33 protein-coding genes and 1 pseudogene are annotated in these 44,274 nt (G+C 53.3%); 29 read left to right on the plus strand and 5 right to left on the minus strand.

Going from position 1 to position 44,274, the window contains the following annotated elements:
* Positions 1-45: 45 nt before the first annotated feature.
* The 6 genes from sicA to BK658_RS20450 all read left to right on the plus strand — a co-directional run bounded on the left by sicA (position 46) and on the right by BK658_RS20450 (position 7,214).
* Positions 46-543 (plus strand): type III secretion system translocator chaperone SicA, encoded by a 498-nt coding sequence (gene sicA / locus BK658_RS20425; RefSeq protein ID WP_123583887.1) that lies wholly within the window; start codon positions 46-48, stop codon positions 541-543.
* Positions 543-2,300: a type III secretion system translocon subunit SseC family protein gene (gene sctE, locus BK658_RS20430; RefSeq protein ID WP_123583888.1), complete on the plus strand. Its 1,758-nt coding sequence runs from the start codon at positions 543-545 to the stop codon at positions 2,298-2,300. Before sicA ends, sctE begins: the two co-directional genes overlap by 1 nt.
* A gap of 29 nt (positions 2,301-2,329) precedes the next feature.
* Positions 2,330-3,460 (plus strand): IpaC/SipC family type III secretion system effector, encoded by a 1,131-nt coding sequence (locus BK658_RS20435; protein WP_123583889.1) that lies wholly within the window; start codon positions 2,330-2,332, stop codon positions 3,458-3,460.
* 14 nt (positions 3,461-3,474) lie between these two features.
* Complete coding sequence (locus BK658_RS20440) at positions 3,475-4,632, plus strand: IpaD/SipD/SspD family type III secretion system needle tip protein (protein ID WP_123583890.1); 1,158 nt, start codon at positions 3,475-3,477, stop codon at positions 4,630-4,632.
* Between the two features lie 180 nt (positions 4,633-4,812).
* Positions 4,813-6,969 carry a soluble NSF attachment family protein gene (locus BK658_RS20445; RefSeq protein ID WP_148049736.1) on the plus strand — a complete coding sequence of 719 codons (2,157 nt, stop codon included), beginning with the start codon at positions 4,813-4,815 and terminating at the stop codon, positions 6,967-6,969.
* Positions 6,969-7,214 carry an acyl carrier protein gene (locus tag BK658_RS20450; protein ID WP_259740114.1) on the plus strand — a complete coding sequence of 82 codons (246 nt, stop codon included), beginning with the start codon at positions 6,969-6,971 and terminating at the stop codon, positions 7,212-7,214. The genes BK658_RS20445 and BK658_RS20450 overlap by 1 nt, the downstream gene beginning before the upstream one ends.
* Here the strand turns inward: BK658_RS20450 and BK658_RS29850 are convergent.
* Positions 7,193-7,375, minus strand: a complete 183-nt coding sequence (locus BK658_RS29850; RefSeq protein ID WP_148049737.1) for a hypothetical protein — start codon at positions 7,373-7,375, stop codon at positions 7,193-7,195. The genes BK658_RS20450 and BK658_RS29850 overlap by 22 nt on opposite strands.
* Positions 7,376-7,558: 183 nt before the next feature.
* Between BK658_RS29850 and BK658_RS20455 the strand changes: the two genes are divergently transcribed.
* The 17 genes from BK658_RS20455 (at position 7,559) to BK658_RS20535 (ending at position 23,590) form a co-directional block, all read left to right on the plus strand.
* Positions 7,559-9,151 (plus strand): winged helix-turn-helix domain-containing protein, encoded by a 1,593-nt coding sequence (locus tag BK658_RS20455; protein ID WP_259740115.1) that lies wholly within the window; start codon positions 7,559-7,561, stop codon positions 9,149-9,151.
* The gene (locus BK658_RS20460) at positions 9,148-9,612 is read left to right on the plus strand and encodes a transglycosylase SLT domain-containing protein (RefSeq protein ID WP_123583894.1); all 465 of its coding nucleotides are present in this window, start codon (positions 9,148-9,150) and stop codon (positions 9,610-9,612) included. Before BK658_RS20455 ends, BK658_RS20460 begins: the two co-directional genes overlap by 4 nt.
* 120 nt (positions 9,613-9,732) lie before the next feature.
* Positions 9,733-10,899, plus strand: coding sequence for a PrgH/EprH family type III secretion apparatus protein (locus tag BK658_RS20465; RefSeq protein ID WP_259740116.1), 1,167 nt, complete (start codon positions 9,733-9,735; stop codon positions 10,897-10,899).
* A gap of 16 nt (positions 10,900-10,915) precedes the next feature.
* The gene (gene sctF, locus BK658_RS20470; RefSeq protein WP_123583896.1) at positions 10,916-11,179 is read left to right on the plus strand and encodes a type III secretion system needle filament subunit SctF; all 264 of its coding nucleotides are present in this window, start codon (positions 10,916-10,918) and stop codon (positions 11,177-11,179) included.
* Between the two features lie 68 nt (positions 11,180-11,247).
* Positions 11,248-11,556 (plus strand): type III secretion system inner rod subunit SctI, encoded by a 309-nt coding sequence (gene sctI / locus BK658_RS20475; protein ID WP_185019868.1) that lies wholly within the window; start codon positions 11,248-11,250, stop codon positions 11,554-11,556.
* Positions 11,553-12,281, plus strand: coding sequence for an EscJ/YscJ/HrcJ family type III secretion inner membrane ring protein (locus tag BK658_RS20480; RefSeq protein WP_123583897.1), 729 nt, complete (start codon positions 11,553-11,555; stop codon positions 12,279-12,281). The genes sctI and BK658_RS20480 overlap by 4 nt, the downstream gene beginning before the upstream one ends.
* Positions 12,265-12,837 carry a hypothetical protein gene (locus tag BK658_RS20485; RefSeq protein ID WP_123583898.1) on the plus strand — a complete coding sequence of 191 codons (573 nt, stop codon included), beginning with the start codon at positions 12,265-12,267 and terminating at the stop codon, positions 12,835-12,837. Before BK658_RS20480 ends, BK658_RS20485 begins: the two co-directional genes overlap by 17 nt.
* A complete protein-coding gene (locus tag BK658_RS20490; protein ID WP_185019869.1) occupies positions 12,809-13,519 on the plus strand; it encodes an oxygen-regulated invasion protein OrgB in 711 nt (236 codons plus the stop codon). The genes BK658_RS20485 and BK658_RS20490 overlap by 29 nt, the downstream gene beginning before the upstream one ends.
* Positions 13,509-13,958, plus strand: coding sequence for a hypothetical protein (locus BK658_RS20495; protein WP_123583899.1), 450 nt, complete (start codon positions 13,509-13,511; stop codon positions 13,956-13,958). Before BK658_RS20490 ends, BK658_RS20495 begins: the two co-directional genes overlap by 11 nt.
* Positions 13,924-14,415, plus strand: a complete 492-nt coding sequence (locus BK658_RS20500) for a hypothetical protein (RefSeq protein WP_123583900.1) — start codon at positions 13,924-13,926, stop codon at positions 14,413-14,415. Before BK658_RS20495 ends, BK658_RS20500 begins: the two co-directional genes overlap by 35 nt.
* 7 nt (positions 14,416-14,422) lie before the next feature.
* Positions 14,423-14,893 (plus strand): type II secretion system protein GspM, encoded by a 471-nt coding sequence (gspM, locus tag BK658_RS20505; RefSeq protein WP_123583901.1) that lies wholly within the window; start codon positions 14,423-14,425, stop codon positions 14,891-14,893.
* Entirely contained in the window at positions 14,877-15,908 is a 1,032-nt protein-coding gene (locus BK658_RS20510) for a BUD32 family EKC/KEOPS complex subunit (RefSeq protein ID WP_148049738.1), read from the plus strand. The genes gspM and BK658_RS20510 overlap by 17 nt, the downstream gene beginning before the upstream one ends.
* Positions 15,909-16,093: 185 nt before the next feature.
* On the plus strand, positions 16,094-16,936 hold the full coding sequence (locus tag BK658_RS20515; protein ID WP_123583903.1) for an N-acetylmuramoyl-L-alanine amidase: 843 nt from the start codon (positions 16,094-16,096) through the stop codon (positions 16,934-16,936).
* The gene (locus BK658_RS20520) at positions 16,933-17,373 is read left to right on the plus strand and encodes a hypothetical protein (protein WP_123583904.1); all 441 of its coding nucleotides are present in this window, start codon (positions 16,933-16,935) and stop codon (positions 17,371-17,373) included. The genes BK658_RS20515 and BK658_RS20520 overlap by 4 nt, the downstream gene beginning before the upstream one ends.
* Positions 17,374-17,582: 209 nt before the next feature.
* Positions 17,583-18,209 (plus strand): response regulator transcription factor, encoded by a 627-nt coding sequence (locus tag BK658_RS20525; protein WP_123583905.1) that lies wholly within the window; start codon positions 17,583-17,585, stop codon positions 18,207-18,209.
* A complete protein-coding gene (locus BK658_RS20530) occupies positions 18,209-21,877 on the plus strand; it encodes a transporter substrate-binding domain-containing protein (RefSeq protein WP_259740117.1) in 3,669 nt (1,222 codons plus the stop codon). The genes BK658_RS20525 and BK658_RS20530 overlap by 1 nt, the downstream gene beginning before the upstream one ends.
* Positions 21,878-22,405: 528 nt before the next feature.
* Positions 22,406-23,590: a YdcF family protein gene (locus BK658_RS20535; protein ID WP_259740118.1), complete on the plus strand. Its 1,185-nt coding sequence runs from the start codon at positions 22,406-22,408 to the stop codon at positions 23,588-23,590.
* A 183-nt stretch (positions 23,591-23,773) separates the two neighbouring features.
* Here the strand turns inward: BK658_RS20535 and BK658_RS20540 are convergent.
* Positions 23,774-24,700: pseudogene (locus BK658_RS20540) on the minus strand (transposase).
* Between the two features lie 274 nt (positions 24,701-24,974).
* On the opposite strand from BK658_RS20540, the gene BK658_RS20545 reads away from it, so the two are divergent.
* The 5 genes from BK658_RS20545 to BK658_RS30610 all read left to right on the plus strand — a co-directional run bounded on the left by BK658_RS20545 (position 24,975) and on the right by BK658_RS30610 (position 31,043).
* A complete protein-coding gene (locus BK658_RS20545) occupies positions 24,975-25,463 on the plus strand; it encodes a CS1 type fimbrial major subunit (RefSeq protein WP_123583907.1) in 489 nt (162 codons plus the stop codon).
* Positions 25,464-25,564: 101 nt separating this feature from the next.
* A complete protein-coding gene (locus tag BK658_RS20550) occupies positions 25,565-28,087 on the plus strand; it encodes a CS1-pili formation C-terminal domain-containing protein (RefSeq protein ID WP_123583908.1) in 2,523 nt (840 codons plus the stop codon).
* Positions 28,088-28,155: 68 nt separating this feature from the next.
* Positions 28,156-28,899 carry a molecular chaperone gene (locus BK658_RS20555; protein WP_123583909.1) on the plus strand — a complete coding sequence of 248 codons (744 nt, stop codon included), beginning with the start codon at positions 28,156-28,158 and terminating at the stop codon, positions 28,897-28,899.
* A 339-nt stretch (positions 28,900-29,238) separates the two neighbouring features.
* Entirely contained in the window at positions 29,239-29,721 is a 483-nt protein-coding gene (locus tag BK658_RS20560; protein WP_123583910.1) for a CS1 type fimbrial major subunit, read from the plus strand.
* A 794-nt stretch (positions 29,722-30,515) separates the two neighbouring features.
* Entirely contained in the window at positions 30,516-31,043 is a 528-nt protein-coding gene (locus BK658_RS30610) for a hypothetical protein (RefSeq protein ID WP_311196270.1), read from the plus strand.
* Positions 31,044-31,288: 245 nt separating this feature from the next.
* Here the strand turns inward: BK658_RS30610 and BK658_RS20570 are convergent, their stop codons facing one another.
* Positions 31,289-36,895 carry a putative adhesin gene (locus BK658_RS20570; protein ID WP_123583911.1) on the minus strand — a complete coding sequence of 1,869 codons (5,607 nt, stop codon included), beginning with the start codon at positions 36,893-36,895 and terminating at the stop codon, positions 31,289-31,291.
* Positions 36,896-37,574: 679 nt separating this feature from the next.
* Positions 37,575-37,910: a hypothetical protein gene (locus BK658_RS20575; protein ID WP_123583912.1), complete on the minus strand. Its 336-nt coding sequence runs from the start codon at positions 37,908-37,910 to the stop codon at positions 37,575-37,577.
* Positions 37,911-38,651: 741 nt separating this feature from the next.
* On the opposite strand from BK658_RS20575, the gene BK658_RS20580 reads away from it, so the two are divergent.
* Complete coding sequence (locus BK658_RS20580; RefSeq protein WP_123583913.1) at positions 38,652-39,278, plus strand: response regulator transcription factor; 627 nt, start codon at positions 38,652-38,654, stop codon at positions 39,276-39,278.
* Between the two features lie 206 nt (positions 39,279-39,484).
* Here BK658_RS20580 and BK658_RS20585 read toward each other — a convergent pair whose 3' ends face one another.
* Positions 39,485-43,081 carry a transporter substrate-binding domain-containing protein gene (locus BK658_RS20585; RefSeq protein WP_123583914.1) on the minus strand — a complete coding sequence of 1,199 codons (3,597 nt, stop codon included), beginning with the start codon at positions 43,079-43,081 and terminating at the stop codon, positions 39,485-39,487.
* Between the last annotated feature and the right edge of the window lie 1,193 nt (positions 43,082-44,274).

The raw sequence follows: 44,274 nt of genomic DNA on the forward strand, positions 1-44,274 counted from the left end.
TAGCCTTGTCAGCACCGCTGACGAAACATTCAGGAGTGAGTACCCATGAGTAGTCGCAAAGACACAGAGCAGGAAGAAGACCGGATGGCCGAAGAGGTGATGCAGGCCGTCATTGACGGTATGCCGCTCAAGGATCTTCGCGGTGTCAGCAGCGAGCAGATGGACAGCCTCTACGCGTTCGCCCATGAGTTCTATGAGCAGGGGCGTCTGGACGACGCGGAAAGGTTTTTCCACTTCCTGTGCATCTACGACTTCTATAACGCGCAGTACTGGATGGGTTTGGCCGCGGTGCATCAGCTCAAGCAGAACTATCAGAAAGCGGTTGATCTGTACGCCGTGGCCTTTGCCCAGGGCAAGCATGACTACCGCCCCATGTTCTACACCGGTCAGTGCCAGCTTGCGCTGGGAAAAGCCGGCAAAGCCAAACTGTGTTTTGAATATGTCATTGAGCGCGTTCAGGAACCGGGGATCTGTGAGCAGGCCCAGGCTTATCTGGATGCGTTGAGCAATGTCGAAGCCGATCATTCAGAGGAATCGTTTTAATGGATTTCAGAGATCTGTACACCCGTGTATCCACAGAGTCGCTGGCCCGTCAGGCAGGTAGAGAAAATTACGCCGACGCCGCGAGCCAAGCGGTTAACACCAGGGCCTACCAGCGCATTGCCGACACCGCATTGGTCAATCTGCAGGGCGTGAACTACACCGACCCGTCACAGGATGGTAGTGCCGCCGCACCGGGCAGGCCGCGTCTGGCTGCGCCACCGCGAGGCGCCGAACGTGCAAAAAAGGACTCTGGAGACACGTTTACATTGCTGATGGCCACGCTCATCGCCTTGCTCGGCGATGTCAGCATGGAGTCGCTCAAGACGCGCATGGGCATCCTGAAGTCCGCGGCCAAGGCCGCCGCTGAAGGTAATAAGGCGCTGTCGGACAAGTACCTTGGGGCCGTGGCGGAAATGGAAGCAGCAGTCGCCTCGGCGAGCGGTTCCGAGGAGAAGCTCGCTGCGGCCAAAGCCAACCTCGAGCGTGCGCAAAAAGACCTGGACGATGCAGAGGCGGCTCTGGGTCAAACCGAGCCGGGCACTCCTGAGCATGACAAGGCACTGGCGGTGCGCGATTTGGCACAAGGCAAGGTGGTCGACGCGCAGCAGCAACAGACCAAAGCCAAGGCAGAGCATCTGGCTGCGGTGAAGATAGCCGTTGAAGCCAGCAAAAAAGCCGAAGCGCAGGCCAAGGAGGTGGAAAGGGCAGGCCTTGGCGATAAGCCGATGATGGATGGCATGAAGGCTCAGCTGAACGCCGCTGCGACCATGATTCTGCTGATGATGCGTTTCGCAGAGCTGATGGGCGAAAGCGCGGAAAACAAGATTGAAATGGAGCAGGAACTCTTCCGTAGCATGCAGGCCGCGCGTCAGGAGTACATGGAGAAAAAGTCCGAGGAATACCTGGAGCAAGTGCGTAAAGCCGAAGCCGCCAGCAAGGCGATGGGGTGTATCGGCAAAATTCTGGGCGCGGTACTGATGGTGGTCAGCATCGTCGGGGCGGCCTTTACAGGGGGGGCCAGTCTGGCCCTCGCGGCTGTCGGTGTCGCATTGATGGGCGCCGACATGCTGTGCAAGGAATTGACAGGGGTCTCCTTCATGGAAGAGGCCATGAAGCCACTGATGGATAACGTCCTCGCTCCGATGATTCAGGCCATCGGCAAAGGCATCGCAGACGTTCTGAAAAAGATGGGTGTCGATGAGAAGTCGGCCGACATGGCCGGCATGATCATGGGCGCGATCATCGGCGCGGTGGCCATGCTGGCGCTATTGGTGGTCGTGGCGCTCGTCGGTAAGTCCGCGGCGGGTCGTGTCGCCAGCACGATGGGCAAGATGCTCGGCAAGCTGGTCAACAAGATGGTTCCCGACATGCTCAAACAGGCGACGCGTGCGGTCAGCAAGGGCTTTAGCAGTGTCATGACCAAAGCCCGTACCAGTATCGGCCTCAAATCGGACGCGAATTCCCTCGGCATGTACTCGGCCCGCCTGGGTGCCGGGGTGGCCGCCACCGAGGCAGGCGGCGTCGCCGCCCAGTCCGCTTTGGGGATCAAGTCCGGCATTCACCAGCGCAATGCGGCCGAGGAGCAGAAAGAGCTCACTTTCGCCATGGTCATCTCCGAGGCACTGAAAAACTGGCTGAGCGAGATGGTTCAACTCTTTGAACTAACCATGAACGCCGCCTATGCAGGCATCAAGAAAGCCCTCGACATTCAGGACAACACCAACAGCACCAGCCTGAGCATGGCACGCAACATTTAACTCAACTCAACTCAACAGGATCAGACACTATGGACATTTCAATCAGCAGTCGCGCACCAGTCATTCGCAGTCCAGCCGCAGTGCCAACGACCAAGGCGGTCCTCGATCAGAAGCAGTCGTTGCCGATCGGCAGCGTCGGTGCGCTACCCGATGCGCAAGTGTTGATGCCTAGTGCCAAGCAGGCCCTAGAAGCAATGACGCCCCAGCAACTGAATCAGTACCTGGATACCTCGAAATTCAGCGAAAGCGAAAGCCAGGCGATGATGGGGCTGTTTCTGGCCAGTGTGGTCATGCAGGAGAAAGAGCAGCCCGGGGCCGCTGAAAAAGACCCGGTGAGCGATCTGATGTCTTTTGATCCCGGGGCCTGGGAAAAGCACATTGGCGTGCTGGTGGCAGCCATTGTCGCGGTCAATATCGCACGCAAATCGAGTGCCGAAATGAGCGGCACCTTCACGCAGATGGCCTATGAGGCCGCCGTTGCACAGGGCGTTGCGATCATGGCCGGGGGCGAGGCCGCCATGTGGGCCGCGGTGAGTGGGGCAGTCCTTGCGTCCACCATGGCCATCGCCGGTGCCGGGTTCTCCATTCGCGGGCAGAATCAGAAACACGCCGACATCAAGACCAATAAGACCGACGCCGCCAAGTTCGATGCTTCTGCCGAAAAGCAGCGCATTAATCTGAAGACTCGACCGGCAGACATGACCGCTTCCGGCTCCAAGCGGGTGACGGGCACCAACGCCAAGGGTGAGCTCGAAACGATCGAGCTGCAAAGAGGCAGCGGCAAGCTTGACTCGGGTGAGCGTGCGGTCCTTGAGTCGGAAATACGTTCAACGGTTGCCAAGGCCAAGGAAGCGCGCATGAAAAGTGCGCTCCAGCAGAAAACCTATGATCGCAACCTGACCGTCGGTGGCGCCATCAGCTCCATGGCAATGATCACTAGTACCGGGTTGTCCTCCATTCTGCGCCTGCAAGAGTATGCGCAGCGTCAGAACGAGGTACTGCATCAGTCCGAGCAGAACCTGAACAAGGCCGTCACTGAAGCTGCCAATCAGGTTATCAGCGAAGACACTGCGTTGATCGGCAAGATGCTGGACGCCATCCAGCGGATGGTCGACAGCTGCAATTCCACCATGAACAGCATCGCCTCTGTGCGTGCCTGATCAGGAGATGAGTCATGTCGATTCAATCGAACATTACCACCAGTTTCCGACCGCAAATCGCCGTACAGCCGCGCATTGATCAGGTTCCGGATTCAGAAGTCCGTGGCGATGAGGTCAATCATCGTCAGTCCCTGTCGGCACCGGAGCAATCGGTGCGCTCGGTGGTGTCCCGGCTGGACAGCCTGAATGCCCGCCTCAACGATATAAACGTTGCCGCGAAGGGGATAAGCCTGCCAGCGGTTGCCGGTTCCGCCGATCTTGCGGCGGGAGCCCGGGGCGTGGGTGATGGTTTCAAGGCGCGTCATGCTGAGAGCGTCAAGACGCAACAGGCTGTGCAAGGGCTGCTTGATAAGGTGGAAACCAGCAAGGTTGCGGCGCATCTGGCGTACGCTGAGTTATGCAAGTTGGCAGCCCTGAACTTCGCCGGTAACCCTGAAGCCGAGAAACTGAGCCGCTCGTTTGCCGATGACACGGCCAGGCAAGTGCGTGGACTGCCAGGTGCTCCGCCGGAAGCGCAGAGTAAGGCCAAAACCAGCAATGACTTTTTTGCACAGTTGCTGGCGATGATCGGTTTCATCAAAGGTGAATACCTTGCGATCTACGAGGCGCTGCTGACCAAGTACTCGGACTTCTACAAAGAGTTCAACGAAACCATCATGGCGAAGATGGGGGATTGGATTACGGGCAAGGACGACGGTAAGAAAGTCGAAATCAAAGGGGGCTTGTACAATGCTTTGAAAGCACTGAGTAATAAGTATACGAAAGCCCCGGCTGGCGTCCTGTACCCCATTCCTGGCGCCGGGCCTGCGTCGCAGGCAGATGCATTGAAGTGGGCAAAGGCCATGGGCGTGCCTGAGTCATGCGTCAAGCCAGATGGCAACGGCGGCTACCGCGTGATGATGGATCTGTCACCTCTGGATGCGATGATGGCCGCACTCCCCATCAATATCCTCACTGGCAAGGGATCGGATGTGACTTGGGACTCTGCAAAGTTCCAGGCTTGGCAAACCGGCTTTAATAGCCAGGAAGGTGATCTGAAGAACCAGTTGCAGTTGTTCACCACCAAGTACAGTAACGCCAACTCGTACCACGAGAACTTCAACAAGATTCTCTCCTCGCAATTGAGCCAGTACGCAGAAATGCTCAAGGCGATCGCGAGCGGAATTGCCTGACATACCCGTTTTTTTGCAATCAGATCGCTCAGTTGTTTTTGATCCGATGAGACGCCGTGCCTTGAACAGAGGGCGGGCTCATCGGTTTCGGGTTGCGCAATGATTGTCGATAAACGCATCGCATACAGGGTGGCGAGTGGGTACATGTGCTTGCAGTTGCCGCCAGCAAGGTGATTTGAAATGAGTGTAAGTTTAAGTGTAAGTGGCGCGATCCCTCTGATGAATATCCGAGAGGGATCGCGTAATGAGAGAACCATTACGGGCGCGCTGCTATCGAGTAAGAACAATGCAGGCATGAACCTGGCTAAGGTTTTACATCAGGACGCGCCCTATACAAAGGAGGCTGCGTATCGCGACCTTGCGAAACAGGCATGCGAGGACCTCTACAGGGATAAAGCGAATGTTGTACTCAACGACACGACCAATCACGGGAAACGGTTGAGGGAGCATGCAATCAACCTTTTCATCTTGAGCAAAGAGAATGAGGTCAAAAAAAGCGCCTCGTATACTGCCGCGTTCAGCGCGTTCCAGAAAGCAGTAGATGCCTATGAAAAAGTTGGGGAGAAAGATTATTCATCAACCTGCAACGTAAGCAGCTCCGGAGGGTATAAAGCCAACACTGATATAGAGAAAGCGATCGACAAGGTCGTCAAGGAAAACCTCGGTGTATTTGATACCGCCGCCGGTACGATGCATGACATGTACCTGCGTGACGGGTTGCCCAAGGCAGAGGGGCGCCGTTTGGGGTTGACGCTTGACGAGCAGTCCATGGTGAACAGCAGCTTTTGCGGCAACGCGACCAGTGCCGCCAACAGTGCTCTTTCGGACCAGTTGAATCTCTTCGTGAAAGAGGGTGGTGGTGTCGGCCTGACTCACTTTGTCAGTGCCATGCTGAACCAGTTGGATCTGGGGGCTGACCCGACGGGACGTCGCTCAAAGGAATCAAAACCGCCGACCGCAGGGCCTCTACGCGATGGCAACGGTGCCGGGAGCGCAGTGCGCGATATCATCCAGAATGGTGGCGGCGCGAGCGTCGGTGACATCAATGTCAATCTGGATGGCTTGTCCAAAATGGCGGATGTCCAGGCCAAGGCGCTCGACATCATCGCTCAACTGATCGGGGGTAGGAACTCGAGTCCAAACAATCCGACTACTGACGCCCTTCCTGATGATCGAGGGAGGGCGCACCTGCAACCGAACGGCAGTCTCACCCCGTCGCCTGCCAAACGGGACGCTGCATCTCAGGATCCATTGAAATCCGTCGGCGGACTTCCGACCGAGTCAATAGGTAACCGTTTTACACTGAACGATGCAAGGCAGGGCAAGCTCATCGAGCTGGGTAAGTTCGAGATCCCGGGATCCAAACTCAATGTTTCCTCCGCTCCACCGAAAGTGGCGTCCGAGTCGACACTTAAGGAAGGGGTGGGAACATTCGGGCCGACCGGGACCCATGCTACAGCTACAACGGTAGATAAACTGGGCGTCCCCCCTCAGGTTATTTCGAGCGATAAAGTGACCTCCTCGGACGTCGCCGGCAAAGGTCCGGCCGCGCCAACAGCTAGCATCGTTGTACCCAACGCCTCCCCGATACCGCTTCTTGAGTCGACTCTACTTTCTGATGTGTTTCAACCCGCAGTTCGCGCAAAGAACAATCCACAATTGACCCGCGCCCATGATGAACTGGACACGGGAGCTCAGAAAATTTCGAATAATGAAGTGCGTCTACCGAGTACTGTTGGCAATACTGCGACCGTACCAGCGGCTAGCCGCCTTGTTTCAGCGGCCGGCACGCTGGAAGCAAGCATTGCCGGGCTTTCGGGGGGAATGGCCCTCGACGCGTCCTCGGTAGGGGACGGCAAGTCCACCTATCTTGGTCAAGCGTCTCTATCTTGGTGGAGCGGCAAGCTCCCTTCACTTGAATTGAAGCCGGAGTTAATGCCCCAGCGTGCCCCGGAGCCTGTCGGTCTATTGCGCTACAAAGGTGAGCCTACTTCTGCCGGTAAGGCCTTTCTCGCAAATATTGCCAGTGGTATCCAAAGTCTGAGTGCAGACGCACAGACGCTGAAAAACTACATCAAAGGAGGGCGCAACCCTTCACAGGCGAAAGCCGACTCTTCTGATGAGAAGGAGGCGAAGACTTTCAGAATTTTTGCCGAGGCTAAAAAGCAGTCGCCGGAGTTCGTACGTCGTGTCGAGAAGTTGTTTGGAGAATACAACGGCACATCAGCGGTTCGTTTTGCAGGCATGAGCGCGACGGACAATACATTCATTTCGTCTCTCGGAGGTTCTACATCCGTGGCAGGCAATCCGAAGAGAGAGTCGGTGTCGAGCACATGATGAAGAGCGAAACCCAAACCGTCATCATAATGATCATCGCCGAGAAACTGCTGGTCGAGCTTGAAGCGGTGACACCCAACGCTCGATTGGTCGAGGACCTTGGCGCTGATTCGTTGAATGTTCTGGAAATCGTTCTGGATATCAACGAAGCGTTTGAGATTGAACTGTCCACGGATGGCCTGGCCCGCGTGCGCAAGGTGGAGGACCTTCACCAGCTGGTCCATCAGGCAACGGCACCGACGTAAGCTGAATCGTCGTATGGAAAGCGCGCTCCTTTACCGGGGCGCGCTTTTTTTTTGTTCTCCAAATCTGTTGCGTTTGGCAAGCGCGGGCTCCCCAAAAGCGTGCGGGAATCTTCCTTGGCTGATATGGAATTTTCATTGGCCTTTCTGGAATCGTCGGGCATTTCATGCGGTTTCCTTTCCCTATAGTTGAGTGCTGAGGCCGGGCTTGCCCCGGGGTCACTTCGCTAACGCCACGGTATCTCCATTGCCTCGGGGGAGGGGCAAATTGCGCTATGGAATGGGTCACTGATCAATCGTCAAGTCGGTCGTTTGTTTTCGGCCAATGGATATTGCAGGGTGATGGATTGCTTCTGCACGACGGTAACGGACTACATCTTCCACCTAAAGAGTTACATGTATTACGGCTGTTGTTGGGGGCAGCGGGTTCACTGATTCCCAAAGACTGGCTGCTGGACCAGGTCTGGCCCAATTGTGATGTGGCCGAGGAGTCCCTGACTCGTTGCATTTACGCATTACGCAAGCTGCTGGGTCGTCAGAATGATTACATCAAGACGATCTACGGCAAGGGTTATCGCTTCGTGGGGGAGGTCGTCGAGCGTGCAGCGTTAACGTCTGCTCCTTCATCGGCACCCTCATTGTTGGTTTTGCCTGTGCGAGTGCAGGGTGATGATTGTGGCCGGGAGTTGCAGTGCGAAGTGATTCGCCAACTGGCTGCAGCATTCGGCGAAAGCCTGTGTGTGATGCCGGCGGGGCTGACCGCTGACGTGCAGGCCGCGGACGATTGCTTGTCAATGGTTGAGCGCATGACGCCCGATTATTACCTCAGTGTTCGCTGCGTCGTGCGTGCCGGTTACTGGGCGTTGTCGGTCGAGTTGGTCCGTGGTCGCGATCATGCGTTGCTGCACAGTGAAGCGCTGGTGGCGGCCAATGACCGCGACGAGGTGTTGCAGCGGTTGATCTCTCTGGTGGCGCAGCGCCTGCCGGGCCTGCGTCCGGTGACATCTGCGTGCCGTTCCTATCCGTTGGCACTGGCGTATCTCAATGGCTTGCTCGAGCTGCAGGCTTACACGGCTCAGAGTCTCGGCGAGGCGTTGATCGAATTTCTGCACTGTCTGCAGCTGGATGCCAGTTATGCGCCGCCCTGGTGTGGTCTGGCCGATACCTATCTGGCCATGGCCAATCTCGGACTGTTGGCTCGCGACAAGGCCTTGGCTCAGGCGCAGCAGGCGCTGACTCAGGCGTTGGCGCTTGAACCTGACAATACGCCAGCGACTGTGCGACTGGCGCTGTTGACCAGTCTGCAAGGTGCATCCGATGCCGCTGAAGCGTTGTTTCGTCCCGCGCTTCTGGGGGGCGATCGGGCCGGAACGCGTTACCACTATGCTTGGCATCAATGGTGTTCAGGTCGGCCGGAACAAGCGTTGCAGAGCATCGAGATATCCCTTGTTGAAGACCCTGCCTCGGTCGCGGCTCTGCTATTGCGCGCGCGCATTGCCTTTGAGCTGGATACGCAGCGCGGGTTAGCCGCGATCCAGGCGGCTATTGGCGTGCTCGGGACCGGGCATGAAGGGGTGGATGCCATGCATGCGCTGATCCTCGATGCGTGTGGCGACTCGGTGGCGGCTCTGGGCGTCATCGAGGGTGCTGGATTGCTGCAAGTGCAGACGGGGGAGGTGGGTCTGGTGGCCTGTTATGTGCGCGCCGCCTCCGACCCGGTTGAGGCGCGGCGGCACTATGAGCGCTGGCGTGCTGCGTCGAACCATCCGCCGTTGTGTCCGGTGCAGCTGTCGGTATTGCGTCGGCTTGAGGGGGACTTCTGCGTTGCACATCTTTGGTATGAGCTGGAACGCAAGGCGTGTCCCTGGCAGCGCGCCCAGTTGGGCGATCCACGCTTGCGAGGGCTGGCGGATCTGGCGAGCGAGCGTTTACAGGCATGAGCTGGAGGGTGTGGTGTGGGGTGGTACTGGCCCAGGTTTGGATGGGCACTGTCTCGGCGAGTTGCTGGATCGAGGTGGGCGATCGGCACTCGATAGAGCCTGAGTTGTTGTATGCCATTGCCCAGGTCGAGTCGGGGCTGAACCCTGGAGCGGTCAATCACAACAACAATGGTTCGCGCGATGTCGGGCTGATGCAAATCAACAGTATGCATCTGCCTCGGTTGCAAGCGCGCGGCATCACCGAGCAACGTTTGCTGGATGAGCCTTGTCTGGCCATTGAAGTCGGCGCGTCGATACTCGCTGAATTCATCGAGCGTTACGGCTATAACTGGACCGCCGTAGGGGCTTACAGCGCGGGTAACGCGCCTGAGCGACAGGCCTTGCGCCTGCGTTATGCGGGCAAAGTCTGGAAGCGTTATAGGGCGTTGCTGGCCAACGATTTCGGCGCGACCAGATTATGATCATTTTGATTGGGCTTTCACTATGGTTTGATCAGGATTGCCCGTTAGCCACTCCCTATCATTGACTGAAATTTGAAGCGTCAGACGCTTTTCATGTTGATAGACGGGATGGTGAACAGCATGCAGGACTCCCCTGCAACGCAGTGTGTATTGAGGGTGTTTGGCGGCCCGTTGCAAGGTTGTGAGTTTACCCTGACACAGCGGTGTACTCTTTTTGTGGTCGGTTCAGAGGCGGCATTTTGCTCCGCCGAGCATCCACTGACGGTTCCGGAAGATGCGATCTACATTCCGCTGGAATACGGTGGCTGCAATTTCGAGATTTTGCTCGAGGACAGCGGCCGGCTGGAGTGCATCGTTCGTGTGTTGAGCGATGAGGGTGCAATCGAGCGTCCCCTGCCATTCCAGACGCTGGAAAGCGTTGGGGGCTTGCAAATCGCAGTGCGTCCGTTCGACGAAGCGTGGCAGGAAGAGTTGCTGGTGCAGTCGCCGCCTGTGTCCCTGGATCCTGAAGCGGTCCGGGTGCCCGGTACCTGGCCGCAACGAGTGGCGGCCGGGGCAATCGCCCTGCTGGTAACCGGTCTGGCAATCGTCGGTTGGTACGCGTCGCGGCCCAGTCCTGTGTCGAATATGGAAGCCCTGATTGCCGGGGCCAACAACAGCATGGCTGTGGTGTATGGCCGCGACCAGGCAGTGTATGTCTTTGCCGACTCCGAGCGTGATGCGGGGTGGGGGCGCCAGGTGCTGGTGCGCAACGGGTACGCAGCGACCCAGGTGTTGACCAGATACGACGAGCGCGGACGGCTGGAGAATCTGCTTGCCAATCTGGCGCCACAACTCGCCTATCACCGCCTGGACCTCAGTGATCCGGTGATGCCGCGACTATTGATCAGTCGTCAGCGCAATCTGCTGACGCCCGAGTTGCAGGAGCGCTTGGAAAAAGCTCTGAGCGCAGCTGCTCCCTATGCCCGTGAAGTGAAGGTCGTGCGCCGCGATGACAATGAGCTCTCGCGTCTGGCCGAGGAAGGTTTGCAGCGCCTGGCGTTGCCCTTTACTCGGCACACGCATGCCGACAGCGTGACCTTCACGGTCGAGGGCAGCCTTGAAGACGCTGAGTTGCAAGCGCTGGGCGGCTTTGTTGCAGGATTCAATCAGCAGTGGGGCGAGCGTTACGTTCACTTCGCAATCGAGCTCAAAGACGACTGGCTCAAGGGCAAGTCGTTTCAGTATGGCCCTCAGGGCTACGTCAAGATGACTCCGTCATCCTGGTACTTCCCCAAACCTCTTTGATAATGACAGGTGATTTATGGCTGGTTCTATTTCAGATCCCATCAAGTTTCATGACGACTTCCTGGGGCAACAGGCGCAGGGCTTCGAGGAGGGTGCCAAGGGTCTCAAAACCGCGCTCGACGAAGCGCTGAAAGCGTTGCATACCGATGCGTCGGACCCGACCCTGCTGGCGGCCTATCAGGCTGCCTTCTCTTCCTACAACGTTTTCCGTAACGCTGCGACTAACACGATCAAGGGTTTCAAGGAAATCGATACGGCGATCATTTCCGCCGCGCGTTAAGCGTTGCGTCTCCCTCCGGTTGGCGGGTGTTCTGTGCACCTGCCAACGCTATTGCATGAGTGTTCCCTATGCCTGTTTCTTCTTTGACCTCAGTGGGTTTGAATTCGGTTCAGATGGCCGAGCTCGCTCGTCCCGCACCTGATTCGGTGGTTTCACTGGAAGGTCGCTTGATAGAAAGTTTCGCTAGCTCCGCAGTGGGTACCGAGCGTGATCACGCAAGGATCAATGCCATGCTCAAGCGTCCGGACATTACCAATCCGGAAGTTTTGAGCGAGCTGCAGTTGCGTACAGCGCAGTACAACGTCGATGTCACTTTGCTCAACGCCCTGGTCCGTAAAGCAGTGACGACGGCCGAAACCTTGTTGCGTTCATCATGAGATTGTATGGCTGCCTAGTGCTGCTCTGTCTGATGTTGGTCGGCTGTCGGCAACCGAGCCTGCTTGAGGGGCTTGACCAGCAGCAAGTCAATGAAGTGGTTTCAGTACTACAGCGCAATAACATCACCGCGACCAAGGTGGATAACGGCAAGACCGGATATTCGGTGCATATCGCACAAGCCGATTTTGCTGCTGCGGTCGACCTGTTGACACTGTATTCGTTGCCCTCCAGGCCGCGTGTCGAAATCGCGCAGATGTTTCCTGCCGATTCGCTGGTGGCTTCACCTCGAGCCGAAAAGGCGCGCTTATACAGTGCGCTGGAACAACGTCTGGAGCAGTCGTTGAACACCCTGGCAGGTGTGGTCTCGGCACGCGTACATGTGAGTTACGACCTGGAGTCTGGAGAAAGTGGTCGCAAGGCTGCCCCCATACATTTATCAGCGCTGGTGGTGCGTGAACGTGACAGTGAGCCTCAGCAACTGATCAACGATATCAAGCGTTTCCTCAAGAACAGCTTCTCGGCCATGGACTATGACCACATCTCCGTGGTGCTGTCCAAACGTGGGCTGATTCAGCATGCCGCCCCCTCGCTGGAGCCTCGCACCCGCGACTTTACCTGGCTCTACGGGATTTTCGCTTTAGGCGTTCTGGCTGCGGCGGTGTACTCGGCCGTGCTGTATCGCCAGATGAAACGCAGAGAGACCGAACATGCCCCGCCGAACTGACGCCCTGCGCGCCATCCTGATTCAGCCGCTGGACTATCTGCATCCGCAACGCGGTGTTGTTCCGCCGCTGTTCGAAGTGCCGGCGGTGCGGGCGGTGCTCAATCAATCGTTGCTGCGCGGATTGGGGCTCAGCTGTCCCGATCTACAGCAGATCAAACGCAGTCCGTGGACTGACCTGTGGGTGATGCATTGGCAACGCTTGCCCGCAGTCGCTCGCCTCATGGGGGCGCAGTTGATGTGGCCGCAGCTGGCTCGTGGTGCGCGCATACGTGAACTCGATACGTCGGCGAGAGCATTCGCCCGTATCGATCTGGGCCGTCGGCCACCGGTCGCGGTCAGCGAAGAAGACGGGCTTGAACAGGCACTCAGCGCTCTGGGGTTCGGTGCCCTGGCAGCCTGGCATCTGCACATTCCAGAGGCGCTCATGCAGCGTCTGTCCTTGCAGTTCTCGCCGCGAGTGGTCGAGTTGCAGCAAGCCTTGCCGGCGCAAATGCCGAATTCGTCACTTTTCATCCTGGCGGTACAACATGCTCGAATCCATCAGAACCCTTGTTGATGTTCCCTCGGCGGATGTCCTCCTGGTCAGGCGTGAAGATCGGGTGGCTGCGCGAGATCGCCGGTTGCTGATGCAGCAAGCCCGCGAGCGGGCCAAGTCCTGCATGGCAGAAGCACAGCAAGAAGCCGACATTATTCGGGCCAACGCCTTTCAGGAGGGTTACTCCAAGGGTGTGCTACAGGCCGCTGGTGACCTGAGCGTGCTGTTGCTGCAATCACGGGTTCTGGCGTCCACATTGCAGGCTGACCTGCTACAGGCTGCCCGGGCATTGCTTGGCGATTTGCTGAAGGATGAGCAACTGCTCGACACATTGCTGCAGCGCTGGCAGGGAGAATGGGCAGTGCAAGGCCAGGTGCCGCTGCAGATTATCCTGCCGCTGCGGTGCAGGCCTGAACAGGCGGCGCTGAAAAACACGTTGAAAGGCTTGGGTGTCGAGATCGTGGATATCCGTTTCCATGCCCAGGAACGTTACCTGTTTCGTGTGGCCGATCAGGTGGTCGAACTCGATATTGGTGCTGCCCAGGAGCGTCTGTCACCGCGCCTGATTGCCCAACTCAAGCAATTGCCGAAGAGCGTGCGCCAGCTCGATGAAGGGTCGAGGGACTTTTTCGTTAACTGGGCTGCGAGTCTGGGCGATAGCCCGAATCATTTTCCTGAGTCGGATAACCGCGATGAACATTGATAACCATTCGGTCGAAGGTCGCGGCCAGATCCCGCCCCAGAGCACCGACACGATTGTGCCACTGGACCAACGCATGGGACTTCAAGGCGCAGGATCCAATGCCGATCGGGATCCTGAGTTTGATCAGTTCTACGACGCGTTGATGAAGTGGATAGCGGGATCCGAAGCACTTCCATCGGACAGGATTCAGCGTTACTTGAAACAATACGCCAATACAGGGGGTGAGCTGCCCTATAGAACGACACAGAAGCAGATGAATGCGCTAACGCAAGTGATGGTGCGAATGAAAGAACAGGGGCAGGAACATAGCGCGGTTTATAAAGAGATAAGGGCAACATTAGTGTCGGTTTCATCGGCCAATATGTTTGTTCAGCAATTTATGCAGGAAGTGTTCAAACCTTCTGATGATGAAGATGATCGTGAAAACAGCAGTTGGTAATCCGCGTCTGCCCTTGCGTGTCTTGGCGGGGGGAATCCTGCTTCTGGCGCTCATGCCTGTGGGCTTCGACCTTTACCACGCAAATCTGCTGGAACAGGCTGCGAAGCGACTCGATAGAACGAGCGTGGCGGTAAATGCCCAGCGCAGCGCCGACCAGGCGTCATTCGCAATGCTCGGGGCAAGACTTATGGCCCTACAGGTCAATGAGGCCCCCCAGCACGGGCGTACCGTCGAGCGTTTACTGCAACTCCGTGAAGCGGCGGTCAACGATCAATTGGCGCACATTTCACGCCTGGAATACGTCCAGGGAGAATGGCAGCTTGAAGTGCTGGTCAAGTCCTTCGAGGACATTGACGAGTTGCAACGTCGATGGCAAACGCTGGGGTTCCGGGTTGACGTCGACCGTGTGCGCAAGAGCGAGCAGGGCGTGCAGGTTCAAATCAACTTAAAGGGGTAACCGGGCGATGGCCAAGAAGTTTGCTGCCTGGCGCCGAGCCAAAGCAGCGTGTATGAAGCTCGGTCGAAATGATCGCCGCACGCTGAGGGTGCTGAGTGGATTCAGTGTCCTGGCGATGATTTACCTGGGTGTGATCGCACCCGTATCGGCGCGACTGGCGGCGGCCGAAGTGCGTTTTGAACAGGCCCGCCAACTCAATCTCGAACTGATCCGAACCTTGAGCAGCGTTTCGGTATCGAGCACGACGTTGAGTGCCGACCTGCTGCGCCAGGAACTCAGTCAGGACCGTACTTTAGTGGGTATCGAGTTGCTCAATCTGTCCCGCCAGGGCCGGGGGACGCAAAGCCATCTCAGCGGTCCTGCCGAACCCCTGCTGCGCTGGTTGGCCTCGCTGGAGGCGCGGGGCGCGCGCGTGACGCAGCTACGTTTGATATCGATCACCGAAGATAAGTTAGAAGCCTATGTTTATTGGCAGTGAAGAATCTCGTCCCGGAGTGACGCGCATCATTATGAAACTAACTTTTTCAACCCGAATTCATCAGTCGGCCGACTCGCTGAGTGCGGCGCTATTAAAAAAAGCAGACAATCATACTTTCTCCGCCAAAACCGCCAGAAAGCTTGTTGGTATTGCCAGTCGAGAAGTCAATCTATCGAGTATTGTCGGAAGGCAAATATTTTTTAATAGTACGTCTGCTGAGAGCATTCTGGTCGATAGCGAGGCCATCAATAAGTTGCACGTGGTGCTGAAGGGCTGTCTGAAATATGTAAGGAATGAAGATGCAGGGGCGCAGTTTAATAACTGGCTTGCCAACTGCGCAAAGATGCTTCCCGTCGAGCGGAATAAAGATTCAAATTCGAAGGTGGAGCAGAAAGATGCAGAAAATAAAGCGAATGCTGATCGGCTCCAACGATTGAAGCTGCGCCACGGCAAACCAGAACTTTTAGCGATAGGTAGTAATGGGCGTGTGTCCAGGCTCGGTGATTATATTATCAAACAGTTCAATCAATTCGATACAGCGGCTATTTGGCACGAATTGAATATGTGCAACAGCTATAACGCGTCAGTTTGTGGAAGGCAGAATTCGGCTTATTTAGTGGGGCAGGAGCTGGTGATGCCGTATATCGAGGGTAAAGTACCGAGCACGGGGGAAGTCCTTGACGCTGTTAAATCGCTTCACGAACAGGGTTACATGATGGGTGATCCTAAACCGGATAATTTCAAAGTGACCGGCGATAGTGTTGTGCCTGTCGATTTTGGGCAGGTGTTCAAGGTTGATGAGCACAAGTCTCTTGATGGGAGTGTCAAGTATTCTGTTGTTAATGACTATCTGAAAGGCGGGCACAACTATGTTCATGGCAAAATCAAGGCGGAATATCAGGAAGTGCTGATGGCGTTGGATGAGTCGCTAGGGAAAAATAGTCCGAGTCGCTACGCAACTGTTTCAGAGCTAAAAAACCTGGGGTACGAGTTTGGTCTGGACTATAGATCCTGACCCCGATGAGTATCTTTCAAAGTCAGGGCGACGGATAGTTTTTAGCCTGATTGATCAAGAGACAATCCCAGCGGTAGAGCTGGGAGTCTTGTCAGTACGCACCCGCCAAAATTATGCGGGGTATTAGTCCATTATCAAGTCAGTTTTTACCACTTATCAAAATACAAGTGCAGGTAGTATCGATTATGAAAAAATTATTTTTATTGGCGTTTTCTTTGTTGGGGGCTGGTTGCAGCAGTCAGCCGGATCAACTGAAGTTGGGTGATAGTAAAGATTATTGGCTGGATACGACTCATGAATCAAAAACCGTAGGCCAGAATGATCGGGTTCGTCATCTCGTGTTTCATTACACCGCTCTGGATGATGAAGAGTCACTCAAGACGCTAACCACAGATCAAGTCAGCGCTCACTACCTCATCCCGAGAAGTCCGCCGATGGTCCAGAACATGCCTTCAGTTTTCCAATTGGTTCCTGAGGATAAACGTGCGTGGCATGCCGGTGTAAGCAGCTGGCAGAACAGGACCAATCTGAACGATACCTCCATTGGTATCGAGATCGTCGGTTTGGGTTATCGGGATGATGACGCGGGAAGGAGAATGTGGTTTCCCTACCCGCGCGAGCAGATGGTCGCCTTGGCTGCGCTGGCAAAGGACATCGTACAGCGTTACAAAATCGAACCTGCCGATATCCTCGCACACAGTGATATTGCGCCCAGTCGTAAAAGCGATCCCGGTCCGCTTTTTATCTGGAAGGAGTTAGCACAGGCCGGCATCGGTGCCTGGCCGGATGCCGATACCGTACAGCGTTACCTGGCGGGCCGTGATGAAGATGCGCCGGCCGACATTGCCTTGCTTCAGAAAAACCTGGCGCACTACGGCTACGAGATACCCCAAACTGGGGTGCCGGATAAGCAGTCTCGGGAAGTTTTCAGGGCTTTTCAGATGCATTTTCGTCCTGCGAACTTCAGCGGCAACCCGGATGCGGGCACTGAGGCTATCGCATCAGCCTTGGTCGAGAAATATCGGTGACGCTGTTAGATAAGACGCTCCGCATCATCGTTGCCGATAAATATCAAGAACATCGCTTATATATTGAGAAGTCACTTAATAAATTTGGCTATTTCCGCATCGCTACAGCCTCCTCCTATGAAGAGGCTTTAAAACTGACGCAAGTGGACACTTGTCTGGTAGAGCTACTGATCATCGATGAACATCTACTAGGCGCAGATCGCGACAGGCAGCTGGATTGTGATGGAAGCAGACTAGGCGCAAAGCATACTCTGACTTACAGGAGTAGAAGCCAAGCCACAGGATTGGTTCTGGCAGGCATGAGTCAGCTGCAGCCATTTATGCTGCCCAACCTGCCGGACAGGCAGTCACTGAAAATGCTCATGAGTATTATCGATAATTCGGTCATGGGGGATAAGCGCCGACTCGCATCAACTCTTGGTCTTGGGTTGCCGTGAAAACCAGCGATACGCGTTTTAACGGAGAGTCGCACCACACGAAAACCTCCTGAGGGAATTTACGAGATGGCGCTTCAGCTCAGGTTTGCCTGATCTTAGAGTGTGTCCGGGACGTCAGGTGCCATTCAGGTTAAGAGGAAAAAATGATGTACCATCGTTCCGGTTATTCATAGCGTACCCATTACGCTACGCTTTTCTTAAAGGTTCAAATGAAAAAAGCCATGATTGTGGACGATCATCCGTTCATTCGCTCTGCCGTAAAAATGGTCCTTAAACAGGAGCAGTATGAGGTGGTCGCAGAGGCCGATAACGGTGCTGATGCAGTACAGCTTGCTCGTGAGCATTTGCCAGACCTTATCCTGCTCGATATAGCCATGCCCGGGGTTGATGGGCTGGATGCGCTGAGTAGAATTTCCTCGTTGGGACTCGCCGTAAAGATTCTGGTGCTGACGTCTTTATCGCCTGACTTCTACTCCTTGCGTTGCATGAAAGCGGGTGCGGCTGGCTACGTCTCTAAAGCGGATGACTCTTGTGAGCTGATCAACGCAATCAACGCGATAAAGTCTGGCTACACATTTTTTCCGGATCTGACGGTCAATTCTGTACGCAGAGACGATGTCCATGCGTCGGAGCGGGAACTTATACAGAACCTTTCAAACCGGGAGTTGACCATCCTGCAACAGCTTGCCAAGGGCTTGAGCAACAAGCAGATTGGTGAAGACATGTTGCTCAGCAACAAGACCATCAGCACCTATAAGGCTCGCCTGATCGAAAAACTCAACATGAGTTCTTTAGTCCATCTGTCTGAGCTGGCTAAGCGTAATCATCTTATCTAGTGGGTATTTCTTCGCAAGCCTGGTTGGCACTGCTGTTTGTGCTCAGCCCGATATTGGCCACCTCGCACGCGGCTACGCAAACAGACTCATCTCAAGTGCTTGGGCGATCGAAAGTCGAGGATTACGGCGTAGGGCTGAATGAGGCTGACTGGAGCTGGCTGTGGCAAAAAGGCACGTTACGCCTTGGGGTATCCGTATCGGATTACCCACCGTTCGACATCACCAGTGATGGTCGTCACTACGAAGGACTCACTGCTGATTACGCCGGACTGATCGCCGAACTATTGCATGTTCAGGTCACCGTCAGGCGCTTTGACTCCAGGGCTGAAGCTGTACGGGCCATGAAAAATGACGAGCTCGATCTTTTGGCTCCCCCCCACTTTATTGAAGAAACAGACAGCAATCTGGTGATGTCTGATTTTTACGCGGAGGATCGGCCGACACTGGTTACCCGCAACGATGATCGAACGCCACTGACATCGAACCTGGCCGGCAAAAAAGTGGCCATGCTCTACCACTATTTGCCGTTAAAGAGTGTTCGTGAACTCTACCCCGAAGCAGACTTGCAACTCTATCCCTCGACCTTGAGTGCTATCGGTGCCGTGGCCGTTGGTAAAGCCGATGTCTACCTCGGTGATGCCATCAGCACCCATTTCATGATCAGCAGGAACTATTTCAGTAACCTCAAAGTGGTGGGTTTTCCCCGGCTTCAGGGCAGTCACTTTGCGTTCGCGATGACTCGTGAAAATACTCATTTGCTGCGTATCATCAATGCGACTTTGGCGCAGATCCCGGTTATTGAGCGCAGGATCATCCTGCGTCGATGGGGTATGCGCAAGATGAGTATACCGGACAAGCATCCCTTGCAATTAAGCGCCCGAGAGCAGCGCTGGCTGGAACAACATCCTCGGGTGAAGGTCGCGGTTATCGAGAGCTTCCTGCCGATGTCATTCTTTGATGAGCAGGGCGAATTTCGTGGCATCAGTGCAGATGTATTGGCATTGATAAGCTTGCGTACTGGATTGAAATTCAATGTCTTGCGCGGCGACTCGATGGTTCAACAAATCGATCAGCTCCATGACGGCAAGGTGGATGTGCTGGCAGTGATTACACCGAGTGGGGAGCGTGAAGGTGCGATGCGCTTCACTCGACCTTACTTGACGACACCCTTTGCGTTGGTCAGCCGAGTGGAAGCAAATAGTCCGACAACATTGGACGAGATGGCCGGCAAAAGACTGGTACTGATCCGTGGAATGGTGCCGCGAGAGTTCTTTACCAACAATTTCCCACGGATACGGATTCTTTGCGTCGATAACGCCACACAGGCCATGGATATGCTCGCCAGAGGCGAGGTCGATGGCGCAATCAACTCGTTGCTCAGTGCTCGCCACATGATTTCACGGCATTACCATGAGCGACTGCAGGTTGCCAGCACTGTTGGTGAGGAACCGGCCCGGGTTTCGTTTTCGACCGATCGGGGTGCACTGGAGTTGAGCTCGATTCTGGACAAGGCGCTGTTGAGCATTTGTCCTGAAGAGATGAGCGCGCTGGCCAATCGTTGGCACAGTGATGTGGTGATTGATGACAGTTATTGGCTGCGCAATCGGAGGCTTATCATTCAGGGATTCTGCATTGTAGGGGGGTTGTTGCTGCTGGCCTTTGTCTGGATTACCTACCTGCGAAGATTGATCCGCCGGCGTGAAGAGGCGGAACAGGCACTCAATAACCAGATGGAATTCATGCGTGTATTGATTGACGGTACGCCCCATCCGATCTATGTCCGCGATCGCGAGGGCCGCATGAAGATCTGCAACGCTGGTTACCTCGATGCGTTCGGGCTCAAGCGCGAAGCCACATTAGGTAAACGAATCACCGAAAGTGAGTTTACAGATCCGGTCGAGGCTCTTGTCTACCATGACGAATATCTCAAGGTGATGGAGGAGGGGACTCCCCTGATACAAGACCGCTCGCTGACCACCGCCGACGGTAAAGTACTGACTGTTCACCACTGGATATTGCCGTATAGAGACACAGGCGGAGTGGTCATCGGGATGATTGCTGGCTGGATTGACGTGAGTGAACGGCAGCGGCTACTCGGTTTGGTGCAGGAGTCCAAGGACATGGCTGATGACGCCAGCCGGGCCAAGACGACCTTTCTGGCGACCATGAGCCATGAAATCCGTACGCCGGTGAACGCCGTGATCGGTATGCTCGAATTGGCACTGAAGAAGGCCGAACAGGGTGTGCTTGATCGCTTCGCTATCGAAGTTGCCGCCGGTGCGGCCCAAGATTTGCTGGATCTGATCGGCGATATCCTGGATATCGCCAGAATAGAATCAGGCAAACTCTCGCTGTCTCCGGAGCGGGCCAATCTGCGGGAGTTGCTTGAGTCTCTGATGTGCATTTTTGAAGGCTTGGCGAGCCAGAAGCATCTGCAACTGATATTGGATCTCGACTCCGGAGCCAACTGTGACGTATTGATTGATCAACTTCGGTTCAAGCAAATCGTCTCGAATTTACTGAGCAATGCCATCAAGTTCACCGCCGAAGGGGAGATACGCCTGACTCTGGAGGTGCTACCGACGACGGTACATGAGCGTCTGCCTGTTCGATTACTCATAGAAGATTCAGGAGCGGGAATCTCCGCCGAGGATCAACAGCGATTGTTCAGCCCCTTCAGTCGGGCCAGTAACAACACTCAATCGGCGCGCACCGGCTCGGGCCTGGGTTTGGTCATCAGTCGAACCCTGTGTGAAATGATGGGCGGTGTACTGAGTTTGAGTAGCGAGTTGGGCAAGGGCACGCAGGTCGAAGTGCTACTCGACTTGCAAATCCTTGAACCGCTGATGGCAGCCAAGATTCCGGCCGGTGAAGTGGCGCGCGCAAAACAGGCATTGAGGATTTTGGTGGTCGACGACTATCCCGCCAATCGCCTGCTCCTTTCCAAGCAGCTGGGTTACCTGGGGCATCGGGTTATCGAAGCTGAAGAGGGTGCGCACGGCTTGCGTGCCTGGATAAACAATAACGTCGACGTGGTCATCACCGACTGCAATATGCCGATCATGAACGGTTATGCGCTGACTCGGGCAATTCGCGACGAGGAGCAGGCGCGCGGCAGGTCCCGTTGCCTGATCATGGGCTTTACCGCCAACGCCCTGTCTGATGAAAAAGCCCGGTGCTTGGAAGCCGGAATGGATGATTGCCTGTTCAAACCGATCAGCCTCAAGGCATTGGGAGAACGCCTGGCTTTAGCGTCGTCCGTGACCGCTCAATTCCCGACAGGGCAAGAGATACCTGCCCAAGTCGGGACTATCGACTTCACGTACCTTGAGCAATTGGTCCTCGGTGATAGTGTGGCGATGAACGAGTTGTTGGATGAACTGGCAATGAGTAATCACGACGATTTGGCCAGGCTGCCAACCATTCTATTCGAGCAAGATCTGCAAGGCCTGTTGGACCTGGCCCATAAAGTCAAAGGCGGAGCACGCATGGTTAAAGCTCGAAGACTTATCGCGGCTTGCGAGCAATTGGAGGCGGTTTGTGAAGCGAAAGACGATGAGTCGGTGTTGGAGCAAGTGGTCGGGGTGTTGAAGCAGGAAATGTCAGTGCTGGCGATGTCCTTGAAAACGTACGCCGAAAAGACGGGGGGCAGTGAGTCTCAAATGTAAGTGATGGTCGGGCTATGGGGGAGGGATTGCCATTATCTCGATTGAGAAAGAAAAATCCGGACGGCGCGAAAGCTTGGTTACAAGGGAAATTATTGGTGGCTTACCTGATTGAGCGATTTATCGCAGCAGGCGAGCATTTTCCCCCTGTCGAGAGTGATGTGCACACAAGAGAATGTAGCGCAACGGCGTAGGTGCTGGCGTGAAATGTCCTTTATCCATTGGCTGCTGGCTCCGGAAAGGAGTCGCGGTGGGCGTAGTAACTTGAGCGGTTGACTTCAAACACCGTGCACAGCCAATCAATTGGCTAATGGATGCTCAGCTAATTGATGATCGTTTTTTGCAAGCTGCCGATCTGAAAATATACTACAAAGCTGCCATCTATTATGAGGGCGAGAAATGATTGAAGTAATACATGGGCCATCAAGCATTCTACATCTTGAAAGAAGTAACAATTCGCAAAATCCTCCCAGTGCCATTTTCGAAAACTTGGTCAGCGCTCGACAAGGGTGCCAGACTAAGGATGGTCGAGTGCAGGAATACACCGTTTCCAACGGATTTGTCGCAGGAAGAACGCCTGGGGGCAGTAGGTTTTATCATTCGGTGGCGCGCCCTTATTCTAGCGAAAGGCTGCTGGCCAATGCCACTAAGGGTAGTTCAGCCGAGCAGATCAGCGCTAATGTGAAATCCGTTGCGGGCATCGCGAAGACCATGTCCGATTTGATCCGGGAGGGGCACGCGCTTGCCAAAGATAACCCTGTAAGCAACTCGCCACGGATCGCACTAGCCAAGCACCTTGAGCCCTGCCTCCGCGAGGCTGCAAAGGGTCGACTAGCAGTACTTACGTCACCTATTCGCTTGACCGTCGGTAAGGATTCGGGCGTATCGCACAGTCCTGCCACAGCAAACATTGCTGACTGGCTGCAGCACCATGACAGATCAGATTGCTACATTGTCCTGAATGGCAACAACGACGAAACCTATGTTTCTTTCATCGGTGAAATGCTTGCAGATAGCAAGCATATTAATTTTATTACCAGTGGGTTCGGTGGTCACGGCACTACGGATCGTCATACCATAGCGACTAATCTAACCGAGGGCGACCGCTTTAAGGCGCTGCTGATGGAAAAAGGAATCTCAGATCAGCGGATCACTGTTGACGCGTATTCAACCAACAGCGGTCAAAATGCGATTAACGTCGCAAATATTATCAATCGAGATATTCAAGACGGAAAGCCGTTGGGTACGGTGATTGTCAGTGGTACGCCCGCTGCGATCTTTCGACAAACCTATACCTATGCTCAGCAACTCAAGGTGAACAGTGAAGCGTCATTTCAGATTAAATCATTCCCGTTCTGCGATGAGGCAAAATACACCACGCTCGCTGATAATCTGGCTATTATTCGAGAGTTTTCTACCACGCTGAACTACTTATTCAACACTGAATATCTTCCGGGTGATGCTGGTGTGTACCCTGAAGCGTTCTTTTCCTCGGCTCAGGAGTGTTTGACTACTTTTGCTGATAAGTACCCAAAAAATGTTAGTGGAAATGAGGAGGTCGTCAGCTCGATATGGAAAATTGATTCAAATATGATTGAACGATTCAGGTCGGGGCAGCTGACCTCGGAAGACAAGGCAGACGTACGTAAAGTCGACGACTTTTTCAGGTCTCTATTCAATCCGCTGGAACTCACCTTCAAACGCGGCATGGTGTAAACCCTGGGCTCTGTACGAGAATCTATGGTCACCCCCATTTTTGCAATACTGATTAATCGGCATGCTGAGAGTACCATCTACGGGCGTCGTATCCCTGTATATAGGGGGTGATCGCAGCTGCGAACAACCCTGGGGGAGTCCGGTGGTAATCCACTCATTTTCAATACTCGCCAGAAATAGAGGTCAGGCCACCAGAGCCAACTTCTGTTTAGGGGGGATGCCTCCGAGGGCCACATTCGGGCGCTCGTGATTGTATGTCCAGGTCCAGTTCTTCAACTATCGATTCAAACAGGTCATGTCCCTGCCAGTCATAACGTACCGTGCGGTTGTAGCGCTCGACGTAGGCATTCTGCTGGGGGTTGCCCGGCTGAATATATTTCAGTCGGATGCCCCGTCTCTCGGCCCATACAGAGAGCTTGGCGCTGAAAAATTCTGGACCGTTATCGCTGTGGATCGCCTGTGGCTTTCCACGCCATTCAATGACCTGATCCAGCGCATGCACCACACGTTCAGCCCGTAGCGACAAATCAATTTCCATTGATGTGCTTACACGGCTTGATCCGCAGATTCAGCTCCAGTTCGCGGTAAATCCGGTACACCCGCTTGTGGTTCCAGCGATAGCCCTTCACGTTGCGCAGGTACAGAAAGCACAAGCCAAACCCCTGGTTACGCTGGTTATACGTGAGTCGGATCAACTGATCAGCGATCTCGGTGTTTTCAGACGACAAGCGTGGTTGATAGCGATAGCACGTGATGCCGACCCCGAATGCAAGGCATGCCAGCTTGATACTGCACCGGCCTGAACGAACCGCTTCCTGCGCCATCTCTCATCGCCTCGATGGCTTCACCTCTTTTTTGCCATGGCTTCCTGGCTGATTTCGGCTTTGAGACGCTCTTCGGCGTACATTTTTTGAGCCGCCGGTTCTCGTCCTCCAGTTCGTGCAACCGAGCCATCAGCGACGCGTCCATGCCCCCGAACTTGGTGCGCCACTTGTAGAGGGTGGCCGAGCTGATGCCGTGCTCGCGGCACAATTCTGGCACAGGGCTTCCAGCCTCGGCTTGCTTGAGGACGGCCATGATTTGACTGTCCGAAAAACGCGATGTCTTCACACAAAATTTCCTTGATCCGATTAGGAGAAAATTCTACTTCCGACGAGTACTTTTTCAGGGAGGGTTACCTACGCTGCTGGAATTTCCCTACAAGTACGCCGGAATCCGCCCATGGTTTAAGTTTTGGAGTGACACAATAATTGTCAGTGTCGAAACGCGCGTAAATAGTCAGCTGGGTTGTTTCTTAGTTGCTAGCGCTTTGCGTTAAAAGAGATGAGATCTCGATTTATTCTTGTTTTTAACAATCAACCTTTAAAATAATAGGTGCTTAACAATGTTCAAGAAGTTTGCAATCGCTGCGCCATTGGCTGCCTTGGCTCTAGGGTCTTCTGTTGTTTTTGCTGCGAGTGAAACGCGTCATACCATTCAGCTGACTGCACATGTACCGACTAAGACCTTCCATGTGCAGCCAGTCGATCCAGACCTGGTTATCCGGGATCAAGTGCTGAGCTACAACCCGGCAACGGGTGACTTGAGCACTCTGCGCGCCGCCTTCGATACCCGGCACACTGCTGGCGCTATTGAGGCAAGTCTTGAAAGTGCGGCTACTTTGTTTAATGGCTCGGATACTGTACCGTTGACCGTCAAATTTAATGGCAAAGACCTTAAAGTGGGGACTGCTCAAGAAGTTCTTTCAGAGGCGGACGCTGCTGCGGGTCGACGTGTAGATTTGGAAATTATTCCTACCAAACCTGCTGATGGGTACGCTGCCGGTGACTACACTGGCACTGTCAGTATGATTTTCGACGCTGTTGCTGCTTAAGTTGTCTATTATCGAATAGCGTTAGTTGGTCGGCGGGCATTTTTTTTGTTCGTCGATCACATGTTATGCATATGTTATCTGCAAGTTAGAGTCTTTCTCCTATGTTTCCGATGACGCCCATCGCGGCCGCGCTTGCATTTTTTTTATGTGCCAGTGCGCTGGCCGCGCCAACTAACGGCGGCACGACGCCGAGAAGTCTGCTTGCTCAGGCCAAGGGGTTGCCGGCCGAATTCGAGGAGCACTTCTTTGAAGTGCCGTTAGCGGTACGGGTGGAGATTGATCAACAGTTTCTGGGCGAGGCGATGATCGTGCTGACCCGCGATGATCGCATCACCCTGCTTGAATTCACCGACACGGGCGACAGCAATATTTCCACTAGCGAACGTGAAATCTGGGCCACTTACTTACAACAAGGCGCGGCTTTGGGAGCTTGCGAGGGCACCTGCCCTGAGCAGATGTTGGCCGTGCATTACAGCCTTGAAAACTCCCTGGTATCGATCCTCACCGAAAACGCTGAGCGTAACGTCGAAACCAAGCAGTATTACGACCAGCCCGAGGGTGGCAGCCTCGGTTTGATCGTGCGTAATCAGTTGAACCTCAACGGTGGTCAGGAGCAGTATTTGGGTGGGCGTTATGGCCTGGAGGCCAGCAGCAGTCTGGGCAACTGGACCCAGACCTTCAATATGCAATTGTCCCGCCAGGGCGGTCCGGACGATCAGTTCAATCATGCAATGCATGAACTGCACACGCAACGCGAATTGGATGGGAGTTTTGTCCGCCTGGGCTATTTCACGCCATCATCCGAAGGGTTGAGCCGCCAACCGCGTTCATTTGGCGCCAGTCCCGATACCGCGTTGGGCGTGATGTACGGCAGTTCCGACAGCCTGGCCATCAACAACCCCAAGTCCAGCGTCTATCCGATCTACGTCACCGCCAACCGCCAAGGCTCGGTGGAGATCTATCGCAACGGCCTGTTGATTAACACCCAGCCGGTCCCGGCCGGTTTGCAGACTCTCGACACCCGGCCATTGCCCGGTGGTATCTACGATGTGGAAGTGCGCCTGATCGAGGACGGTCAAACCACTTCCACCACCCAGGAGTTGATCTATAAGCCCAACAACTGGCGCAACCATGACCAGCGCTGGCGCTATAGCGCGTTTGCCGGACATGAAACCAAGCTGCTCAGCAATTGGGAGCAGCAGGCCTCCGACAGCATGACTGCCGGTATCGCCGCCAACTATCTATTGCACCCGCGTGTGGTGCTCGGGATGTCGGGCCGTCAAGTCAGGGAAAAGCTGCAATACGGCACCTCCGTCGACTGGGCGATAGCCAACACCACCAGTGTCTACGCTAACCTCTATCAGACCGAGGACCACGGTACCGGCATCGACCTGCAAGGCCTTTACAACTATGGCGCCGGCAGCGTGGTAGCCAGCCACAACCGCAGTTGGCTGGACACCCGCGATACCTATGAAACCCTGTCCGATGGCACTCGCATCCGCCAGCGCAATGTATTCAACGGGCAAACCAGCAGCTCATCGCTGTCGTTGAACCATCGCATCAGCAGCAAAAGCTCGGCTAATGCCCGCATCTCCCACAGCGAAGGCTACACCGAGGGCGTGGGAGTCGACCTGGGTTGGACCCAGCGCAGCAACCTGTTCGGCAGCGAGACCAGCTGGCGTTTCTCGGTCTTCGATCGTCCTGGAAGCAATAGCAGTGGTGAAAAACGCAACCGCGGTGTGGATTTGAGCCTCAACCTGGCCTTGGGCGGTGACGGTCATCAAGTGTCCGGCAGCATTGGCACACGTACGTCCCGGGATGGTGGGCGCGATAACAATGGCTCGCTCACCTACCGTCGTGATCTCAAGGACCATGCGCTGCAAAGCGTGTCTGCCACGGCGATCGCCGATACCTACGGGGTCGGGTTGTCCGGTATGGCAGACTTCCGGACCGACGCGGTTAACGGTGACGCCTTCATTCAGCGCTCCTCGTACAGCGGGGACTTCACTGGCGGCTTGAACCTGGACAGCACCGTTGCCGTGGGTGGCCAGAAAATCGTTATGACCAGCGAGCATCACGGCCAAGGGGCCGGGATGATCATCGACGTCGAGTCCGACCTCGATGAAATCACTCTGCGCGCCGACGACTTGACCGGTGGCAGTACCCTCTTGCGTCCGGGGCGTAACTTCGTCCCGATCACCGCGTACAAAAGCAGTTCGGTGAGTTTCGACTTCCAAGGTAATCACGTACCCGCGGCGTCCATTCAACCTGCGCGTACCAGCTATCACTTGAACAAGGGCGGTGTGGACTACCGCAAGATCACCGTCAGCAAAACCATGACCGTTCTGGGTCGCTTGATCGACCCTCAGGGTCAACCGCTCAAGGGCCACCATGTGATCAACCACGCTAGCCGTGGGGTCAGTGAAGTGGACGGTTTCTTCTCCATGGAAATGAGCGCCAGCTCGCCGACACTGGAAGTGCGTCATGGCAACCAGTTGTTGTGCCAATTCCGCCTGGATCAGAGCAAGCATCGCAACGAAAACGATGTGTTGATGATAGGGGATTTACGTTGCCATCCGGACACATTGGCCGATGCAACTTATAAGGTTGAAACGTCTGGCTGATTAGCTAGTCAAGCACCGCGGTGCAAGAAACTGAGCCGGCTGCTTTTAAATTAATGAGGTTAAGGTCTATGAAGCACCTGTTGGCACTATTGAGTTTTAGTCTGTTGTCCCTGGTAGCTCATGCCGGGCCGAGTATCAATGTCGGGGTGGTGTATGACTATCTGGATGGCGACAAAAGCACCTACTTAAAACGCGTCTTTAACGGCGGCAATTCCACCGCTTTCGTCAAGGTCAATATTTTCGAAATTGTCTACGGTCCGGATGGCAGTTCCCGCGAAATCCCGGTCAAGACTCAGGCTGACGCCGCAGCGCGCGATGGTTTGATGGCCAGCCCCGCGCGGTTGATCGTACCGGCCAACGGCATGCAGGGCACCCGCTTGCTGTATATGGGTGAACGTGACACCGAGCGCTATTTCCGGTTGCGTTTTGTACCGGTAGTGCCGGAAAAAGAAGATGAGTTTGCCGTCTCGACCGAAGAGCGCGAAGACTACAAGCAGAGCCTGACCGCCGGGGTCAATGTGTTGGCCGGCTACGGCACCGTGTTCTTCGTGCGTCCGAAAGAGACACGCTTCGATAGCGTGATAAGTGACGAACCGGGCAAGTACGAGATTCGTAATAACGGCAACAGCGTGGTAGTTGTCGATGAGTTCAAGGATTGTTCAGCCAAAAGTGAAACCGACTGCCTGCCGACCACCAAGCACCATATTTTGGCCGGGCGATCCTTTCAGTTCGAGAAACAGGCTGGCCGTGAATACCGCTTTAAACTGATCGAGGGCTCGGTTCAGAAAAAGCTTGAGGTGAAAGGCTTATAACCCCGCTTTCCCGGTGAGCGGATTTGCTCGCGTTCGGACGCAATCCTTTGCTTAAAGTGGAAAAGGCATGCTGATGAGCCATTGTGGCATCCGTGCTGAATACGTATGACGGTTGTGTTGATCTTAACGCGGAGCCTTCCCATCACCGCAATGGTGCGATCGGTTCTGGTTCTTCTTTAGCTGACTGGTATTGGGGTTTGTTTACGGTCAATTGCGAGGCAGTTGCACTACACAGCGCCTGTCGGCATTTGAATCGAGTGCTGACGGTTGTCTTGAAAAGGAGCGCGTTGTGTTCATCCGTCCAGCGAACCGTCTTTTTTCAAGCAGCAGGTATTTTACATGATCAAAAAACTAATACGCGTGGTGCTGTTGGTAGCGTCTGTGGTGGGAAGCTCTTTGGCGTTTGCTGTCAGAGAAGAAGCAGTTTTTGAGCTGTCGGTGTCTATTCCAACAAGTGAGTTCTATGTCATCCCGGTGAATCCAGACTGGATCGGTCGCGAACAAGTACTGGGCTGGAACGTGGTCACTTCAGACCTGAGTCCTCTGCGCGAAAATTTCGATGTCAAGAATAGTAGCGGGGGCATTACCGCTCGCCTTGAATCACAACCCTACTTATCCAACGGTAACGATGACATCCAACTAAAAGTCATGTTCAACACAGTGGAGCTAACACTCAGTGACACTGTAGTGATTTCGGCCGCTGAGGCGGGAGTGGGCAAGCGTGTTGCATTGGAAATTGCAGCGATAAAGCCTGTTACTGATTATGAGCCCGGTGACTACTACGGCAGTGTCCAGGTGCTGTTCGAAGCCGTGGCGCCTTAACAATGAGACGCGTCGCCGCTCGCGAATAAGGCCCGTGCCGCCAACGTGAAAGGAATATGAAGAATTACATGAATATCATGACCAGCGTTAGAAACGTCGTGGGTGGTTCAGCCCTCATGGGGTTGCTGTTGTCGATTGGGTTGTACTCAGCGTCAGCTGGCGCTTTGACACAAGAAATCACGGCGGAGTTCAGGCCGGATCCGGCTCATGTGTCGAATAACAAATTTGTTAATACGACTCCGGTGAGTGGTTACTGTGCGGAGTATCCAAGCCAGTGCTCGTTGAGCTTTCGTCTTCCTATAACGTTCGAATCTAATAGGCCTATTCAAGCTAATCATGGCGATTCGCGTCAGGGTGCCATGATTAGTCCTCCCAGCGAATGGAAGGAAGTCTCAGTAATAAATTCAGCTTCCGGTGAGTCTGAGAGGGTTAGAGTCCGCATTAATGGAATAGGTTCTACATATAGTATTAACAACCTCTCGGCGGTGGTCCCGGGATCATGGTCAGATGTAGAAAGACATAGGAAGCTGTGGGACTCCTCAAGCTGGGTCAATGTTCCTCGCCCATGCCTCTATAGTGGCGTAGGTTATCCAGGCAGCGACAGTTATGGTTTTTTTTGGAAGACACCGCAAGCAGGTGTGTGTTCCAAACTAGCGCGATACGATATTCCCCTAATGAAATATACATACCTTGACTTCAGTTATGAGCTTGAAGCACCTGACCCTCTGAAAATGTCAGCAGGTAGTTACACTGGGAGTGTGGTATACACAGTCGGTCCTCGAGGCGACTTTGATATGGGCGATATTATGATTCCCAGTGATTCTGAGATCCGTCTTGACTTTACCCTTAAGGTTGACCACATCCTCAAAGTCGAAATCCCGCCTGGAGGCACTAAAGTTGAGCTGGTCCCCCAAGGCGGTTGGTTGGCCTGGCTTCAGCAAGGTCGTAAACCCTCACGGCTGTTCCGAGATCAGAGGTTTGATATCTGGACCAGCACTCGGTTCAAAATGAAGATGGAATGCCAGTACTCGGTAGGCAATACCTGTGGGTTGCAAAATACGACGGGGACTCATCGCGTGCCGGTGGATGTGCGGGTGAGCTTGCCAAGTGCTCTGACTGACGCCGCTGGTCGCCCTGTTAGCCGTCGCCCACTACTTCTGGATGGCAGTGAGACAGACATGTTCCAGCCGTCGCACTATGTGGACCATAAACCCGGCTCTTTACACTTTGAAATCCAGAAAGATAGCGTTGAAGAGATGCTGACATACGATGCTGATAAGTACTCGGGTAATATCACCGTGATCTGGGACTCAGAAGTTTGATCGGGATGAAAAGTTTGCATACTACTACCTGCCTGTAGTCGCCACCTAGGCCACAGATCACGTAGTGGTTGAGCCGTGCAGCCAGCAAGGTTCATACTTTCAATGTACGAGATATACCGTCACCAATGGTGGTGACGGGTCGCGGCGGCTGGCTGCTGAACCCTGGCAACCACCAGGATCTGACTCACTGACATCACCTATCAGGGGAGCAGTTATCAGTTTCTTTCACGTCCAATAGCCTGCTTTCATTCCGACTGCCCACTGTTTTTGCCACGTTCTAGAAATGGAACTATTTCAATAACATCGTTATCAATCCTGTCAGGCTCTCCATTTCTGATTGCGACACTCACTCTGGAGTAAATTAAAATGCCATCGAATTCATTTTGAATACGATTTTTTATAACTTCTCTTTTGCTGTGCCGCCTGAATTGTACTTCGTAATTTCCATCTCCAAGCGGGACCAGGTGTCCTGCGCTTTTTTCTTCTCGGCATGCATTGAAAACAAATTTCTCATACCCGGAAAACCCGTCGCGCCTTTCCAATTCCATGGTTTCAAATAAATTTTTCAAGGTTTTGTTTTCAGCCTCTTTTGATACTGAGACAATATCCATTTTTTCTCCACCATTTGCTCTGTTGTTCCATACAGCAGCAGTAAGTTCCTCTTGCGGAGTCTTCTCATAGTGCTTTACGGAGTAATTCAGGGTGTTGACTCCTTCTAGATCTAACCCAGTCTGAGCTACCAACCAATCCTTCCTGTTTTTTTCTGGGTTTTTTACACTCCATTGTTCGAAATTTTCCACTGTGACCAACTTGTCAGACACGCTGCTCTTGTTTGTGATTTTTGCATAGAAAAAATTATTCGTATTGTCAACGTTAAGTAGCTTTTCGGTCGGGGTGAAATCCATTAGATTTTTAGACTCGAACAATCCGTCGGGGTGCAACCCTGCCAGTGGTTCCGATAGAGTGTTCTTATGTGGGCCCAAAAAGATCAGTTCTTTATTTGCAGGGATCCTGAGTTTTGTAGTCTCGCTGGTAAACCACCCGTGTGCATTTAAAATCAGAGTTTTAGCTTGATCACCTTCTACGGTAGTGATGGGGAAGTTATGGTTCCCTCGGATGGCGTCTACTTTTCCTTTGAGAAAAGGGTATCTATTTTCAAGTTGCTCAATACTGAGTTGAGCCTTGCATCGTCTTTTTTCAAGGTTTTCTTTGGCTACTTGTGCATCCTTGTCCAAGGAAGGATCATATTGGTACTTTGATTTTTTATTGGCAGTATATTCTTTCCATTTATTATTGAAATCAGACATTGCCTTGTTGTACTCATCCATAGAGGGATAGTCGTTTTTATCTGGCAGTTTGGGCTTCTTGATTTCAGGTCCTCCCCGAAAATTTAGATCAGGTAGAGGTTTTTCAAGGTTCGTTCGGATGGCAGGTAGCTCCGATTTATACTGTTTGAGCCTTTTTAACATGCCGGCGGAACCTTGCATGAGGTCAGCCGTTGTACCCACTGCGGTGAACACAGCGCCAAGAGCAATCTCTCGTATTGCATTGTTGTAAGCGCTTCCACTGTCCGTGCTTGCGGCAATGTTGGCATTGATGAGGATTTCACCTACTCCTGCACCAAAGCCAACGGCAGCCAATGCGGTAGCACCCATGGGGCCCGTTACAACTAAAGAAAGTAATCCAGCGACAAGCCCTATTGCTTCCAGATAAGATTTTACAAATACTTCGTATTTATCGTTTTCATATTCAGCAGTTGTGTATGTGCTGGAGTCAATATTCACCTTGATTTGGTTCAGCATGCTGTTGTAAAGCGCAGCTTGATAGTTTTTTTCGTATTGTCGTCTTATGATCGGGGTGCAGGTGGTGCCTGATTGCTCTCTGAGGTATCTATCTTCACAGTCTAAAATTGGCTTTAGGCTACCTTCTGGCCACGCTTCCTTGTCGAAAATTGATAGGTGCTTTATAATAAACTGTTGAAATATCGAACTGTAATCCCTTTCGTCAAACGCAATCACCTCAGAAGTCAAGAGGGAGATGTAGGTGATCTTTGGATTGTTAGGAAGGGACAAGGCGAGTAAGCCGGGGATCACTTGGCGTTTTGGTCCGTCAAATATTGAATTAACTCTGTCTGGTAAGGTGACTAGTTGTGGGTTTAGAGTTCCCTTCAGAAATAAACGCACTGCAAGCGGAAGATTGTCATAGTGTCTACTGCCGATCCACTCGATAAGAATTCCTAGCGTTCTGTAATCTACGGAATTGATGAATGCATCCTTGAATTCTTCATTTTTCTCGAGGTTTTCAAAAAGCGCGTTAAATTTACGCTCGATAGCATTAGTTACCGAATAACCATGACGCTGGAGTGATAATATATGAGGTTCTCCATTTGCTTTCGGGAAAGCACACCGTTGTCCATATAATCCGACTGCAAATCGCTTGTGAGCGCCTAATAAAATTTCTTTTGTAGAGAATTCTTTTTGGAATGATTGGGGAAGACCAAGAGGCCCTCTTGTGCTGCACGATAGCGTATGTGTTTGATCCAAGGTTGGTAGTTCATTGAACTCATGTGAGTAATATTTTTTATAAGTCGTGTCAATGATGTCGTCTAAATTTTTGGAGTTGGATTTATAAATTCCATTGATGAGTGGGAGGTTTTTTTCTGTTTCTTCCCGATACGAATTCAAGGTTTTTTTCGCCGTCTCCGTATCGCGGCGTGCTGAAAAATGTGGTGGGGTTTCTGCTAAATAGGTTTTAATGTCGGTAATGTTTACTTTTTCTTTCAGTCGCATCCTGAAAGCATTCCCCACGCTCTGATAGGCGGCTTTGTAAGGGCCTGGTAATCCTCCATGTGTTAGCAATATATAATCGGCTGCGAGGAGACTTATGTTGACAGTGAATTTATTGGGGTTCTTTTGCTGAATTTTGGACAATTCCTCTCTCAGCATTGTATAGATATGCTCCTTGTGATCAGGTATGACACCTGCTGAAGTATAGAGCTCATCGAAAATTTCTTTAAAGTTAGGCTTGGTATTCACATCTCGTCGACGTCTATTTTGGCTTCGATAGAGGGGGGGCGAGTCGGAGACTGGGCTTTGCAGCGCAGGATCCAGTTGTATGAACTGTTGCAAGTAATCATTAACCTCTTCAATTTCTGTACTCGTCAGCTCATGATCTTGCTCATATTCGTCTTCACGGATCTGCGATGCTTGTTGCGCCCAGCCATCCTTGCTGGCCCCGTAGTGCAAAAACGCTCCGCCTGCCGCCATGGCCGCCACGCCCAGCAGCAGGGGGACCTTCTGGTCCATCAACGACGATTTGCCAAGGGGAGTCGCGACGGTAGAGGTCACTTTAGGCGCCTGGAACAAGCTGGTTTGGTCCACCTGACCAGCCTGAGTAGGCTGCACCAGCACTTCCGTCAACTCTGTTTCTTGGGATGCGGCGTCCTTGTCGGCTTGGCGCATTTGCCACAGGGCATAGCCGATGGCGGCCATGCCAACGGCTTCCAGGCTGATGCCGGTCGCCAACTGCCAGTTTGGTCCGTGGCCGGAGGATGGTGCGGTGGCGCTGGGAGCTGCCGGCGCGGCCGCTGGTTTGGCGTTTTCTGGCAAGGCCATGTCTTTGGCGCCGATCTCGGCCCAGTCGGCCTCGGTCACTTCGCTCTGGGCTGGCCCCTGCAATGCCAGTTCGTCGGCCATTGCCCCCGGCAGTAGCCCCCAACGTTGCCGGGCCATGGCGTTAAATGTCGACATCAGGGCGTCCGCCAGCCAGTTTTCCACCCGGTGGGACAGCTGGTCGCGAAGTTCCAGCAGGCTGCGGCTATTGCTGTTGGCTAGCGCATCCATCCATTGCTGGCCCCAGGTCAGCCAGGAGTCGGTGGGCAGCTGCGCTTGCACCACTTGTTGCGCCTCCCGCAAAGCCGGCAGCAGCGGGATCAGGTTGATCAGTTTTTCCAGTTGCGGATAGCTTTTCACCACCTGGCAATCTTTTAGCTGGCGTGCCAGTTGACGCAGGTTGTCTTCGGTTTCGACCGGATCATTGCTGTTGAAGGCTTGGTACACCTGCCAGATCAGTATGGCGTTCAGATATTGACTGTAGGCAAACTGCAGCGTCTCGTTCTGGTTCTGGTCGTGCGCGACGAACCATCTGAGGGTCTGTTCCCAGCTCGTGTGTGTTTGAATCGCTTGGGCATATTGCACAGTGGCAGCGGCCAGAGGATCTCCGGTCACACCGGCGATCAAATAGGGTTTGGCAGTCGCCCATGCCCCACTGGCGATGCGCTGGCACATAACGGCCCAGCTCTCGCTGGAGGTGCTTTCCTGGTAAAACTTTTCCAGCTCTCGCACCACCGAGGCCGGTAGCATTTTCCCGGCCACGTGGCTGGCTGCGAGTTTTCCGACGGAGGGTGCGATGGCCTTGGCGATTTCCTGCATCAGCATCCGCAGGGACTCGGGCTTCTGATTCAGGGTCAGTAGACGGTGCAATAGCGTGGTCGTGGCAGGATCGGCGCCCAGTGCTGACTTGAGTTGGTTGACCCATTGCAAAACCGGGGTGCCGCCAGCGCCTTTGTCCAGCGTGTTTAACAGCCAGAGGGCCTGTTCGCTCAACGAGCTGTTCATGGGGAAACGTCGTATTTGATCAGCGAACTGGAAGGCGGCAAACAGTTTGTCAGCCTGCGGTTTGCCACCGAGCAGCATCTCAAGATGAGGCTGCAATTGTTCTCGTAGAGCCGGGTTGGATAACGTGCCAGCTAGCCATGCCAGCCTTGCGGGGAGCGTTCCCTGGCTCGGATAGGGGGCCGTCATTTGCACTTGCGCCAATGCCTGCCCCATTTTTAACGTGGACTCGTCCAGCACCTTTTTGATCAGGCTATTGCCAGCCAAAATACCCAGGTAATCGCCCAGCTCGGCTTCGTTCGGTAGCGATTGCCACAGCTGCACCTGGCACAGTGTCTGTCGCATCGCGTCCAGGCCCCGGGTCACGCTGTCCAGGCTGTCTTTGCCCATGGCTCTTTTCAGCTGTGGGTCGGACAGCAAGGTCTCGCTTATAGCGATCAGACCCACGACCTTGTCGAGCACAGACTGTTGATCGTTGAGGTCATGGATGCCGGTATCCAGAGCCATCCACTGGCTGCTCACACTTTTCAGCCACGGGACCACCGCGTCCAGATATCCTTTCAGGGTTTTGTATTCTTGCGAGTATCGTTCCGGGTAAGCGGTGAGTGTTTGTCCAAGACGGTCGAGTGCGGCACTCATTTCTCCTAGTTTTCTCTGCGGACTGTAGTTGCCCCGGTAGATGTTGCGCAGGTCTTCACAAGCGTTTGTGAAGACACGGAGCTTGGGGATTGGAATAGCCTCGATACAGAGTTTCCCCGTCACTTTGTTGATCACATTCCAGGCCATGGCGTAAAGCATTCTGCCGACTGCCGAGTTGTTGTCCTGCGCCTGGGTCGATACAGCCACCGTGCCGGCCGACTGACAGGACAGCAGGGTTTGATAATGGTCCGGGGCGGACTCCAGTTGCGCAGCTACTTTCTGGAAGAACTCCCTCAAATACGCCGGCGCATCACGGCAGTCTCTGCGCCCATCGAACGCTTCCAGTTCGCCGAGAAAACAGTCGTTATCCCAATATGGGGACAGTGTTTCCTGATCTGAATGCAGTTTCCCGACCACCATCTTGAGCAGGGCGCTGGTGGTCTCGTCCCAGCAGGTTAAATGCTTCAGGTTTTCCACTTGTTGTTTGAGTTCCGGGTAGTAGGCCAGAGACGGACTGCCAGGGGCCGGGACCTCCGAAGTTGTGGTAGGAGTATTCTGGAGCGAATATTGTCTAACGGGCGTAGAACCAATGTTCTTCATTCAGTAATCTTTCTTTGGCAGATGGGATAAAGCGAAAGGTGGTGACGGATCTGTCCATCGTGGCCAACATGTCTGTTGGCCGTCTTAAAGGAGGTCATGAAGGGCGTGCTGAATTGACGGCTTCTTCCACGTTCTTTGTTGGAGGTGGCTAAGCTTCATGGCGTGGAGCGAGAAGCTTATTTAAAATAGACTTTATCGCTCCAAAAAAAATGGGTTATACCTTCTTTCTTTAGTTGGCATTCAACATGATGAGTGTGTCACCTCGGGCGCTGTAGGGTGGGGAGCAAGTATTTCTTTTTTTTAAGAGGCGCTTATATAATTTATGATGGCTGGCTAGGCTTTTCTATCACAAAGCGCTCAAGTAGCATCCCACCCAATCATTGCATTCCAGCCGCTTGGGGGCGCTGAACAAAACGCATGTATTTAGTGAAATACCCGTCTTTACGAGCTGATCGAGTTGGACCGATTCGTACTGTGGAAGGGGTTGCTTGCTTGATCGGGCCGACTTATTCGAAGGGCGAAGTTGGTTGTCCGGCGTTTCCGTTGATAGTCATGTTGCGGGGGTATCTGATGTGGAACTAGTTCGGCTGTAGCGGTACTACTGACAGTAGCCGCGGAAGGATGATACTCAGTATGCAGAATAAAGCCCGACAGCGTCGGGCGTATGTTCACGATGACGTTACGGCCAGAAGGCTGGTTCTTCTTCTTTGAGCGAAACTCGCAAATATGGACTGCCCAACTCCGATTCGACGAGGTTAAGCCTGAGGTCTAGCCACGTTCGGTATGAGCGATCACTCAGGGGCGGAAATCGATATAAACCGAAAATTACCTGACGGATCTCAAGATGCGTGTGCAGCTCTTTGTAAGCCGCCAGGATAACTTCGCCCAGGCGATTCGAGATATCTGTCAAGTGTGAGGGGCGCGCGAGGTGAACAGCTTTTTGCCATGCTAAAGGTGTCAATACGACAGGAAGTTTCAGTAGGTGAGTATGTGTGGCTGGCAAGGTGGTTAGCATCGGCTTTCTCCTGATGAGTGGAACCACCTGATCCTCCTTGGAGGTGATGTCCGGTGACGATTTGTCGATGTCGTAGTTGCTAAATCCTACTACAAAATGTAGTTGGGTTGGTTTGGCTATTGCTCAAAAGGATTAATCAGACCATGCCCGTCGTTGGAATGCTGTAACTACCTATTTTCATATGGTTTGGTTCAGGGTCGTTATTAGATATTGAAATGCTAAATTGGATATTGCACACTTGTATGTAGGAAAATTCCACAATAATAAAAGAAGTTTCTAATTAGGTCTATTGTGTCATCTTTTTGTTGTGGCTCATTTGATCCAGGGTGAGAGGCAGAGCTTTTCTTTGGCCCGAGCTAGCGTTAGCTAGTCGTTGAGTGTTAGGGTGTGCCTAAAATTTGTAAGGTCTATACCGGTACTGTTGCAGCCCGTAGTTTATTAACCTGTTCGGAATCTTTGATCGTTGTCTTATTCTCGATTTCAACGTCAAGACATACTTAAAGCTAAGGCCTTATATATGCCAGCGTCGATACAGCTTTATCAGGGAGGCCGCTCAGGTGGGTGGCAGTCGGTTGCGCAAGATGGGGCATTCATTGCAATTCTGCTACCATCCGAGGAGCAATCCCCCCGCATGGCTGGAGCACATTGATTACAACTTTCTTGGCGTTACAGAACCTACATCGAAATACACTGGCCTTTACGATGCAAGCCTTGATCGTCCAACCGTGAGGAACAAGCAGTATGGGAACAATCTTAATCGTGGACGACCACCCCATTGTGCGGCTGGCTGTACGATTGTTATTGGAGCGAGCGGGGCACGAGGTGATTGGTGAAGCGGATAACGGTGTTGATGCGGTCAGCAGTGCACGCGATCTGCGGCCAGACGTTGTACTTCTTGATTTAGACATCCCTAGACTCGGAGGGTTGGAGGCTATTGCGCGACTTCAGGTGCTGCCATTGCCCCCCAAAGTGTTAGTGCTAAGCAGCCTGGATCCTGATTTTTTTTCGGGACGGTGCATGCGGGCGGGAGCTCATGGATTTGTGTACAAACAGGAGAATACAGAGGAGCTCCTCACAGGCGTAAAAGCAGTGCTCTCCGGGTATAGCTACTTCCCGAATCAGGCACTGGAGTCGATACGCAATAACAGTCAGGAGCGCGATGAATCGCAGCTGCTAGGATCTCTATCTGATCGTGAACTAACGGTTCTTCGCTATTTGGCCTTGGGCTATACCAATAAACAAATTGCGGATGAGTTCTTGATCAATAATAAAACGGTGAGCTCATACAAAAAACGCCTGCAGGATAAACTGGGTGAACTCAGTCTTGTCGGCTTGAGTGAGTTTGCGAAACGCAATTCGGTGGTCTGAAGACGGCCGTCGTGTTCATGTGTTGAACAGTTAGAGCTATCGGTTGTGTGCGGTGATTTTTTTTCGCAGTTGTGTGTAGCCGATGAGCTAAAACCGTCGACAACGTATCCTGCCTCGCCTTGGGCGAAACCATGCCCTTGCATACCTCCCGGCTTTTGAATCGGGCATGGGGTCCACTCTATTGCGGCTGAAGAGTACTTTGTCCTCTATGGCGGGCTGATCAGGCTGAGCAAGTCGCTTTCGAGTTCGATCATTGCCAGTTCCAATCTGGTTAATATTGTTTTTATCTGTGAGCCAGCAGCGGATTTCCGATTGGCTTGTTCCAGCTGTTCACAGTGTGTGATCAGTGTATGCGCTTTGATGATGCGTGCTGCGCCTTTGATCCTGTGCGCCAGCTCAGGAATACCTTTGTTACCGCCACTGGCTAGCACGTGCCTCAATTGGGTCAGATCATGCTTGTTACTTTCGAGCAGTCCCTCGAGTACACGATGGATCACTTGAGGGTCGCCGCCAGTCAGGTGATCAAGTTCTTTGACATCGAATTTTTTGGGGGGGCAGGATGGAGATAAGGGAGGAGACAGAAAACGGAGGTGACGGTCCAGTGTGGCCATTTCGATTGGTTTGAAGATGCATCGGTCCATGCCCGCTTTATGGCAGCGTTCATGCTCATCGGGCTGGACGTTGGCAGTAAAGCCGAAGATTGCGGTGCGCGGGCGTTGCTGTTCTTGCTCAGTTTTCCGTATCTGCCGGGCCAAGTCATATCCACTCAGGATGGGCATGTTGCAATCGGTGATGACGAGATCGAAGACTTCATCTTGCCAAACCCGAAACCCCTCCGCGCCTTCTTGGGCCTGACGTACTGAATAGTCCAGAAACTTGAGCTGCTCACATAGGAGCTGGCGGTTGGCTTGATTATCGTCCACCACGAGAATGTGCAATGGTTGTTTCTGGCTGGAAAATGGAAGATCAGCAGATCTGACCAAGGGAGTGGCCAACGTCTCGAGTATGTTCAGGTGGAGCTCGATCAGGATGCGTGTGCCTGTTCCAGGCTCGCTTTCAAGAGTCAGGTGGCCGCCCATCATTTCGCAGAGGGTTTTTGAAATCACCAAGCCCAACCCCGTGCCTGACCGAGCATGCTGACCGTTACCGGAAAGTTGGGTGAAGGGCTGAAACAGCTTTTGTTGATCTTGGGGTGATATGCCAATCCCCGTATCTTTGATCGAAAGCTGTACCTGCAGTTGAACAGTGTTGATCGGCTGTGCGACAACGGTAACGCGGATAGTGCCGTGTTCGGTGAATTTGATTGCGTTGCTAATCAGGTTAGAAAGGATTTGCTTAAAGCGTAATGGGTCAACCAGCACGTCGCAGTTTGCGCTGTTGTCAATTTCAAGTTGCAGGAGCAGGTTTTTTTGTCTGGCCAGTCCATCGAATACACGGATAACGGTCTCTAATAGTTCTCGCAAATTTGCCCGCTCCGGGCTCAGGCTTAGACGTCCACTTTCGATACGGGCAATGTCTAGAATGTCGCCAATCAAATCCAACATGCTACGGGCTGAGCGATAAGCAACTTCGATGGACGGGCGGTCGAGATGGCCTTTGTCGGCACGCTTGAGTGTCAATTCGAGCATGCCGATCACTGCGCTCATCGGCGTGCGGATTTCATGACTCATAGTCGCGAGGAATGTCGTTTTGGCATGGCTGGCTTGGTCGGCATCTTCCTTCGATTGCCTGAGCTGTTCCAGTAGTAGATCGCGCTCACTGATATCCAGCCACCCACCGATGATGCCTTGAATATCGCCTTCTGCGTTACCGAAAGGCAGCACCCAATGGTAGATACTCAGGCGCTGGCCATTGATATGCACCTCGCGATCCTGCAAGAGTGGTTCGCCTCCGGCCAGAATTTTCTGATAGTCCACATCAAAGCTCGCGGCTTCTTCCAAGGGGCTTTCATAGATGCGTTTGCCAATAAGGCTTTCGCGATCAGCGGCGAATGCTTGGAGGTAACTGTCGTTGCAGATCAGCAGGCGCCTGTCGAGATCACGGATATAAATAGGATGAGGCGTACCATCTATTAGTGCTTCCATAAGCTGTATCTGGTTGCTCAGTGCGCGTGCGGCCTTTTTTCGTTGATTGGCTGAACTGCGCATATGGGCGCCCCAGATGAGTCCGATTAGCAGCAAGGTCGCATAGCCCGCGATGATTAGAAAAATCAGGTCGTCATAGTCGAGCCAGGAGGGGGGGGCTATAGCCGCATGGGTGCGCCAGTGGCTGTAGAGTTCGTTCAGGGCATCAGGCGAAACGCCGCGTAATGTTTTTTCTAGAATGCCGTAGAGCTCAACTTCGTCACGGCGAACGGCGAATGCCGAGAGTGATCGTCTTGAGTCGAGAGAAGAGGCGACTTTCAACTTATCCTCGTTCATACGGGGTAGGTTATAGTTTGCAAGGATCTCCGATTGGATGGTGGCGTCGGACTTGCCGTTCTTGAGCATGGCCAAGGACTCAAGGACGTTTTCTGAGTTCAGCAAATGGATTCGAGGGTAGTACTCGCGCAGGTACGGCTCCAGTGTATGACCGGCGAAAATGCTCAGAGTCTTGCCGCTCATTGCATCGAGGTTTTCAGGCTGCCCGGGTTGGTCTCGGGTGATCAGTAAAAAGGGCGAGAACAGGTACGGACGGGTAAAAAAGAGGGAAGCGCTGCGTTTTTGGTTACGCGTCAGATCAGCGGCTATCTGCACTTTATTCAGCCGTATGGCTTCGTACATCTGACTGACATTAGAAAACGGTTCGATTTCGAATTTAAGCCCAGTCTTGGTTTCGATTATCGATAGCAATTCCGAGGTGATGCCAAGGTAATTATCGTTTGCATCGAAATAAGAAAGCGGAGCCAAATAGCGGCTTACCGCAATGCGTACGGTAGGATGCTGTTTGATCCAGAGTTGTTCTGCATCACTCAATTCGGCTTTTTCAAGGCTGAACATCAGCTTGTCGCCCCAGCGTCGGCGGATGCTCAGAGCCTGCTCTTTGGGGATCGTTTCCAGTACAGCATTCAGAAGATACTGCAAGCGCTGATCTTCTTTGCGGACTGCAAAGCTGAAACCAGGCGGGGTCGGCTCACCTGTATAAATGACTCGCACATAGCTTGAGTACGCTTTGGAAATCAGGTATTGCGCGGATATTGCATCGCTTAGTAGAACGTCTGCCTGACCAAACGCGACGGCGGTCATCGCGCTTTCCTCGGAGTCGTACGTTTTAATGATGGCGTGCGGATAATGTGCCTCGGCGTCGTTCTTGCGGGTGCTGTCACGCCGGATAGCCAGTCGTTGACCTTTGAGGTTCTCATTGAGTGGTGGGGCATCACCAATACGAGCAACCAGAGTCGGGCGGTTGATAGCATAGCTTTTGCTAAGCAGCAGCCCCCTGGCATCGCTCTCTGCCGGAGTAATGCTACTGAGCAGATCGACTTTTCCATTCGTCAGTGCGTCTAAAGCCTCTTTGCGATCAGCATATCGGCGTATTTTGATATGGACACCTAACGATTTGGCGATGATACCTATGTAGTCAGCCGTAATCCCTTCGTAATCGTTAGTATTATCTGATATTTCGAGTGGCGGATAATCGGGTAATGCAGTGCCGAGCACTAATTCGCGCTTCCTTCTCAGCCAGCGCCAGTCGTCGTGGCTAATGTTCGGTTCCTCATAGAGGGGGGGCTCATGACTGAGTAACTCCAATTGCTCTATAGGGGCACTACATGCGAAGGGGCTGAGAGTCAATAACAACCATAGAGTGATAAAAAAGCGAGGCATCACGACTCCGGATCATCAGATCCCGCAATTTGAAAGTTTAAGATAGGGCGGATAGTTGGAGCGGCTTGCTACCAGCGTTAAGGTTAGAGGTGGCTTAGCATATAGATGGGGAAGCACGATGGGCTTATCAGGATGGTTTTGACGGCGTTTACCAGCTCATCGAGCCCGGCTCGTTTGCGTATAAGGCCGGCAGCGCGGTGCAGTGTACGGAGTATTGCATACCCTTCAGGGTTGAATTATCCGGATGTTAAGGCTGGAATGAAAGTCGGTAAAAATGAACTGAACATCCGTCTCGTCGTGATATGTTAATGTCAGAAATTATAATGTCAGGTGCGTGCTTGCGGCAAGTTTAAGTGCTTCTGTATGGTTGTCGACCGCTCCAGTCACACTGAAATCATGCGTGTGAGCAATGGGGCGAGAGTCAGGTGAGTCAAAGGATGCTCGTCAACAATCAGTGTGCTAGATGATCTCCAACGCTTTTATGTATGACCTGGAAGTCGCGTGGAGTGGCCCGTGGGGCAGCTACATGCGCTTGTCGACGTCGAGCCGTTGGAGATTATCACCTTCGCGCAGCGATTAAATTCTGGTGCGCGCGCAGTACCGTTACCGGTAATCAGGCATTCCATTCCGAAACCTTTGGCAAGTATCACTTTCAGAGTGAGCTCCCTATTTTTCCAGCGCACGACAGCGGTAGCCAAGTGTTCGGATAAACATAGGTTCAACTGGTCAGTTGCGTTTGTCGCATTGGCTGCTGTAGTTGAGTTTTGACTTGCGGGCGCCAAACAATATGTCATCGACCGTAACGGTCTGATCCCGATCGGTAGATCTCACGTTCGCAGTAAAATCTAGTGCTCGGCCCAGGAATATCTTGGTTCTTGCAGCTAATTTGAACTTCCTAGTCTATGTAAAGTACATCTGAATTGATGTAGGGCATTTCAATAAGTTGCGACGAATTTTCCTACATGCCGCGAAGCCATTGATGACAGTGCGATTGATTCAATTTAGAAGCGATGTCTCTTGATTGCATAAAGGCTGGCTATCCTCTTGCAATGTTGGTCTACCCATAATCCACTCACGAACAGATTGAGCAGCGGGTAGTAGGTGAGTAGGTGAGTAGGTGAGTAGTTCGGAGTTCAGCTCTCTGAACGAGCCCCATGAAAGACAGGACACCGTTTCCCCCTTACGATAAGGGA

The sequence above is a fragment of the Pseudomonas brassicacearum genome (genome assembly GCF_003732175.1).
Taxonomy (GTDB): domain Bacteria; phylum Pseudomonadota; class Gammaproteobacteria; order Pseudomonadales; family Pseudomonadaceae; genus Aquipseudomonas; species Aquipseudomonas brassicacearum_G.

What these genes read in the sequence shown, in the direction of transcription:
- BK658_RS20490 (WP_185019869.1), top strand. Translation starts at nt 12,809, where the DNA reads ATGCTCGAATCCATCAGAACCCTTGTTGATGTTCCCTCGGCGGATGTC.
- BK658_RS20545 (WP_123583907.1), top strand. Translation starts at nt 24,975, where the DNA reads ATGTTCAAGAAGTTTGCAATCGCTGCGCCATTGGCTGCCTTGGCTCTA.
- BK658_RS20580 (WP_123583913.1), top strand. Translation starts at nt 38,652, where the DNA reads ATGGGAACAATCTTAATCGTGGACGACCACCCCATTGTGCGGCTGGCT.
- BK658_RS20555 (WP_123583909.1), top strand. Translation starts at nt 28,156, where the DNA reads ATGAAGCACCTGTTGGCACTATTGAGTTTTAGTCTGTTGTCCCTGGTA.
- BK658_RS20450 (WP_259740114.1), top strand. Translation starts at nt 6,969, where the DNA reads ATGAAGAGCGAAACCCAAACCGTCATCATAATGATCATCGCCGAGAAA.
- sctF (WP_123583896.1), top strand. Translation starts at nt 10,916, where the DNA reads ATGGCTGGTTCTATTTCAGATCCCATCAAGTTTCATGACGACTTCCTG.
- sctE (WP_123583888.1), top strand. Translation starts at nt 543, where the DNA reads ATGGATTTCAGAGATCTGTACACCCGTGTATCCACAGAGTCGCTGGCC.
- sctI (WP_185019868.1), top strand. Translation starts at nt 11,248, where the DNA reads ATGCCTGTTTCTTCTTTGACCTCAGTGGGTTTGAATTCGGTTCAGATG.
- BK658_RS20445 (WP_148049736.1), top strand. Translation starts at nt 4,813, where the DNA reads ATGAGTGTAAGTTTAAGTGTAAGTGGCGCGATCCCTCTGATGAATATC.
- gspM (WP_123583901.1), top strand. Translation starts at nt 14,423, where the DNA reads ATGGCCAAGAAGTTTGCTGCCTGGCGCCGAGCCAAAGCAGCGTGTATG.
- BK658_RS20465 (WP_259740116.1), top strand. Translation starts at nt 9,733, where the DNA reads ATGCAGGACTCCCCTGCAACGCAGTGTGTATTGAGGGTGTTTGGCGGC.
- BK658_RS20550 (WP_123583908.1), top strand. Translation starts at nt 25,565, where the DNA reads ATGTTTCCGATGACGCCCATCGCGGCCGCGCTTGCATTTTTTTTATGT.
- BK658_RS20575 (WP_123583912.1), bottom strand. Translation starts at nt 37,910, where the DNA reads ATGCTAACCACCTTGCCAGCCACACATACTCACCTACTGAAACTTCCT.
- BK658_RS20460 (WP_123583894.1), top strand. Translation starts at nt 9,148, where the DNA reads ATGAGCTGGAGGGTGTGGTGTGGGGTGGTACTGGCCCAGGTTTGGATG.
- BK658_RS20515 (WP_123583903.1), top strand. Translation starts at nt 16,094, where the DNA reads ATGAAAAAATTATTTTTATTGGCGTTTTCTTTGTTGGGGGCTGGTTGC.
- BK658_RS20495 (WP_123583899.1), top strand. Translation starts at nt 13,509, where the DNA reads ATGAACATTGATAACCATTCGGTCGAAGGTCGCGGCCAGATCCCGCCC.
- BK658_RS20480 (WP_123583897.1), top strand. Translation starts at nt 11,553, where the DNA reads ATGAGATTGTATGGCTGCCTAGTGCTGCTCTGTCTGATGTTGGTCGGC.
- BK658_RS30610 (WP_311196270.1), top strand. Translation starts at nt 30,516, where the DNA reads ATGGGCGATATTATGATTCCCAGTGATTCTGAGATCCGTCTTGACTTT.
- BK658_RS20440 (WP_123583890.1), top strand. Translation starts at nt 3,475, where the DNA reads ATGTCGATTCAATCGAACATTACCACCAGTTTCCGACCGCAAATCGCC.
- BK658_RS29850 (WP_148049737.1), bottom strand. Translation starts at nt 7,375, where the DNA reads ATGCCCGACGATTCCAGAAAGGCCAATGAAAATTCCATATCAGCCAAG.
- BK658_RS20500 (WP_123583900.1), top strand. Translation starts at nt 13,924, where the DNA reads ATGATGAAGATGATCGTGAAAACAGCAGTTGGTAATCCGCGTCTGCCC.
- sicA (WP_123583887.1), top strand. Translation starts at nt 46, where the DNA reads ATGAGTAGTCGCAAAGACACAGAGCAGGAAGAAGACCGGATGGCCGAA.
- BK658_RS20525 (WP_123583905.1), top strand. Translation starts at nt 17,583, where the DNA reads ATGAAAAAAGCCATGATTGTGGACGATCATCCGTTCATTCGCTCTGCC.
- BK658_RS20510 (WP_148049738.1), top strand. Translation starts at nt 14,877, where the DNA reads ATGTTTATTGGCAGTGAAGAATCTCGTCCCGGAGTGACGCGCATCATT.
- BK658_RS20570 (WP_123583911.1), bottom strand. Translation starts at nt 36,895, where the DNA reads ATGAAGAACATTGGTTCTACGCCCGTTAGACAATATTCGCTCCAGAAT.
- BK658_RS20585 (WP_123583914.1), bottom strand. Translation starts at nt 43,081, where the DNA reads ATGCCTCGCTTTTTTATCACTCTATGGTTGTTATTGACTCTCAGCCCC.
- BK658_RS20485 (WP_123583898.1), top strand. Translation starts at nt 12,265, where the DNA reads ATGCCCCGCCGAACTGACGCCCTGCGCGCCATCCTGATTCAGCCGCTG.
- BK658_RS20435 (WP_123583889.1), top strand. Translation starts at nt 2,330, where the DNA reads ATGGACATTTCAATCAGCAGTCGCGCACCAGTCATTCGCAGTCCAGCC.
- BK658_RS20560 (WP_123583910.1), top strand. Translation starts at nt 29,239, where the DNA reads ATGATCAAAAAACTAATACGCGTGGTGCTGTTGGTAGCGTCTGTGGTG.